The following is a 57,671-nucleotide window of genomic DNA, read 5'->3' as shown; positions in this document are numbered from 1 at the left end:
CATCATGCTTTGCTCTTTTTTTGATTTCTTTTAAGAAATGAATCTTATTCTTCTCCATTCTCCTCAAACAGATGCCACTCGTGTTTTTGATTACTATTTAACTGCTCTGTTATGCTTTATTTTTCTAAAAGAAGCACCATTCATCTTTATTTATTTCCTACTCATACTATTTTTCCCTCTATTTATCCAAATTCTAATGCGGTAGTTCTTTTCCTTTTGTATGATAAAGTCAATAAATCATATGAGGAGTGAATGTTTCTATTTGAGGTCTTCCGCATTCGGAAATATAATCGGAGGAATTGACAGATTATTAGTATTGAGACAGAGGCAATTACCTTATGTATGATATTCCATTATATGCAAATCTGTTGGAATAGCTTCCTGAACTTCATATATTTTCATAAGGAAAAAGGGTGATATTTTACGCTGAATTATTACCCGGGGAATAAAATACTGTCTCATATTATTGTTTGATTTTCTTTCGATTAAGTTTATCGCAGTATAGCTGGTTGGAACTGGGGCTGGGGCTGCGCTTACTCGCCCCACCGAAAACCGTTGTTGCACCGTCTGCGCTAGCACATCCATGTGTCGAAAAACCCTCACTGATTGAAGTTTCACTTTATATGATTTTGATCTTTATTCTTATGTTTGAAAGGCTTTTAATCTCTGGAGCGATATTTTTAATAAAGCAGAGTTTGTTTTTGTTCTGGTATTATTGCTGCTCGTTTGAGATACTATTTTATTGATAATTCTGTTATTATTACTTGAAATGGAAGATAGTATTTGGGCAGGTATACAGAATCTCTTAGGGCATCTGCATGAAAGGAGAGTTATTTTGAGAAAATATATTCAGGTATTTGGATTGTTGGTCATGATATTGTTGGCAGTCATTCCATATTTGGTTATTTATGAAGGGGTATCAGCTGCTATACCTGTATTTCCGAATTTTAAAGCCCCGGATTGGTTTATTCCCGTTGGCTTTATTAATATTGCTTTGATTGTTATTGTTGCTTTATTAATAGGAAAAAGTGCAAATAAAGATTAAAGGAGCCGAATGATGGTATTTTCTATGAACAAGCTTAAAAAAATTGAACAAAATATGGTCTTGTTGCCAGAACTGGAATTAACAGTCCAACAAGGGGACATTATTGCCGTTCAAAGTGAAAATGAATATATCGAGCGTTTGTTTGAGCTGTTCAATCATCCTCAGGATATAAAAAAAGGGGCAATAACCCTTCCGGAAGGCGGATTTCAACATGTCTATTTATTTCAGCAGGATGATGGATTGTATAAACGATTGACCGTGTTGCAGATGCTGCGTTTTTGGAGTAAATTATATCAACAACAAGCGGATATAGATTTGATTTTGAATATATGTGAATTACATACCTGCACTTCCAAGAAGACAAAACATCTGACATTATCTGAACAACATCGTTTACAATTTGCTTTGGCACTTATCCAGCAGGCAGACGTATATATTTTTAAAGATCCTTCCCAGATGCTGGATCTTCAATCGAAGCAGGTGCTTCATTATTTACTGCAATATTTGGCAGAGAATGATGGTGCTGTATTATTATTTACTCCGACATTGGAAGAAGCCATTCGTCTTGGGAATGTAGTTTATCGTTATTCTAGCCGCGGAGTGCAGCAAATAGAGCAGAAGATAGAAGAAACAGAGACGAAAGAAGATACTGAGGAAGAAGTTGAAGTAACAAGTATGCAGGTGCAACTGGACAAAATCAGTGCGAAAATTGAGGACAAGATCATCCTTTTTAATCCTTTGGAAATTGATTATGTGGAAGCACGTGACGGTCAGACGTTTCTTTTTGTTAATAAGGAAGAATTTGCTTCGTCGAGTACGATTAAAGCGTTGGAAGAGCGGCTGCTGCCATTTGGCTTTTTCCGTTGCCACCGATCCTATCTGGTTAATTTACAGCGGGTTCGTGAAATTATTATCTGGAGTAAAAATAGTTATAGTCTCAGTCTGGATAATCCATTTAAAAGTACTATACCGCTGTCCAAAGGCAACTATAGTAAATTGAAAGAGTTGATGCATTTATGACAATGGGGGAGAAGAATGACTCTGTTTATCGCTTTAGGGCATTATTTTATAAGGATTTATGTGATTTGCCTTGGAATGGGCAAATCCTATTGAACCAAATCGGAGGAATCGTTTTTATTTCTGTATTTAGTTTCGTTCCTTCCGAAGAACAATTCATTTCTTTGTCATTTCTGCTTGCTCTTATCCTCTCTATGCTTACTTTACTTATGCAAGGGTCTTTGATGGTGGAAGAGTATGAGCAAGGAACCATCCGTCGTTTGAAACAAGCCGGTATGTCCCTAAAAGAACTGATATTTTCCAAAATGCTGCTTACTTTTCTAACGACGGCATGTATATTGATTATTTTTTGCTTCCTTTATGGAACTGGGATAATGTCCAGCCTGAAGCTGCTTCTTTTAATTCTGCCGATTTTAATGACGATACTGATTATCGGAACCTATATAGGAATGAAAGCAAAAAACACAGTTGAGGTGAGCTTGTACAGTGTACCTATTAGTATCCTTTATTTTTTTGTCGAAGGTTTGCTGATGAACAGTACAAAAGAAGATATGCCCTGGCTGGCTATTTTCCCAAATTATCATTTGCATTATGGTATTGAGCAGATTTACTCGAATATGCCTTTTCTGTTCTATTTGATTATCCCTGCCATATGGATGAGTATGATCATTCTTTTATTTGTAATATGGTGTAAAAAGAAGTCTGCTTAAGCAGTCAAATATACTACTGGAGCAACTACAACGATTGTCCAGATCAATGAATACCATGATTCACTCTTTTTTTGATATAATGGTAAGGAATCATTAAATTTTAAAAAGCAAAGGAGGTGAGTAACCATGTTTCTGGAACTGTTTCATAATGCCTTTATAGATTCATCCTTCTTTTATATGTATTTCGGAGTTATCTTGATGACGATGGGAATTATGTACTTTGTTCATTTTCATCATAATCATCCGATTGTATATGATTATGTTATTGGTAATAAACACCAGAATATGAAAATTGATATCAGTCATCTGGAGAAAAACTTCGTTATAAATGAACCCTTTATTCTCTGGCTTATCATGATATGTAAAAGAATAGATGAAAAAGATGATAAAAACGACAGCGTATCCTCTTATTTTAAAAAGGAGCTTAAAATAAGAGGAGGACAATTATGGAAGAAAATGGCTTACTCACAGCCTTTAAAAAATATCGATTTATCATTTTAGTGTTATTGCTTATTGTTGTACTTGCGGGATGCGGAGCTAATACCGCACCGATTGATGGTTCGTCCACAGGGATTTTTGATCATTATTTTGTATATCCTTTTTCTCTGTTGATAAAAAAGATAGCCTCATTGTTTCAAGGTAACTATGGAATCGCGATTGTATTGATTACCATCATTATTCGATTTGTTTTAATGCCGTTCTTTATCAGACAGTCCAAGAATAGCAAAGACTCGCAAAAGAAAATGACAGTGATGAAACCGGAGATGGACCAGATCCAGCAGAAGTATAAAGGGAAGAGCAGTACAGAAGATCAGATGAGTATGCAAAGAGAGTTAAGTGAGCTTTATAAAAAGCATGATTTTAATCCTGTTAAAATGGCCGTTGGATGTTTGCCGATGATTATTCAAATGCCTATCCTGATTGGATTTTATTATGCTATTATGCGCACTCCGGAAATAGCTGAACAGTCATTTCTATGGTTCAGTTTAGGAGAGACAGATATGTTATTTATTGTTTTTGCTGTGCTTATTTACTATATCCAATCAAGGGTGAGTCTCATTGGACTGGATGAAGCTCAGCGAAAACAAATGGCTATTATGAGCTTTGTGTCTCCAGTTATGATTGCAATTGTCTCATTCAATGTGCCGGCAGCGTTGCCACTGTATTGGACTGTCAGCGGATTGTTTATGATTTTACAGACACTTATCATAAAAAAATATGTGCACTAAAAAGAAAGACTAGTAAAAGAATATAAAAATATAAATACCCCTTCTATGATTGTATAGAGGGGGTATTATTGGTATTAAATAATGACTTGGGGGATTGTCAGGTAGTTCAGCGCAGTCCCAGTCTCAGCCAGTTACACTGTGATAAATTATTACGTTTACAAATCGTTACTTTTAGATTTTGATATCACTGCATCAAAGGTATCAATCTTTTGTTTCGTATTAAATGAACGCTCGTTCCATACACTATTTTTAAATGAATTTTCTCTCTTTTCCACAAGGAGTTGATCAGAATGAGGATCAATATTTACATTTTCAAACAATTTTGCATCAATATGCTCCTTATCTTCGTTAAACAGTATTAAATGAATATCACCATTATATGGGGTGCTTCCGTTGTTTTTTATGTAAAAATAATTACTATATGTTCTGCCGGAACGCGGACGTATAAATGGGTCGTATGATGAGTCAATCAGTCCAACCATTATATTTTTATCACTGTCTATAATAATTTTCTCTGTATCTTTATTTGTAAATATTTCTTCTTTTATTTCCAGCCTGTCTGCATAGAAATATTTGTATCCTAAAGGAATCATCCAAGTTAAAAAAATTAACATGATAATAAAGAAAATAGCAATCCATTGGATAGGTAGTTTTTGTCTTTTTTTAATTCTACTGTAGATACTGTCAAAAATATAAAGAAGCATCGATGCTCCTAATGAGGCAAAGATAATCGTATTTAGTTCAGTATTCGGTAAAAAGTTCAAATTATAAACCTGATAATAGTAAATATGTCCTGTGCCTGTTAGTAATAAAATAATAATAGCTTCTATTAAGTAATAAGAACGTAATTGAAGTTTATTTTCTTTATTAAATGAAAATAAAAAGTATGAAATAATTGGAAGTATGATTAGTAAGATCACGATAAAAAGGGTTAAAAAAGTCAAAACTATGTACACCTCATTTATTTATTTTATGCTCTTTAAAAAATGGGGAAAGATATCAATTAAATATCATATATTATCAAATTATATCAGACTATGCTTTTAATGATAATGTTTGTTTTGCACCATCAGATATGGTACGATTTTTAATGATTAATAACAGTTATAAATAATGTTCATGTTGGCTAAACTAATAAATAATCTAATAAAAATAAAAAAGTTTAAAATAGGTATTGCATTATTCCTTAAAAGAAGATATAATAAATCTTGTCCTTAATTAAGGAATTGAAAAAAATACTAATTACTTACATCGCGGGGTGGAGCAGTCTGGCAGCTCGTTGGGCTCATAACCCAAAGGTCGCAGGTTCAAATCCTGCCCCCGCAACCAAATTAAGATCCAGCGTCCCTATTGAAGTACTGGATAGAAAGAATACATAATCTGGGTCCGGTAGTTCAGTTGGTTAGAATGCCTGCCTGTCACGCAGGAGGTCGCGGGTTCGAGTCCCGTCCGGACCGCCATGATTTTTTAAAATAATAGTAATCGACAAGCACATGGTTTCCGCTAAGAAACATGTGTTTTTTTAATGTCATAAAACAAAATGGGCACTTCATCCACAGAATGAACCGGATGGTTTATAAACACTCTGCTTCATGGAAAATGAAATGATATGAATAAATAACATCCTATCTTTCGAAGTGATGATTTGTATCCATTTTAGTAACATAAATTTTTATTTTTTGTCTTTGATTTGCTATGATATGTAGTAGATTAAATAGCTTCATAAATGTTCGCAGGACACATTTAAACTTATCACTTTGCTGATAAGAAGATGTTTCCCTAATGTGAAATAAAGGATACGGTGATAGCATGGATGAATTTTCATTTATTAACGCCATTAAACAAAACGATTATAGGCAGCCGACATTAGTCAAAGGAATAGGTGACGATGCAGCGGTTTTTCGCAGTACATCGGATATTGTTACAACCGTCGATACATTTGTTGAAAATATCCATTTTTCCTTAGAAACGATGGACCCATTTCATGTGGGGTATCGGGTACTGGCTGCAAATATCAGTGATTTAGCTGCAATGGGAGCAGAACCTGCCTTTTATTTGGTTTCTATGTGTATTTCGAAAAAATGGAATCAACAAGCGTTAGAAGAAATTTATCAGGGCATGCGTGATCTTGCAGCCAAACATCAGATGGATTTGATTGGCGGAGATACCGTTTCTGGTGAGAGCTTAATGATTTCCATTACAGCGATGGGATATGTGCCAAAGGATAAAGTCAGGTATCGAAGCGGGGCCCGCCCTGGGGATGTTGTTTTTGCAACTGGTACGTTGGGAGATTCTCGGGCCGGATTAGAAATGCTGCTGCAGGGGCAGGAATGGAAAGACAAAGATTATTATATAAAACGTCACCGGCTGCCAGAGCCAAGAGTGGCTTTTGCGTTAGGTTTACAAGAACTGGACCGTTTGGCTTTAAATGATATTAGTGATGGTATTTCAAGTGAAGCAAATGAAATAGCGGAAGCTTCCGGTATAGAACTTACGATTATAGAAGAGAAGATTCCTGTTTCCCAAAGCTTTCATCAGTTTACTGAAAAGCAGCAGTATGATTGGAAACTTTCAGGTGGAGAGGATTTCGAACTTTTAGGAACAGTGTCAGAAGCAGATTGGCCAAAGGTACAGGAAATTGCTGCAGAAGTGGGAACGCCTGTCCAACAGATAGGCTACGTTTCTGAAGCAGAAGAACCGCGTGTGCTGATTCAATTCTCAGGGGAAACGAAGCAATTAACGAAAAGCGGATATACACATTTAAAGTAGGTGGATGGATTGTTGCGATTGGTATTTAAAACAGAAGAAGAAACGCAGGATTTTGCGTATTGGCTGGCGGAAAAATTACAGCCGAATGATGTTTTAACCCTGGAAGGTCAATTAGGTGTCGGTAAAACGGCTTTTACAAAGGGATTGGCAAAAGGGCTTGGTATTAAGCGGAATATTAGCAGTCCGACCTTTACGATTGTGAAGGAATATCGAGGACGTCTGCCGCTTTATCATATGGATGTGTATCGTCTGGAAAATGCAATGGAGGATATCGGCTTTGATGACTATTTCTTCGGGGATGGTGTCACTGTGATTGAATGGGCGAGTTTTATTGAAGATTTTCTCCCTGAGGAGCGGTTGGACATAAAGATGTATTATACAGAGCATGAGAATCAGCGTGAAATCATACTTACTCCTTTCGGGGAGCATTTTGAACAAGTTGTCAAGGCATGGAGGTAGGAGCTTTTTATGAAAATACTTGCGATGGATACTTCCAATCAAGTTTTAAGTGTGGCATTATTAGATAATAAACAAATCATTGGTGAAATTACCACGAATATCGCTAAAAATCATTCGGTGCGTTTAATGCCGGCAGTGGAAGAGCTGATGAAGGATGTTAATATCAGTCCTGCTGAATTAGACCGTATTGTTGTTGCAAAAGGGCCGGGATCTTATACCGGCGTCCGTATTGGTTTAGCTACAGCCAAAACAATGGCTTGGGCACTGGATATACCGGTTATTGGTGTTTCCAGTTTAGAGGCGTTGGCTTACCAGGGAATTTTATTTGACGGCATTATCTGTCCTTTTTTTGATGCCAGACGTGGTTTAATTTATACAGGTGCCTATCAAAGCAAAAATCAACAACTTCACAAAGTCATGGAAGAAGAAAATATTTTAATGACAGAATGGCTTGCAAAGTTGAAAGAAACAAAAGAAAAAGTCTTATTCTTAAGCCAAGATACAGATACTTTTCAAGCAATGATTACAGAGCAGTTGCAAGAGAAGGCTATCTTTGCTGATACGTCACTTCAGCTCCCGAGAGCGTCTCACTTAGCACTTTTGGGAAGCGAAAAAGAAGCGGATTCTGTGCATGCACTGGTTCCCAATTATCTCCGTTTAGCAGAGGCGGAAGCAAATTGGCAAAAACAGCAGAAGGAAAAACCAAACTTATGAGCACATTTGTGATTCGTCAGATGACCTTGGAAGATGTCCCTGGAGTAGTAGCAGTAGAAGAAGCGACCTTTGCAGGACCGTGGGATATGGATATTTTTTATAAAGAGCTCTGTGAAAATGACCATGCATATTATTTTGTAGCCTGCCTGGACGACAAAATTATTGGCTACATTGGTACATGGATTGTATTTGAAGATGGACAAATTACGAATTTTGCTGTACATCCGGATGTGCGTGGACAAAAAATAGGTGAGAAATTATTTGGTTATATCATGACCTTTATGGCAAGCAGAGGGGTAGAACGGCTTTCTTTAGAAGTGCGTGTTTCGAACACGGTAGCCCAGTCTTTATATAAGAAGTTCGGACTTGTCCCCGGTGGAATTCGAAAGCATTATTACACGGATAATTTTGAAGATGCTATTGTAATGTGGGTGAATGTAAAATGAAAAAAGACACAGTGATATTAGGCATAGAAACGAGTTGCGATGAAACAGCTGCATCGATTGTAAAGAATGGACGAGATATTCTTTCGAATGTGGTTGCTTCTCAAATTGAAAGTCATAAGCGTTTTGGCGGTGTTGTTCCGGAGATTGCTTCGAGGCATCATGTGGAACAAATTACCATGGTACTGGAAGAAGCGGTTCAGCAAGCAGAAGTTACTTGGGATGATATTGACGCTATTGCTGTAACAGAAGGCCCAGGTTTAGTGGGAGCACTTCTTGTCGGTGTTAATGCAGCGAAAGCGCTGGCCTTTGCTAAAAATAAACCACTTATTGGTGTACACCATATTGCCGGGCATGTGTATGCAAACCGTTTGGAAAATGAATTTGAATTCCCTCTTTTAGCGTTGATTGTTTCCGGAGGGCACACGGAGATTGTGCTGATGAAAGATCATTATGCGTATGAATTAATTGGAGAAACAAGAGATGATGCTGCAGGAGAAGCGTATGATAAAGTAGCCCGGATGTTGAAGCTTCCTTATCCAGGTGGACCGGAAATAGACCGTTTAAGTGCAGAAGGAAAGGCAACGATTGATTTTCCGCGTGCCTGGCTGGAAGAAGGGAGTTATGATTTTAGTTTCAGCGGTCTGAAATCGGCTGTTATTAATAAGCTTCATAATGCAGAACAGCGTGGCGAAACACTGGAGCCGGCAAATGTCGCCGCAAGTTTCCAGCAAAGCGTTGTAGAAGTATTAACGGAAAAAACATACCGTGCAGCACAGGAATATAATGTGAAGCAGGTTATTGTAGCGGGCGGTGTCGCTGCAAATAAAGGTTTGCGGGAACGTTTAAAGAATCGGTTTCGTAATGAAAAAGCTGATTTATATATTCCGCCTATTCATCTATGCACAGATAATGCAGCGATGATTGCAGCTGCAGGAACGATTTTATATGAAAAAGAAAAATTTGTAGCACTTGATTTAAACGCAAATCCTTCTTTAATGTTAGAATAGGATTGGTAGCCGTAAAAACATACCAAATGAGTCTGGTAGCATAACGGCGCATGATGAAATTACCGCCCGTGATGCATGTGATATACGCTTATTACATGTAAATCAAGGATAGCGGCAGGGGAAAATTGGTGGGATCCGATGAATAAAAAACAAAATTATTACTTTCAAACTGATTTAATTTTATTATTGCTGGGGTTTGCAATTATCAGTTTTGTATCTATTTATAGTGCGCAGCAGCTAGAACAGTATGATACCAATTTTTTAATTCAGCAAATGTTCTTTTATGCAGTAGGAGTTGGATTAATTGCAGCTGTTCAGTTTCTAGATCTGGAGCAATTGTATAAAACCAGTCTTTACATTTATATAGCCGGTGTTTTACTGCTTGCATTTCTTCCTATCAGCCCAGAGTTTGTTGCAAGAGAAATCAATGGCGCAAAAAGTTGGTATACGCTGATACCGGGATTGACGCTGCAGCCGGCAGAATTTGTAAAAATATCTACTATTTTATTTTTAGCGGCAGTTATCAGCAGACATAAGGAAAAATATGAACGAAGTACGTTAAAGACAGACCTTCAACTTCTCTTCAAATTAATATTATATGCTGCGATACCAGTAGTTTTAATTATGCTGCAGCCGGACTTCGGTACAGCGATGGTATATCTGTTTATAGCTGGCGTACTGATTATTTTATCTGGGATTAACTGGAGAATAATCTTTTTGTTGATTCTCTCAGGAGTTGCCATCATTGGAGCTGTTTTTTTAATTGTTATTGAGTTTCCTGGATTTGCCGAAGAAACGCTTGGGATAAAGCCATATCAAATTGACCGTGTCATGACTTGGTTTGACCCATCACAGCAAACAGCAGATGCCAATTTCCAGTTTGAACGTTCGCAAATGGCGCTCGGTTCAGGGCAGTTATTTGGAAAAGGGATAGGCAGTGTCGAAGTGAACTATCCAGAAGCCCATACCGATTTTATTTTCTCTGTTATAGGGGAAAGCTTTGGCTTCGTGGGAACTGCTTTTGTTGTTCTGCTATACTTTATGTTTTTATATAAATTGGTAACGCTCGGATTAAATATTTATAAGCATTCTCCATTTGGAGCATATTTCTGTTTTGGATTTTTAAGTTTAATGCTTGTCCATATTTTTCAAAATATCGGTATGACAATCGGAATTATGCCAATTACGGGTATTCCTTTGCTTTTACTAAGCTATGGAGGCAGTTCCGTTATGTCAACGATGTTAGGTGTAGCAGTCATTTATAGAGTTGCTGTGGAAGAAACGATACAGAATGATTATTTATTTAAATAAAATGACTCCCATTAGTGACAAGGACCATATGGCTTGAAATCAGTGCTAGACAGATAAAAAAGCAAATGAAAAAGCATGGAGATGAACTTTTCTCCATGCTTTTTCATTATGAGTATACTTAGCCAATGAATTGATGATGCATGATATCTTGATCAAGCACCGTAATAATAACCGATTCAATTTGATTATCCTTTACGGAATGTACCGTGAATTTAAGATGTTTATAGTATACGGTATTCTTTTGATTCGCAGACTGCCAATCGATTAATTCGGTTAAAAAGTGACGCAATGTTTGATGTGGTGTATCGATTGGAAATGTCACCCCAAGGGAGCCTTCTAATATAAACAAGTCTGTAGCTCCGTTAACTAGGTAGCGATTGCCAGAAAGTGGGAAAATATCTTTTGTCTCCATGGTTATCGGATGGTGATCCCCTAATAAATCTTTGGTAATATCCCTGATAATATCTTCTAAAGTAATTAACCCCTGTGTCCCTCCAAATTCATCAAGCACAATGGCAATACTGTAATCTTTTTCCCGCATGTCTTTAAAAACAGCATCCATTTCCTGATTCATTCGTACGTAAGCAGCAGGACGAATAAGATGATGTAAAGAAAAGAAAGCGGGTGATGTATTTGATTTTAAATGGTGGAAAAAGTCTTTCACATGTAATATCCCTGCAATTTGGTCAATGTCTTCCTCGTAAACCGGGATTCGTGTGAAGTCTGTTTTCTGAATAACAGAAAATACCTCTTCTAACGTAGCATCTATTTGTAAAACAGTTAAATCCGTGCGATGTGTAGCAATTTCTCCCACATCGTTACCACTGAATTCGATAATATTTTGGGATTCCTGCTGCTCATCTGATGGTTGTCTTTCATTAATATTTGTTTTTGAAAAGGAATCCGGAAATAATCTGGGGAATCTTTTCATAATAAAATGCGGATACTTTTTTGCCAGCCATTTCGGCAATAGATATCCTGCACTAATCCATATGCCAAATAAAAAGAAACTGGAAATAAATACTGGAATAAACGTATGCATCGTATGTGAAAAAGAGAAAACAGCATCAGAGAAATTTCGGCCGAGCGGGGCAGTAACAGTCACAGTAAGCCAAGCACTGCTAAACAGGCCGATAAACAGGAGTATAAAAGAAAGGAAACGGGAATGGAAACGTACTTCTTCCCTGTCTGATTGAGATAACCTTGTTTCTTTGACAGCATAATACATCAAACTGGCAAGAATGAAAAATAAAAAAGTAACGACGGGTATCCCCACGAGATAACTACCTCCATTAATCACTTTGAATGGTTCATGTATAAAAAAGCAGACAATCGTCTTGTCTGCTTTTCAGTATACAACAATCTGAAAATTATATCAATTACTTAATTTTCTTCTAACATTGCCCATTCATCCATATAGTGATCCAGTTCCTCTTTTAAAACGGATAATTTATCGGTTAATTCCATTGTCTTTTGATGGTCATCAAATACATCCGGTTTGGTCATTTCTAATTCGATATCAGCAATTGCTTCTTCTTTTTGTTCAATAATGGTTTCTAATTCTTCAATGCGTCGCTTCCGTTTGCGTTCTTCGCGCTGGCGTTGCTTTTCTTCTTGAAAGCTGAGCTTTTGGGCAGAAACAGCTGGTTCGTCTCCTTCTTGTGGATTTTTTTGCATTTCTAACTGCCGCCATTCCTCTTCTTCTGCTTTTTTCTCCAAATAGTAATCATAGTCACCAAGATACATTTTCATACTGCTTGCTTGCATTTCCGCGACTTGATCTGCTATCCGATTGATAAAATAACGGTCGTGGGAAACAAAAAGAATCGTTCCGGGAAAATCGATTAAGGCACTCTCCAAAACTTCCTTACTATCAATGTCCAAGTGGTTTGTCGGCTCGTCAAGGAGAAGTAAATTTGCTTTTTGCATTTTCAACTTTGCCAGCGCCAGTCTTGATTTTTCACCACCACTTAAGGACGAAACAGATTTTAGGACATCTTCACCCGAAAATAAAAAGTTTCCAAGAATGGTACGAATATCTTTCTCATTGATCAATGGATAATCGTCCCAGAGCTCTTGCAGCACAGTTTTATTCGAGTTAAGGTTAGCCTGTTCCTGATCATAATAGCCAATTTGAACATTCGTCCCGAGTTGGATTTCGCCTTTATCAGGACGTTGTTTACCGACAATATTTTTTAGCAGTGTTGTTTTACCGACCCCATTTGGCCCAACCAATGCAATACGATCACCGCGGTTAGCATGCATGGAAATGCCTTTAAAAATCGGCTGTTCCGTATCCGGATATTGGAAGGTTAACTCTTTTATTTTTAATACGTCATTTCCACTTTGACGGTTCACTTGGAAAGAAATAGATGCCGAGGATTCGTCCCCTGCAGGGCGTTCAAGGCGTTCCATTTTTTCAAGTTTTTTCCGTCTGCTTTGTGCCCGTTTTGTTGTCGAAGCACGTGCCAAATTCCGTTGGATAAAGTCTTCCATCCGTTTGATTTCCGTCTGCTGTTTTTCAAATTCTTTTTTCTCTTGTTCATAATCAAACGCTTTTTGGTCTAAATAGTTGCTGTAGCTTCCATGGAACTTTTTAGAATGATGTCTGGAAATCTCGTAGACAATAGATACGGTTTTGTCTAAAAAGTAGCGGTCATGGGAAACAATAACGATAGCACCCGGGTAATTGACTAAATAACTTTCCAGCCAGGTAAGCGTATCAATATCTAAATGGTTTGTCGGCTCATCCAGAATAAGCAGCTGCGGTTTTTGCAAAAGGAGTTTCCCAAGCGCCAATCTTGTTTTCTGCCCGCCGCTTAAATCTGTAATCAAGGTATCGTAGTCATAATCACCAAAGGATAAACCGGTGAGTACAGATTTGATTTCTGCTTGATACGTATAACCGCCGCTTGTTTGGTAATCATTTTGGAGTTTGTCATATTTATCGAGCAGTTGCTGATAATCAGACGCATCCATACTGGAAGAATCCGCCATCTGTGTTTCCATTTCACGCAGTTTTTTTTCCATGGAGAGAAGTGGAGAAAATACATCCAGCATCTCTTTCCAAATGGTTTTTCCAGACTCTAACGTCATATGTTGGGAAAGATAACCAAATGTTAAGTCTTTCGGTTTGAATATTTCGCCACCATCAAAAGGCATTTCGCCTGCCATTATTTTGAGCAGTGTTGACTTACCGGACCCATTCCGGCCAACAATTGCAATACGTTCATTTTCTTTAATTTCCATTTTTATATTAGAAAGAATCTCTTCTGCTCCAAAGGATTTCGAGATTCCGTTTAATTGCATTAAAATCATCATTGCCATCCTTTCTAAGTTAGAAAAAAGCCTGTGCAAATACGGTACAGCATAGTCTGTTGATCGGCTTTCTTTTTCAATCATCCTGTTAAAGGAAATCATACCTTATACAAGTGTAACGTATCCCAATAGAAGCGACAATAAAATTAGCTAAAGTTCGCCATGTTGGCAGTATTTCTGTTAAAATTGTATAGTAGAGGATGTTAATGTTGAATAAAAATGAAAAGGTTTAAATAATACATTTTCCTATACTTAGAAACTGAAGAGAGGCCGTTTCAAATGGAACAAAATAAAATTCCGCAGGCAACAGCAAAACGTTTGCCTTTATACTATCGATTTCTCAATAATTTATATCAACAGGGGAAGCTGCGTGTGTCTTCGAAAGAATTAAGTGATGCTGTGAAAGTAGACTCTGCGACGATTCGAAGAGACTTTTCCTATTTTGGAGCGCTTGGAAAAAAAGGGTATGGATATAATGTGGAGTATTTATTAGGTTTTTTTAAAAGTACATTGGACCAGCATGAAATTACCAATGTTGCTTTAATCGGAGTTGGAAATCTGGGAACTGCATTTTTACATTATAATTTTTTAAAAAACAACAATATCCGTATTACAATGGCTTTTGATACAGATGAATCCAAAGCAGGCAAGGAAATTGGCGGCGTTCCCATTTATCATGTGGATGAATTAGAAGATAAAATAAAGGGGATTGAAGTTGCTATTTTAACGATTCCGGCTGAAGAAGCAGATGCTGCTGCAAACAGATTAGTTGATTTAGGCATTAAAGGCATCCTTAATTTCACTCCAGCACGCATTACTGTCCCAAGCAATATCCGTGTACATCATATTGATCTAACGGTAGAATTGCAATCACTGGTATACTTTTTAAAACATTATTCTTTAGAAGAAGAATAGTCCGTTTTTATTTACTGATAAGAAAACTAGCTCTCAAGCAGCTTTTCTAAGAGAAAGCAGTGTGAGAGCTAGTTTTTTCTTATTTTTTATTCTTTACTTTAAAGTAGTACCGCAACATTCGGAAGCCGGCATAAAAAGTAAGTGCCGCAATACCCGCGAACAGGATTGTTACGGTGTCCCAGACAGTGTCTCCTTTACTGAGAACACCAATATAAACAAATAAAGCACCGAATAAAATATAAAAAATGGCTTTAATTAAATATGGACGATGCATGTTAACCTCCAAAGAATATGAGTTGTAATTGATCGAGTTGCTTTTGAATTTCTTCTGGATCTAATGACAGCTGAGCCAAAACAACAAGTGTGTTCATACCGGCATGTACGATAATAGGTACAAGAATCCGCTTTGTCTGTACATAAAGGAATGCAAAAACAAATCCCATTGCTGTATATACTAATAGATGCAAGAAATCCCAATGAATCACGGCGAAAATAATAGAAGATATAATGGCCGCGAAGAAAAAGTTCATTTTTTTATAAAGGGATCCAAAAATAATCTTCCGAAAAATGATTTCCTCCAATATCGGAGCAAAAATAGCCGGAAGAGCAACAAAAATGGGTACTGCCCGGGCCATATTCATAATACCTTGTGTATTTTCCGAACCGGGATCGATTCCGAACAATTCCATTTCAATGGTGGCTGCCAGCCCTTGGGAAAGGAAAGCTAAAATAATCCCCAAAACAGACCAGCCAATAATTCCGCCAGCACCAGCTGCATCACGGTGATTCGGGGCTTGTATTTCCGGTTTTAAAAGCCAGATAACAACAACAATACCGGCAGCAAAACTGAATACAGACCAATAAATACTGGCAAGTGCAAGTTCAATATCAAATACAAATGCGAGTAGAGGTGCTGCAAGAAAAACGGAGAATTGCATAATGATGTATGTAAGTATGACATATATATATCTTCGGGTCATAAAAACGCTCCTTCAAGTATAATCATCATAAAGTATATTCTAACACAACTGTTATGGAAAATTATAATCAGAAGTACACAGAATCATGCATGAAACAATAAAGAAAAACGTGGCATGCGTTAAAAGGAGAGTTAAAATCGTATTTTGCTTTCTTAGAATCCCTTATAGGCTTGCGTGCAAGTCTATCGGTGAATGCCAAGCCGGGACTGGGACTGCGCTTACTTGTCCCATCGAAGGGCTTTTGCGTTAAATTTTATACTTTCCTGGTGTAAAAAAAGCGGACCTATTTTCAAAAAATAATGCAGCGTCATACTTGCATTTTTTCCAAAAATTAATTATCATATTAATTGGAGTTAGCACTCGAGTGTGTAGAGTGCTAATAAAAAATAAAAATGATTTGGGATTAAGGAGGCAATTCTACATGATTAAACCATTAGGAGATCGTGTTGTTATCAAACTTGTTGAACAAGAAGAAACAACTGCAAGCGGAATCGTACTTCCAGACTCTGCAAAAGAAAAACCGCAAGAAGGTGAAGTTATTGCAGTAGGTTCTGGGCGTGTGGAAAATGGAGAAAACATTGCTCTAGAAGTTTCTGAAGGAGATCACATTATTTTCTCTAAATTTGCTGGTACTGAAGTAAATTATGCAGGTACTGAATACTTAATTCTTCGTGAAAATGATATTTTAGCAGTTGTCAACTGATTAAAAATATACGATGAATCTTTAAGAGAAAGTTTTAACAATGAAATGAAACCGTGAATCAATTTGAAGGAGGAATATGAACAATGACTAAAGACATTAAATTTAGTGAAGACGCTCGCCGTGCAATGCTGCGAGGAGTAGATACCTTAGCTGATGCAGTAAAAGTAACATTAGGACCAAAAGGTCGTAACGTGGTTTTAGATAAAAAATTCGGTTCTCCATTAATTACAAATGATGGCGTAACCATTGCAAAAGAAATTGAACTGGAAGATTCATTTGAAAATATGGGTGCACAGTTAGTATCTGAGGTAGCATCAAAAACAAATGATGTTGCCGGTGATGGTACAACAACTGCAACTGTCCTTGCTCAAGCAATGATTACAGAAGGACTTAAAAACGTTACTTCCGGTGCAAATCCAGTAGGAATCCGCCGTGGTATTGAAAAAGCAGTAGCATTGGCAGTAGAAGAGCTAAAAGGCATTTCTCAGCCAATTGAAAGCAAAGAAGCGATTTCGCAAATTGCATCTGTATCTTCTGGTGACAATGAAGTTGGACAACTAATTGCTGAAGCGATGGAACGTGTGGGCAATGACGGTGTTATCACTGTGGAAGAATCAAAAGGATTTAACACAGAACTGGAAGTAGTGGAAGGGATGCAATTCGACCGCGGATATGCTTCTCCTTATATGGTTACTGATCAGGACAAAATGGAAGCTGTACTGGAAGATCCTTATATCCTAATTACAGATAAGAAAATTGGAAATATCCAAGAAGTATTACCAGTATTAGAACAAGTGGTGCAACAAGGTAAGCCGCTTCTTATGATTGCAGAAGATGTAGAAGGCGAAGCACTTGCTACCTTAGTAGTAAATAAACTACGCGGTACATTCAATGCGGTAGCTGTGAAAGCTCCAGGATTTGGTGACCGTCGTAAAGCAATGCTGGAAGATATTGCTGTTCTTACTGGTGCAGAAGTTGTCACAGAAGATCTCGGCTTAGATCTTAAATCAACATCCATTGAACAATTAGGACGTGCTTCCAAAGTTGTCGTAACAAAAGATAACACAACTGTAGTGGAAGGCTCCGGAGACCCAGAGGCTATTTCCAGCCGTGTAGCACAAATCCGTGCACAAGCGGAAGAAACTACTTCTGATTTTGATAAAGAAAAATTACAAGAGCGTCTGGCAAAATTAGCAGGCGGTGTTGCTGTTGTTAAAGTTGGTGCAGCTACAGAAACAGAATTGAAAGAACGTAAACTCCGCATTGAGGATGCACTGAACTCTACGCGTGCAGGTGTAGAAGAAGGAATGGTTCCTGGCGGCGGTACAGCGCTCGTAAATATTTATGAAAAAGTAAGCGAGCTTAGCTTGACCGACGACGAAGCAACTGGTGCAAGCATCGTACTGCGAGCATTAGAAGAACCAGTTCGTCAAATCGTTCACAATGCTGGTTTAGAAGGTTCTATTATTGTAGAACGTCTAAAAGGTGAAAAAGTAGGTATCGGCTACAATGCAGCAACCGGCGAATGGGTAAACATGGTTGAAGCTGGTATTGTAGACCCAACAAAAGTAACCCGCTATGCACTTCAAAACGCGGCATCTGTTGCAGCAATGTTCTTGACTACCGAAGCTGTCGTAGCAGATAGACCGGATGAAAATGAAGGCGGCGGAATGCCTGACATGGGTGGAATGGGCGGTATGGGCGGAATGATGTAAATCATTCGCTCAAACCCCGTCATAACAACGGTTTTAGTGGTATAAATAAATAATTGACCGCATTTTGACCACATTTCGCTAAAAATCAAGCAAATTATTCATGAGACTTCCGAATTTTTCGGAGTCTCTTTTTCTGTGTGCCAGGCATGTGCACATTCTCTAGGGTTAAAGTCCCGAATCACGAAGGCAGTAGTAGTGGTTAGCTCAAGACAAGGGTGTCTGGGGGTGACCCAGAATCTGAAGGAAGTCGGCGGCAAACCCCCGCCCTTAGGAACACAAACTTCATAGAAGGCTAGATGTACTTGGGTGAGACTGCATAACAAGTCAAAGCCCTTACTGCCAAAGGGTGCATAGAGTAAATGAAGAAGGGATATGGGGAGGAAGAGTGTGTACTTACCCTGGGAGGTCTGATAGAAATGCGGTACACATGCCGTAACTGAACATGCGAATGTTCACTGAACTATCAGAAGTCAGCCGAAGCCGTAGTACCAGATAGTTCTAGAATATCTGGGAAGGGCTGAATCATTTAAGGAGAATTGCCACTTCGCGTACGCAATACTCGAAGAAGCAGAAACATGAAACCTTCCTAATGGAGGAAGCGGTGAATCCCGCGGGGGACATTAGAAGGGCTGAGAGACATTGCCACACAAGAAGAAAGGACAATTCACGCAGGAGTTAGATAACATGTTGGAACAAATTCTAGCACGAGAAAACCTAATGACAGCTCTGCATCGTGTAGAGCGCAATAAAGGAAGTCACGGAGTTGATGGAATGCCCGTACAAAACCTACGAGCGCATATCATGGAACACTGGGCTTCTATTCGGGAGCAACTAGAAACGGGTACCTACTACCCTCAACCAGTTCGCCGTTACGAAATCCATAAAGAAGGCGGCGGTATGAGGAAACTGGGTATTCCCACCGTGTTAGACCGTTTTATCCAACAAGCCATCGCACAAGTGCTCACCACGATATATGACCCGACCTTCTCGGAAAATAGCTATGGCTTCCGCCCAAAGCGTCGAGGTCATGACGCTGTAAGGAAAGCCAGGGCATATATGAAGGACGGATATCGCTGGGTGATTGATATGGATTTAGAGAAATTCTTCGATAAAGTAAACCACGACCGTTTGATGCGGACGCTAAGTCGGAGGGTCAAAGACCCGAAAGTCCTTCAGCTTATCCGCAGATTCCTGCAAGCAGGAATCATGGAAGACGGAGTGGTACATCCGAATACAGAAGGAGCGTCTCAGGGCGGACCGTTAAGTCCGCTTCTCTCAAACATTGTCCTGGATGAACTGGACAAAGAGTTAGAGAAAAGAGGACTCCATTTCGTGCGCTATGCGGATGATTTTCATATTTATGTCCGTTCGAAAAGAGCAGGACACCGAATAATGGAAAGTATCACCAACTTTATAGAGAAGAAGATGAAATTGGAAGTCAATAAAGAGAAAAGTGCGGTAGACCGCCCATGGAAACGTAAATTCCTTGGATTCTCATTCACCTTTCATAAGGAAAATCCCAAGATACGGATTGCGAAAGAAAGTATCAAACGTTTCAAGCGACGAATCCGAGAATTAACGTCTCGAAAGAAATCAATGAATATGGGGGACAGAATAGAGAAACTGAATCAATATCTCGCAGGCTGGCTGGGATACTACCAGTTAGCAGAAACACCTACGATATTCAAGGAACTCGACGGATGGATTCGAAGACGTCTACGAATGATACGTTGGAAAGAGTGGAAGAAAGTGAAAACGAAACACAAGAATCTCGTGAAACAAGGAATCAAGAAAGGAAAAGCGTGGGAATGGGCAAACACAAGAAAGAGCTATTGGCGAACCGCCAATAGCCCTATCTTGCATAGAGCGCTTGGTGACCAATACTGGTCAGAACAAGGTTTGAAGAGTCTAACTAATAGCTATCTAACGAAGCGTTGGACATAAATGAAACCGCCGTATACGGAACCGTACGTATGGTGGTGTGAGAGGTCGGAGGTTAGTCACCTCCTCCTACTCGATTGCTGTATATCCTTACAAATCCCTACTATGGTATAATCTTAGTTAATAATTTATATAGTAGGTGAATGAAGTGATAATTGGTTTTATGCGTAATTTTACAAACCCTAGTACAACGGCAAAATTATTTTCAAAAGTATGTAAAGGGGAAGGATTAGATATCTTATATATGCATCCGAAAGATGTAGACATGGAGAATAATTCTGTCAATGGTAGATTGTTAGTGGGGGATAAGTGGAAAAGAATAAAAACAGAATTGCCTAGAATTATCGATATTTCCCCATATTCATTAACAAAAAGCAAAAAGCTATCTAAATACTTGCGGAAGAACGCTTATTTAACAGACAACGGTCTGAATAGAATTTCCAAAGATCGTTTACAAGAGCTATTCGCTGAAGATGAGAAATTTAATAAATATATTATTCCATCGAAACACATTGCTGATTTTAATGATATCTTAGAATTTATAGACAAATATTCTGAGGTGGTAATAAAGCCCGTTAATGGTTTAATGGGAAAAGGAGTTTACCGTGTCCGCAAAAGAGATGATATGTATGTTGTTGGATTTAGGACAAGTGACACAGAATATACGGAAGAAGTATTCAAGGATTTTTATGAAAAAAATATTGCAAACAAGAACCATATAATCCAAAAATTTATCTGTTCTAGAACTGCGCAGCAAGATGACCCATTTGATTGCAGAATCCATGTAGAAAAAAATGGGTCGGGAAAATGGGAAATAGCTAAAATTTATGTTCGTATTGGCATTGGTCAAAAGGTTATCTCTAACGTAAACCAAGGTGGAGGTATTGCTGATGTTAAACAGTTCTTAACTGCTAATTTTCCTGATAAGCAAAAAGTGATTTTAAAAAAACTTAAAGGCCTCGGAAACGCTTTTCCTTACAAAATAGAGGAAGTAAGAAACACAGAGTTGATGACATTAGGTATGGACGTTGGAATAGATGAAAATGGTGAACTTTATTTATTCGAAGTGAATAGTATTCCAACGGTTGCTAATATAAGAGCCGAGGTTGCGCTGTTACGTTGCGAGTACTATAAATATTTAATTAAAAATATAATTTAAAATGTATTTTTATGCTTTAAAATTCCTTCTTCTAGGCCGATATAGGTAGTAGGGGGAGATGTAAATGAAAATAGATTATTTTAACAAAATTGATTTATTCGAGCTACGAAACACCAGTAATAAAAATTATTTCGTTGATGTTGAATCAGGTATAACTCAAAATAAAGAAGTAACTAATGAGTTTGATAGAGAGGATTTATTGAAGAATGATTACTTCTTGTCATATGCCATTCACCAAATGAATCGAGTCGGAAATATGACTCTTTATAGTGTAGTTGATAGAGTTATAGACGAAAATAAAAACTTAATTGTGTTCGTCCGGCAAGAAACAAAAAGTATAGAAAAGTCATAGACATCTCGTTATGAGGTGTCTTTTTTCATGCCTTGAAAGGTTGTGATATCCATTTATTAAAGCCGAGAAAGGCTTATTTTTATGAGGTTAGCGCTACGCTAGCCTCTTTTTAATGTCTGATGTAGTAGGGGGTCGAACATGCCACAACCGGAGGAGTTGGCAGAAATGAATGATAAACAGGTAGCAGTTCCTGAAATACTGCTGGACCATGAAAGACGACTGACCAACGTCGAAGCTCAGCAAGCGAAGGTTTTTGAGAAATTAGATGATATGAAAGTTAATATGGATGACCATAACAAAGAGCAAAAAGACTTGCTTAATAAACTGATAAGTCATCACCTCGAAACAAAAAAGATGAACCTATCTAGTTTTTGGAAATGGTTTATCAGCATTACAGGGGCAGGGGGATTGGTTACTGCCGTTGTGGTTATCGTATTTGAATTTTTTATTTAAGGAGAGGATATTATGCAACAAGCAATTACAAGGTTAGCGGTACTGGCAGTTTTATTGTTTAATCAGGTATTAGTCACTTTTGGATGGAACCCATTACCATTTTCCGAGGAAGAAATTTATGAAGGAGTGTCAGCGGTAGTATTAGCCGTTGTGGCAATATGGACATGGTGGAAAAACAATTCTGTTTCTCAAGAAGCACAGGAAGCCGATCGAATTCTTAAAGATGCCAAGCAAAATAAGAAAACAAAGCTTAAATAAAGAGTAGTTAAAAGCTGCTCTTTTTAATTTATAAGCAGCTAGCTCATGCGGGCAAGCTGTTTTTTTAATACAAAATATTAGAGGAGGAATTTTATTATGGCAAAAATTTATTTAGATCCAGGACATGGCGGTACAGATCCAGGTGCAGCTGCAAATGGTTTACAGGAGAAAGCTCTTACTTTGAAGATTGCTCTGAAAGTAAGAAATATTTTAAATCGTGATTATACAGGTCACAGTATCCGAATGAGCCGTACAACAGACAAGACAGTATCTCTTAACCAACGTACAAATGATGCAAACAGTTGGGGCGCTGATTACTTTGTATCTATTCACATCAATGCTGGTGGAGGTACTGGTTATGAAGACTATATTTATAATGGAAGTGTCTCTAATAACACTGTAACTTATCGCGATAGAGTCCATGAAGAAGTTATGAAGCAAGTGGATTTCAATAATAGGGGTAAAAAGCGCGCAAACTTGCATGTATTACGTCAATCTTCTATGCCCGGTATCCTAACAGAAAATGGCTTTATTGATACAACTGCTGATGCGAACAAATTAAAATCAGACGCTTACCTTGATCGCATTGCCCTTGGACATGCTAATGGCATTGCTAAGGCGTTAGGTCTTTCTGGTGGCGGTAATAATGGAGGGAGTAACCCTGATCCATCTGGTGACATTGATGTGGATGGAAAATGGGGTAACAGTACAACACGAGCGCTACAGGAAGCGTTAAACACTCCGGTTGATGGTTTTATCAGTAAACAACCTAGAAACGCTGTAACCCAAGCATTGTATGGTACTACGGTGCAATTTGGTAGTGGTGGCAGTAATGTGATTGTTGCCTTACAGCAGAAAGTTGGTACTGGCGCTGATGGCAAATTGGGACCTGGAACAATTAGAGCGTTACAAAAACATCTAGGCACTCCGCAAGATGGAGTTCTAAGCCGCCCATCTACAGTAGTTAAAGAGATGCAAAGACGTTTAAATGCCGGCACATTTTAAGTATAAAATAAGCCCTCACGGTTGTGGGGGCTTTTTAAGTTTAAACTTTTTCACGTTAAAATTTCTTGTAAATTATATTAAAGTATTACATAATTAAATAAAAGGAATCAAGGAGGTGGAAAGATGCTTTTAAGTGATAAAGACTTAAGGGAGTTGGCTGTAAAACATGAGTTAGTTACTCCTTTTCTAGAACAAAATTGCGAAGGAGCCACTATTGACTTAACGCTTGATTCGCAAATAAAAAAACAAAAATCTAATATTAATCATATTATAGTGAATAGAGTTTCAGATTCTGATTATGAAGTTTTTGATATTAACAAAGAAGATTTTATTCTAGAACCAAATGAGTCAGTGTTAGTGCAATCTATTGAGTATTTTAAAATACCTAACAATATGGCAGGAATAATTTTTGAAAGATATAGTATTAAATTAAAAGGATTAGTTGTTAGCCCTGCCAGCTATATGAATCCAGGATATGAGGGTAGATTAAGTTTTTTGCTAACTAATAATTCTAACGGAACTATTCAATTAGTATCAGGGGTTAAATTTTGCCAGTTGTCAATAGCAAGTTTATCTAGTGAATCTGAATTTCCTTATAGGAAACAAGACGCAAAATATATGGGAAGTGAAGATGTGCAATTATCCAAACTACATTTAGACCAAGAAATACAAAACTATTTCAGAGATTCAGGAGTTCGTGAATTGAGTGGTGATGAAGCTAGTCAAATGGGGTTAAATTTAATGGATAACATAAAAAGTAACGCAAAAAAATATGCTGAAATAATCAAAGAAAATTTAGGGGATAATAATGGGGAAAGCTCGGCTACGTGAACTTTTAATTGAAATACAAAAGGAAGAAACTTTGAAAGAGCTTCTTGGTAGTGAATATTATGTAAAGACAAAAGAAGAAAAAGAACACTACTTATCTTTCGTGATTTCACAGATTGAACAAGATGTTGATAAGATGCTTAATGAACACGTTGAGCAACATTTAAGAAGCTTACCTGAAAATAAAAGTCACCGCAATCTAATGATATTCTATACGATTGCAAATGTGGTATTAACTGGAGCAGCAGGATTTGCAGTAAATGAAAAAACATGGGTTTTTGTAGTTATTTTATACATTCTTTTGTGCGGAGTACAAGTTTTACCTTACATAATAAACAAGAAGTAATAAGGAAGTTATTAAATGAAAAAATATAGACATTTTAAAGGTAGAGAATACGAAGTGCTTTTAGAAGCAATTCACACGGAAAATAACGAACGAATGATAGTATATAAAGATATGGAAGGGAATGTATACGTCAGACCAGCTTCTATGTTTTTTGAAAAAGTGGAACACAATGGAAAGATAGTTAATCGTTTTGAGCCAATAGATTCTTAATAAAATAGCCCTCACTTCACTGTGGGAGCTTTAATAATTAAATTTCCTTTTTTGATTTATCTTGGAATAAAAACTAATTGTTTTGACTATAAATATATTGAAGAGTAATCTTTGTACAGATTTAGGGGAGCATTTGTACAGGGTTCTTCAATGAAATACCCCCTTACTTCACCAAGGGGGATTTAAATTTTAAGCTATAATTCTTCCGCAGAGTTATATGAATCTAATCCTCCATCTTTATGAGTAACTGTAACTCTGCAATGAGGCGTCCGGTGTGCACAACGGGCGTCTTTCATTATAACTCTTTACAAGGTTTATCTTATAAGCTAAAATTACATCGTAGGGTTACAGAAGGGTGTCATCACTCTTTTCCTTAGCTCCATCCTTTATATGATGTAACTTGAAGATTAAGAGCTTGCTGTTTATATTGCAGGCTCCTTTTTATGTTAAAAAATTAAGACTAATTATTCTTTTGTATATTTACATAATAAATTTTTATGATATAATTTAATCATACATATCAAAAGATTCATGATGTGTGCATTAGAATTCATAATTTATTATTTGTATTTTGTTTGGGGTTTTCACAACTCCGTAACGCTCTTCTGGGGAGAAGGAGCGAAGATTGAAAAACAGAATATTACTTTAAAAAATACGCTCATCATGGGCGTATTTTTTTGCAAACAAATAAGCCCTCACTTGGTTGTGGGGGCTATACACATTATTTAAACTTTAACCTTGTCTATAACGTAATCTAACCAAAGATTTAATGCTTTACCGGTAATTCGATTGTGGTAATGTTTATCAATATCTTTATTGTAGTTAAATTCGTTAATTTCTTTGTTGGATATAAAAATGACAATTTCATTATCACCATCAATCGTTTTTCTTTTTTGATAATCATCTATATAAGGTGACTCTGATTCAAGTTCTAACGAAGCTTTAATTTCTGCTTTTAAATGATCTTCGTGCATCTTTACCGCATCTAAAAATATCTTATAATTTTCTGTCATGCTACTATGCTCCTTTTATTATTTAATTACTTCATTATAGAAGCTTATCATACCAATCTAATAAGTTCATCCTTTAATTTAAGGTATACCCGCCCTTTCTTGTTAAAAAATAACAGTACACTTGTTCTTGTTTTGTATATAGTATATGGTATAATGAGAACGGGTATTCGTCAAATGGAGGTATAAAACATGATTGGATTTTTAACAAGTGCGATGGACAGAAAAGAGAAAATCATGATTTATTATATGGATAGCGATAACAATGTAACGCAACGTATTATTAGAGTGGTGGATATAGATGAAGAACGGGTTCTGGCATATTGTTACTACAGAAAACAGGTCCGCAGTTTTAAACTAAACAATATATTGTCTTGCGGTCCGGTTAAAAGAAGTGCATAAAAAAAGATAGAAGACCTCTATTTCGAATTATGGTATAATTAATAAAATGAAAATTTATATATATAAATAAACACAGCTATTTCTTTTTGGATCAAATGACCATATTTTGACCACCACACAATTAAAAATCATTATCAATTTATATAAAATAACAAACACAAAAATCTTTTAAATACTTATATAAAAGGATTTTTATAAAAGATTAAAACCCGATAAACAACGGTGATACATGGGCGGAATGATGTAAATCATTCGCTCAGAAAGCGTCCATCTCTCGTATTATAAGTAACTTGTAGAGAGAAGCCCGCTTCTTGTTATTCTTGTTTGAATAATGAGAGGCGGGCTTTTTTGGTATTCAAATGTATTTATGAAGATGATATAGTTGTTTTGATGTGCTAGAGGTATATCCTAAAAAGATAGTGCATAAAATCTATATTCGTTTACATAGTTATTTTTAGCTGATTTATTCTTTAAAATAAAGTGTGATATAATTATACGGATATGTTGACTTTTTTTACTTCAATAATCAGGCCATTTTGCGGAGTAGTGAAAGGTGATAAAATAATAGCTAGGCGAAGGAGTTGAACAAAATGGCAAAATTATTAAAGTCCAAGACTTTTATAATAACAAAGGAATAAGCATACGTTCATTTTTTTGATGGTTCTTTAAAGGACTTGGTTAATTATCTTTGTGTAAGCTGAATATTTGGAAGAATATTAGACTAAAAAGAGGTGTGCCTATTGAATCGACATTACCAAAATCAAAAAATGTTTGCTGATTCTGCCAAGAAAATTGCAGCATCTACTCAACAAGCATTACAAATTAAAATACCAAAGCTATCAGAGTAAATTAAAATATCGTAAATTTCAGATAAATTTGATGAGATACTAAAAAATATAAGAGAAACCATAAACAATATCGATTGGGATGGAATTAAACGGTTTAGTAGCGTATGGGATTTTATTGAAAATTATACAGATTTAGGATGGTCGATGCCTCAACAAATACTTGTTCAAATTTATGATGAACCAGCTTCATAAGCAGAAAAGCGTGACTATGTACAAATGAATGAGGTATCAAATGTTTTTGGATATTTTGTTAAGCATGTAAAAGTGTACATTTGTTAAAAATGTGGTATAATAAATATAGAAAGTCATAAAATAATAACGACCGCCCATGCTGTTACATGAGCGGCCGAATAGACTGAACCCCAACAAGAGGGGCTAGGCGGCATCATAAAAAATAATCCCTCAGCGCGCAGCGAACGCATTGGAGGGGTTATTTTTTATGGTTATTATCAGAAACGATAATCGCCACTAACATCCCGAAAGATATCATTAGCGTTAACGTACTTTCAATATCCATAGGCAAGCACCTCCCTCCCCGGGAAGTCTCCCATTAACCCAAAGACTACCGACAAGCGACTTGCTGCCCAACCCCTCATGCGAAGCCAGTCTATTACATTTTATTATAACATATTGTTGTCATTTGTACGTTAACTGATAGAGAAAAGTTTACAAAATAAACGATAGGTTCTGCAATGTGAAGATCATTACGTCTTCGTGTGTGGAAGACGGATTACATGTTGCAAGGCTTTAAATGAAGAGAAAGGGTTTTTCGTTACCTTTATTGTAAAGATTGTGAATTAGCTTTTAAAACCCAAAAAAAAGATAGTGCATAAAATCTCTATTCGTTTACATAATTATTTTAGCTGGTTTATTCTTTAAAATAAAGTATGATTTAATTATGCAGATATGTTGGTTTCTTTTATTTCAACAATCGGGCCAGATTGTCTAATTAGAAATATTTAACAGTTGGATTATTTTTAAAAAGGAAGGTGAATCGTATATGAAGACTGTGAGCCGAGAAGTTCAAGATTTGTCCATTAAATCCTTGGAGTCGACCTTCAATAAACTTTCAAATGCATATAAAAGTATAACCGAGAAAGGTTCTAATACAATCCTTGTCAAAAAGAGACGAAACGCTGTGAAAGTCGGTTTAGAAAGCCTCGAAAACGCTTGGAATGAAAGGGAATTTTTCTATGATAAAGAAATCATTTCGACTTCTAAAGATATTTTACAAAGTATCATTCCATCTATCGAAAAACAGATAGCTAAAGCGAAAGAAGGTAGTCCTCAAAAAACAGTAAATGAGCGTCGTCTAACTGCGATTAAACTGGCAATTGAGTCCCTGGACAACCGTCTTAAATAATTCTGTTTGTCGATTTTTACTATTCCATAAGAGGGCGCTTTTCACTAAAAAGGATTTGAGACAATATTTATTATGAAGTTCTATGGTAAATGTCAAAATAGTGATATAATAATGTTATAATGAAAGGGACGATGGAATTTTTGCTGGACATTTAAATTACTTCATATCAAAATCTTAAGAAAATTAATTTACATGTGTTATTCTGCTATCGGGTGCGTTTCTGGAATAATAAGTTTTTTTACTATAATGGTCAAAAGGATACGTGTTGTTAGTTTTTAAACTAACAAAAAATGCATTCAACTGTGAATATACACGAAAATAAATTTGCTTTAAGTAATTAATCATCACTTAAAGTTTTTACAAGAAATGGCTTTTTGAAAATCTGTGGATTTGTTTGGATTGTGGGCGGAATGATGTAAATCATTCGCTCAAACCCCTTTGCAACAATGATCTTAGCGGTAAAAAATAAATGACCGTATTTTGACCGCATTTTAATAAAAATCAAGCAAGTTATTCAAGAGACTTCCAAATTTTTTGGAGTCTCATTTTTTAGTTTCTTTAGAAGTCGTTTCATTCGTGAGTCGATTAATTGAGGATGTTTAGGATATCTATAATAATTATTCCAATTAACAAATATAAATTTTTAGTCGTGATAGCTGTCCCCGAATTCCTCCTTTGTTACATACGTATATTTTCATCGCGTTTGTACTTTGCTTTGCTAAACGTTTTCCATGGCAAAACGTTTATACACTCCATTTTTGTGGAATTACATATATAACAAGTAAATAGTAGTGTAAGGTAGTAAGCATCATGGGTTCGCTGACATCAATAGACAAGCATAAATCAACTTTTCAAGGAGTCAATTGATTCGTAACATGATGCCGCACCTTCGTTCTGAATAATTAACCCTGGTAGGTTACTTGGGAAATCGATGATGAAACTATATGTTATAGATAACGATAACTGCAAAAACATGAGGAGGATTTTAGAAATGGCAGAGTATCAAACGAATGCAGTCGTTTCCACAGAGTGGGCAGATCAACACAAAGAGGATTCGGATGTACAGCTTGTTGAAGTGGACGAAGATAATAGTGCTTATAAATCGGGGCATATCCAAACTGCGATTGCGTGGAATTGGACGACGCAACTGAACGACCAAGTACGCAGAGATATATTATCCCCGGAACAAATGGCGTATCTTCTAGGGAAATCGGGAATTACCCCAGATACTACCATTGTTCTATATGGGGATAATAACAACTGGTTTGCAGCTTTTGCTTACTGGCAAATTAAAATGTTTGGTCATTCTAAATTGAAGTTAATTGACGGAGGCCGTGTGAAATGGGAGGAAGAAAATCGTTCTTATACAACAGAAGTTCCTACAATTCAACCTGTTGAATATCCTGTAAACACAGCTGATGCATCCAAACGTGCGCTGCAATCTGATGTGGCTGAAGCACTTCGTACCACCACAGCTCTTATCGACGTCCGCAGTCCGCAAGAGTATTCTGGTGAGATGATTGCACCTCAGGGAATGAATGAGACGGCGCAAAGAAGCGGACACATTCCAGGCGCTGTCAATATTCCTTGGAAACTTGCAACAAACGAGGACGGTACGTTTAAATCAGCTGATGATCTCAAGAATTTATACAACGAAAAAGGAATAACTCCCGATAAAAACGTAATCACTTATTGCCGGATTGGAGAACGCTCAGCACATACTTGGTTTGTCCTGCACGAATTGCTTGGTTATGAAAATGTGCGAAATTATGATGGTTCCTGGACAGAATGGGGAAGCATGATTGGCGTACCTATCGAAAAGTAATTCTTAGCAAGTAAGAAGGATGTTTTATTGGGAATAGCTATCAAGCTAACAAAAGATGATGCAAACGACTGGATTATCTTTTGTTAGCTTTTCTTATTTTTTTATCTCTCATCTAAAAAAGCATATACCAAGACGTTTGAAGATAATTTGCTTTTGTTGTTTGCGGCCTTTACTCCCTTTTTTTTATCCTTGTATAACTTTTTAAAATCCATTTTATCTTTTGTAGATATGATTTTTATTCTAAACCTTCAATTAGAGGAAATTAAATTTGATTCAGATTTATAATAGAAAGCATACATAAGAACATCTCTCATTTAGGTAATTAAATTATAAACTCAAAAATTTTTTTTTTAATGAAGCAAATATTATTCTGTGATGATTAGGTGGAACTTATTACCAAATAGAATAACAGAATAATTTTAGCTGATTTCTATAAAATATAATTTATAGAGCTATGGCATCAAAAGAATGATACTATAAAATTTTAGGAGGGAAAAAATGCAAAGAAATCTAATGGAAATAGAGGAGAAAGCTAATGCTTCATTAGCTTCTTTAGAAGTGATTAATGGTCAAATGCTTTTTTTCGATGGACTAATTCGAGATATAGAAAGAAATCCAGAAATAATAGCTTCTTTGATTAAAGAAGGCTCTGTGCAAAGAAAACTAATAGCTATTTATATGTTATTACACGATAACCTTTCAGACATAGAGAGTGCTGTTGATACAATTAGTAAAGCGGCTGGACAGGGTGAAAATCATGGAAGTAATGCATAATCAAAATTGTATATAAACCAATTATCTTAAGAATATTATAACCTTTAGTTAGAAATTCTAGCATAAAGAAAGGTTCTCGCATCTGAAATATGATGACTGATGAGTAACCTTTCTTTAAAATAACAACCATCAAGATAGAATAATTTTACGTTAATTATAAATATCCATAATAAAATTCAAAAGAAGCTAACATTTGAAGTATACTGTGCTTTGAATGAACATAATTAATTATAAATAACAAAAAACTATATAAGCCGTTTTCAACTTCTATAGAATCAATTCCAACAACTTGGTAGTCTGTAGCAAACAGATATAAAATGTCTAATTGGTTGAATAGCAGAAAGGATATATACATAATCTTAGTAACAATCTAATGGTGTTTCACCTAAAAGGGAAGTAGAATTTATTAAAAAAATTTCTTGATACCAATTGTATAAATGGAAATCTTTATTTTAGAATGAGAAAATCAAAAATACCCCTTTTGAAATTCCCCACCCAATATGATAGTTTAATAGAAGATATATTTATTTTAAAATTTTCTGTATTTTACATAGAAAACAGGTGTTCAATTGAAAAAAATACATATTCTTTTATTTATTGTCATGTTATTTTGGGGATTTAACCTCTCCGCTATTAAAGTTTTAGTTACCGATATCGATCCGATTTTAGTGACCGCTCTCCGAATTTTTGTTGCAGGTGCTGCGGTGCTGCTTACTTGTTTATTTATGGGGCTGTTCCGGTGGCCGAATAAAAAAGAATGGAAGGTCATCCTTTATGTCGGGATATTTAATGTTGTCCTCCATCATACGCTGCTAAGTGTCGGGTTGAAGTATACTTCTGGTGTGAACAGCAGCTTGCTTTTAGGGACAGGACCATTATTGACCGTTTTATTAGCGATTTTATTATTAAAACAGCGTGTTCCCAAATTACGTTTGTTTGGATTTGTTTTAGGATTTGCTGGTATTTTCCTTACAACGAGCTCAGGAGGCGGTTTTCATAGTATAGCGATAGGTGATTTGATAGTCTTTTTGGCTGTCTTAGTGCAGGCCTTCAGCTTTATTTTAATAGGCAAGTACCATGATGATTTTGATTCGATATTGAGCACAGGCTTTATGCTGTTCATTGGCTCGGCTTTTATCTTCCTGACAAGTCAGTTTTTTGATAATCCCGTTTCTGATTTAACGCCGCTGTTTTCATGGAAACTGGGGCTGGTATTTCTCTTTAGTTCGCTATTATGTACGGCCTTTGGACATATCATTTATAATTTAGCGATTAAGCAGGTTGGACCTGCAGAAACAACGTTATTTATGAATCTGAATACGCTTTTTGCGATAATTGGTTCGGTACTGTTCTTAAATGAAAGCCTTACTTTGTTTCACATCATTGGATTTGTTTTCATCTTGTGCGGGATATTTGTCGGGACAGGAACGTTGGAATATGTATTATTAAAGCGAAGAGGGAAGTTTGTTGCTAAGTGAATGGATGGGCATCGTGATGTACTATTTTTGAAGCAGAGCGAATAATGGAGTACAAAGCTGTTCAGAATAAGGAATGTATGTATACGTCCAAAAAACATGAACAGGAAAAAATCCATATGATCATTAAAAAAACAACACAAAAAGCAGGTGCTCCTCCTCTTTCCCCATGGGTTCTGATTCAAAAATGGGAGCACCTATTATTTATTCACCTGCCGGTATCACCTGTTGCTTTGACAAGTCAAATTCCAGAGGGACTAGAATTGGATACATATGATGGGCAGGCGTGGATCAGTATCGTTGCTTTAAAAGTGAGTAAGAACCGGATCCGTTATTTGCCAAGCATTCCTTATCAGCATCCAATGTTGCAGCTGAATGTAAGAACGTATGTGAAGCGAAAAGGGGAAAAAGGCGTTTATTTCTTTACAATGGATACGAATAAATTATCTGTTGTTTTCGGAGGGAAAATAGTAAAAGCTCCTTTTCTCCATGCAGCTATGAAGATGAAGCAATCAGCAGATACCTATCATCTAGACAGCTTACGTAAAGGAAACCTGCCTGCCGTATTTCATGCAAGCTATACGCCTGTTGGAGAGGCTTTTTATCCGGAAAGACAGAGTCTTGATTATTGGCTGCTGGAACGCTATGTTTTCTGGACATATAAAAAGAATCATTTATATCGCGGGGCTATTCAGCATGAACGGTGGAAAGTCAGGAATGCAAAGGTAAATATAGATAAGCTAGCTTTTTCTTCTTTCTTATCCAAAGCGGTTATTGGAGAGAATCCAGTTATCCATTATGCCCGTTCTAAGATTGCACGCAATGGAATAATAAAAAAGATGAAGTAGGGATGAATCAGGAGATTATTTTTAAACATCGTATTGAAGTTTAAAACGTAAGCCGTACATGAATTTCATTACCATTCAAATATGTATCAGCGAAAATGAAGGTGACAGGAACGTATCCTGCCATCTTTTTTATTGCTTCGGCAGGTTATATCTTTTGGATACGCTTCATTTAATCATGAAACGTTTTATATTCCCTTGAGATTTCATAAACACTTATTCAGGATAAAACAGAATAACAATTTTTCGAATGAAAATCTGATATTCTATTTCAATTTTCAGTAGCATATTCTAATACAAACCAAAAGGAGCAGCTTGCGACGTTCAGATTGGTACGATAAAGTTCTAAAACGGATAAATAATGCCAAATGAAAGAAAAGCGAGGTTGGTTCGGGTATGAAACTTCATTTAACAGGTGATATATCGCAAGTGGAAAAAGGACTAGAGCAGCTTTTAAAGGATTTGGGAATTGAATTAGCAAAAGAAGGGCACCGCATTCAAGTGAGCCAAAGAAAAGGGCCGCTTTCTGTGAAAAATGAAAATCAGGAAGGTGAAATCTTATTTCAAGAAAAAATTCACTTTTTTAGAGGGCTTGGATTATGGCTGGAACATTTTGCTGCAGAAAAAGATTTTAACTTTGTTGAATATCCCCAGTTTACGATGCAGGGTGCAATGCTGGACGCCTCGCGAAATGCAGTGATGACGGTGGACGGGATAAAAAACCTATTACGAAACATAGCCATGATGGGGCTAAATACGTTGATGGTATATACAGAAGATACATATACGGTGAAGGAATACCCATATTTTGGCTATATGCGTGGAAGATATACAGAAGAGGAACTTAGGGAATGTGATCAGTATGCAGCGAATTTAGGGATTGAAATGATTCCATGCATTCAAACACTGGCTCATTTAACAGAAGCGTTAAAATGGAATTATGCCATTCCTATCCGTGATACCGCAGATATTTTATTGGCGGGATCCAAGGCTACGTATACTTTTATAGAGCATCTTATTGAAGCTGCCAGTCGTCCTTTTCAATCGAAACGAATTCATATCGGTATGGATGAAGCACACCAGTTGGGATTAGGAAAGTATTTGGATAAACATGGATATGAAAAGCGCTTCGATATTATGAATAAACATTTACAAGAAGTAACAGCCATTACAGATAGAAAAAAACTGCAGCCAATGATTTGGAGTGATATGTATTTTCGCCTCGGCTCCAAGCATGGGGGATATTATGATGTAGAATCGGAAATTCCAGAGTCAGTTGTATCATCGATTCCGGACACGCAGCTTGTCTACTGGGATTATTATCACGATGATGAACAATTTTATCGTACGTTTATTCGGAAGCACAAAGCGTTAAAAGATAACCCTGTATTTGCAGGCGGCGTGTGGACGTGGAATGGCATCTCTCCTAACTATGGCAAAGCTTTTGCCACAACGGAAGCGGCTTTACGTGCGTGTAAAAAGGAAAAGGTTCAGGAAATTTTCGTGACAATGTGGGGCGATAATGGCGCAGAAACGCCCATGATGACCGCTTTACCGGTCTTACAATTATTTGCCGAACATGCTTATCATGCGTCATTTTCAGAGGAGCATTTGCAGAAACGATTTCATTTTTGTACAGGAGCTCATTTGGATGATTTTATGCTTTTCAATCAATTGGATGAAACACCCGGAGTGGATAAAGATAATCTACAGACTTCTAATCCATCCAAGCTATTATTATGGCAAGATATATTGATTGGTTTATATGATGAGAATATCAAAGGTCTCTCCTTAAACAAACATTATGAGATTCTGACAGCCAAGTTGGAACAAGCAGCAAAAAGAAATGCGAATTGGAGCTTATTATTTCATTTCTACCAGCAATTATCGCACGTGCTCAGCATCAAGGCAGAATTAGGCAGAAACGTAAAAGAAACGTATGATAAGCAAAATAGAGAGAAGCTTCAAGAGATGCTTCCGATTTTAGAAGAAGTAAAAGAACGCGTTTACACATTGCGGAAAACGCATCGTACCTTATGGTTTTCTTTTAACAAACCATTCGGCTGGGAAATTATTGAGATTCGGTACGGCGGCGTACTCGCACGGATAGAAACAGTGATGTACCGTCTTAATCAATACATTGATGGAGACATTAATAAAATTGATGAGCTGGAAGAAGAACGGCTCTATTTTGAAGGCCCGTATCCGATGCAGACAGGGTCACTAGGCAGAAATTTATACCACCGTATTGTCACAGCTGGTCATTTATCATAATTTCTGTGAAATAGAATGAAGGAGGAAGTTTTGTGAGCAAACAAGCGTTAGCAAGAAAAATAGGTCAGTTACTCGTGGTTGGGTTTAACGGAAAAACCATAACCCCTGAAATAAAAGAATTGATACATGATTATCATGTCGGTTCCATTATTTTGTTCAGCCGAAATATCGGGAACCCGGATGAAGTTCTTTCATTAACATCAAGCTTACAAAAAGAAGCAAAAGCTGCTGGGTATGAAAAGCCCTTATTGATTTGTCTGGATCAGGAGAATGGCGTTGTCAGCAGAATACATCAAGGAATGACGACTTTTCCAGGAGCGATGGCGCTGGGCGCAACGGATAAACCACAATATGCTTATGAGGTCGGCTTAGCCACTGGAAGAGAGTTAAAAGCGCTGGGGATTAATTGGAATTTGGCACCGGTCTTAGATGTGAATAATAATCCACAGAATCCAGTTATTGGTGTCCGTTCTTTCAATGAAAATCCTCAAAAGGTTGCAGCATTTGGAGAAGCAATGATGAAAGGGCTGCAGGATGCCGGAGTGATGACATCGTTAAAGCATTTTCCGGGCCACGGGGATACAAGTGTCGATTCCCACTTAGATTTACCAGTGATATCCCATGAGATGGGCCAGCTGGAAAACGTGGAATTAGTTCCATTTCAAGCGTGTATTCAAGCTGGCGCGGATGCTGTTATGACTGCCCATGTTTATTTTCCGGCCATTGAACCGCAAGCAAATACCCCTGCGACTTTATCAAAGCAAGTTTATGTGAACCTTTTACGTGAAAAGTTAGGCTTTCAAGGAGCAATTACGACAGATTGCATGGAGATGAAGGCAATATCCAATACCATTGGAACCGAAAAAGGTGCAGTAAAAGCGTTACAGGCAGGGACTGATTTTGTCATGGTGTCTCATACGTATCCCGTTCAAAAAAGAACGATAGAAGAAATTACTGCTGCCGTTGAAAGTGAAGCGTTGTCAGCTTCCAGTATCGAAGCCTCATTTCAGCGTATTCAGCTATTAAAAGAAAAGTATACAACTTGGAAGGACGCCTCGTTATCCAACAAAGAAAAAGCCTTACAAATGGTTGGGGCAAAGGAACATCATCAGTTAGCTCAAAAAGTATATAGAGAAAGTGTCACCATCGTTCATAATGATCAGTTATTGCCGTTAAAAGGAGAGAAGCCGTTAAACATCCTTGTGTTGGAACCAGCTTATGGCCCTATGGCACAAGTAGAAGATAAAAATATGCAACAGAAATCACTTGGCTCTGCAATAAAAGAATACGTTCCTCAAGCATCTGTGCAAGTTTATGACGAGAATGTACGGAAGCAGGAAATGGCAGAACTCCTTCAAGCAGCTAAACAGGTGGATTATATCATTTTAGGGACAGTAACTGTAACAGAAAATAGCCCTGTTATCCCGTTTGTTCATCAATTAGTAAACGTAAATAGCAATATTATTGGAGTCGGGATGCGGAATCCATATGATTTTTATTACCTAAATAAGCTTCCTACTTTTATAAATACCTATGAATGGAATGACCCTGCATTACAGGTTGCTGCCGGAGCTATTTTTGGCAAAGAAAATGCTAGAGGCACACTGCCGGTCAAAATAGGATAGGAACATGATAAGGCAGGCTATTTATCTATTACAAAGGAGTAGAACATGAAAGGAGGAGGGGAAGATGAGCTAAATAAAGGCGTCGTGCGGGAAAACCGAATTGTAGCTCAGCACGTCAGAAGTGGATAAATGCAATACCTGTTACAGAAATACCTTGCGTTTTTCTGAGAGAAAGATGATTAAAAAGAAATAAAAAATAATACGGGGGAGGTTTTTGAGTGAAAAAGAATAAAAGAATCTTATTTCTATTATGTATCTCTTTTTTATTCGTGCTGGTTGCGTGCAGTAAGGATGAAAAAGAAGATGCCGGGGGAAATGAAGAGGCACTCGAAAATCTGAATCAAGACGGTATGCCGATTGTAGAGGAAGAAATCACAATTGATGTATTTGCTGGAAAAGCAGCTTCAGCGGCAGATGATTGGAATGATGTACCTGTTTTAAATGAATATGAAAAAATGACGAATATCGATATGAACTGGAATCAGGTTCCGGTTGATGGATTGGAAGAAAAAAGAAATCTAGCCCTTGCCAGTGGAGATTTACCCGATCTATTCTATGGTTCTTATATGCCTAATTCTGATTTATATAAATATGGCCAGCAAGGGATTTTTGTCCCTCTTAACGATTTGATAGATGAATACGCCCCTAATATTAAGGCTTATCTGGAAGAATATCCCGAGATTAAACAAGGCATCACGTTTCCGGACGGGAATATTTACGCTATCCCCCGGTTGAGAGATCCCGAATCTCCAACATCCTTGATGGATGATAAGCCATGGATAAACCAAGAGATTTTGGATGAAACAGGGATGGATAACCCGGAAACAACGGATGAATTCTATGAATATTTAAAAGCAGCAAAAGAACTATCCGTGGATGGTAATGAAGTGATTCCATTAAGCAGTGTGTCCATGGACCGTTTATTCCATTGGCTCACTGGCGCATTTGGCGTCTCGAATAAAGGGATTTTACATCCTTCCATTGATGAAGACCCGGAAACAGGGGAATTGCGTTTTTACCGTACAGCCGATGAGTATAAACAATTGCTGGAATACATGAACAAACTGTATACAGAAGGCTTAATTGAACAAAATATTTATTCGATTGAAGTCGATCATTTTCTGGCAAATGGAACAGAAGGAAAATATGCAGCGATGAACTTCTTCAATCCGAAAGACTATTTTGGCGAAGAAGTGGGCGGCCGTTATATCCCTGGGAATGCGCTGGAAGGTCCGAATGGAGAGAAGCAGTTTACCTCTGTGATTTCACCTGTAAATAGTCTGGGACATTTTTCGATTACCAATGTGAATGAAAATCCGGAAGCGACGTTAAGGTGGATTGACTATTTCTGGAGTGATGAAGGAGCGAAGATGTTCTTTATGGGATTAGAAGGTGAAACCTATGAAGAAACGCCGGATGGACCGGAATTAACAGAAGAAATCACGAATAATCCCAATGGGTTAACGGTTCAAGAAGCATTGGCAGATTATATCATTAATCCGGGCGGAGGACATCCAGTGATCGAAAACCCGGAATATTCGACAGCGCCTGAATTTCAGCCGGAAGATCTGGAAAATGCGGAAAACATAGCGCCGTACCTCATTGAAGAGCCTTGGCCGTTTTTCTTCTATGAAGAAGGGGAGCAAACAACCTTGGATTCTTTAGGAGCAGATATTCAAAAGTACGTCGCTGAGATGGAAGCGCAATTTGTTACAGGAGAAACATCTTTTGATGAATGGGACAATTATGTAAAAACACTGGAAGAAATGGGTCTTGATGAATATATGGAAATTCAAAAGAAAGCGCTTCAACGTTATGAAGAAGGACAGTAAATAAATAGCCTCACAAGTGGAAAAAGGGAAGAAATCTTCCCTCTTTCCGCCTTATTAAAAGGAGGTATTTCCTGTGAAAATCAAAAAGAAATTCATTGTCTTAGCCGCTGTGCCGCTAATCGCGCTATCAGCGTGTAATAACGATGATAAGGAAGATGTCGGCGGCAGTGAGGAAGCATTAAATAACTTAAATACAGAAGGCATGCCTATTGTGGAAGACACGATTGAATTAGAAATCTTTGCCGGCAAAGCAGCCACTACAGCGGATGATTGGAATGATGTTTTACTTTTGAATGAATATGAAGAAATGACAAATATGGATATCACCTGGAACATGGTGCCGGCGGATGGGTTGGAAGAAAGAAGGAATCTGGCACTTGCCAGCGGCGATTTACCAGATGTTTTCTATGCTGCTAACCTGCCTATTTCCGATGTTCAAACCTATGGGAGTCAGGGTACATTTATCCCTTTAAATGATTTGATCGAGGAATATGCACCGAACGTTAAAAAAGTGTTGGATGAAAATCCGGATATTCGCAAAGGAATAACATTCCCGGATGGAAATATTTATTCCATTCCGACGGTATACTCACCAGATTTTTCATCCTTATTAATTGGTGCTAAGGGGTGGGTGAATGGAGACTGGTTGGAACAATTAGATATGGATAATCCAGAAACAACCGAAGAGTTCTATGAATATTTGAAAGCGGTGAAAGAAACTGATTTAAATGGGAATGGAGAAAATGATGAAATTCCATTAAGCAGTGTGGCGGAAATGTCCCGCATCATTCACTGGATTTCTGGAGCGTTCGGTGTTCAAAACCGTGGCCAGCTACACACTTTAATTGATAGTGATCCAGATTCAGACGATATCCGCTTCTACCCCATTGATGATCAATATAAAGAAATGTTGAAGTATCTGAATAAGCTTTACGAAGAAGAGCTAATCGAGCAAAATATTTATTCCTTAGAGGTCGATCAACATTTAGCTAGTGCGGCAGATGACCGCTATGGTGCTGTACAATTCTATAACCCGATGGAATTATACGGAAAAGAAGTAGGAGAACAGTTTATCCCTGGTAATGCATTAGAAGGTCCGGATGGTACAAAAATGTATACAGGAATAACATCTCCGGTTCTTTCATTAGGAAACTTTCTAATCACAAGTGAAAATGAAAATCCGGAAGCGACGTTAAGATGGATTGATTATTTCTGGAGTGAAGAAGGTCAAAAGATGTTCTTTATGGGCATTGAAGGAGAAACCTATGAAGAAACAGAAGAAGGCCCGACACTGACAGAAGAAATAACGAATAACCCGGATGGTTTAACCCTGACACAGGCTTTGGCTGAATATATTATCAACCCGGGCGGTAACCACCCTGTCATCGTCACAGATGAATACTTTACCGGTTCAGAGAATGCCCCAACAGATGTCGAAGCTGCGGAACAAATAGAGCCGTATTTAATCGATGAGATTTGGCCGGCATTTACGTATACGGAAGAGGAAAATGACCGTATCGCTGTATTAGAAACGGATTTAGAAAAGTATGTAGAAGAAATGCAGGCTGGTTTTATTACGGGAGAAAATGATTTCTCTGAATGGGATGCTTATGTAGAAACCATTCAAGAGATGGGCTATGACGAATATATGGAAATCCAGCAGGCTGCCTATGAGCGTTATAAAGAAAATTAAAAGTTTTCATTTTGGAATGTTTCACTTTATCAGCGGATGGCTATTCATCCGCTGATAAATAGAAGGGGGTTGAAGCATGAAGGGAGCAAAAAATAACGTTTCTGTACCAGCCCAAAGCAAATTGGGCCAAGTGAAAAAGAACTTCGCCCGAAATTGGCAAATATATATCTTCTTACTTCCGGCGGTTACGTATTTTATCGTTTTGCATTATATACCGATGTACGGTGTGCAGATTGCTTTTAAAAACTTTTTCGCCAACCTTGGAATCTGGGGAAGCCCTTGGATAGGATTCGAACACTTTGAACGATTTTTTCATTCATATTATTTTTGGAGATTACTTAAAAATACATTGATTTTAAGTGCCTATCAATTAATCTTATTTCCATTGCCTATTATTCTAGCGCTCTCTCTGCATGAAGTGAGAAATAGCATATTTAAAAGATGGGCTCAAACTTTAACTTATGCACCACATTTTATTTCTGTAGTCGTTGTTGTAGGAATGATTGTTATCTTTTTAGACCCTACGACAGGTTTAGTAAATCGTCTAATTGTTGTTTTTGGTGGAAGTCCGATTGATTTTCTGACGAGTCCAAGCTGGTTCCGGCACATTTTTACATGGTCTGGCGTCTGGCAGACCCTTGGATGGGGCTCGATTATTTATCTGGCTGCTTTATCCGGAGTGAATCCGGAATTACATGAAGCGGCAAAGGTGGATGGTGCATCCAGGCTGCAGCGTATTTTCCATATTAATATACCAAGCATTTTGCCGACGATTGTTGTGTTATTTATCCTTAACATTGGCAGCTTTATGACCGTCGGTTTTGAAAAAGTGCTATTAATGCAAAATAATTTGAATGCCAAAACATCCGATGTCATCCAGACATTTGTTTATCAAACAGGTCTGTTGGAAGGGCAATACAGTTTTGCGGCGGCAATCGGGCTGTTCGATTCAGCAATCAATATTGCATTGTTAGTCGTATTTAACTATACAGCCAGAAAGGTCAGCGGGAACAGTCTATGGTAAGGAGGGGGAGAAGATGAAAAGGTTTACGCTTTCAGATAGAGGATTTGACTGGATCAATACCATATTTCTTCTCATTATTTTAGTATTGATTGTCTATCCTTTGATCTTTGTTCTAAGTGCCTCTATCAGTGATCCGCAAGCAGTCAGCTCCGGCAGAATGTGGCTTTGGCCGGTAGATATTACATTTAAAGGATATGAGCGGGTCTTTGCCAATGATGCCATTTGGCTTGGCTATAAAAATACTATTATTTACACATTCGTAGGAACGGCTATTCACTTATTTGTTTTATTGCCATGTGCGTACGCATTATCCCGTAAAGAATTAATGGCTAAAAAGCTTATCCTCTGGTTTATTTTATTTACAATGCTGTTTAACGGCGGTTTAATTCCTACTTACCTTGTTGTCCAATCACTGGGAATGCTGGATACAATGTGGGCCATTATTATTCCCAACGTGGTAGGAGCCTGGTCTATTCTGGTCGCAAGAGCTTTTTTCCAGCAAAGTATTCCGGATCAATTAGTCGAAGCATCCAAAATCGACGGAGCTTCTGATTTCTATATTTTTTTACGGGTTGTATTGCCGTTATCTTTACCGATTATTGCTGTCATGGCACTGTTCCATGCAGTGAATTTATGGAACCAGTATTTTAACGCTTTGATTTATCTATCGGATCGTGATAAGTACCCATTGCAATTGATTTTAAGAGAGATTCTTGTTGTGAACCAAATGCAGTTGAATGATCCGGGCGGGTCAGCCGAATCTCTGGTGGATCAGGTGAAAACAGCTGGTCTGATCAAATATGCGGTGATTATTGTATCGTCGCTGCCATTATTATTAGTTTACCCGTTTGTGCAACGCTTTTTTGTACAGGGGGTATTAATCGGGTCTATTAAAGAATAAGGGAGACCGGGAATGACGTTTGAGATAGACGGGAGGGATAGTGATGAATGGTTTTGTTGCCGGATATTATCGTTTTGCTGTATGGATTACGAGGTTTGCTTATCTCAATTTACTATGGATTGCTTTTTCCCTGCTTGGATTAGGGTTACTTGGATTCTTTCCAGCTACGGCAGCGATGTTTGCAGTGGTGCGAAAGTGGGTTCATGGTGAGAAAGATATTCCTGTCTTCCAGGTTTTTTGGAAGTCTTATAAAAAAGAGTTTTTGAAAATTAATGTGTTGGGATATATGCTGGCTGGAACGGGGTATCTCATGACAATGGAATTTCAAATTTTGCGGACACAGGAACATATCGCGTATACGATGGCAAGCTTTGCGGTTGTTGGTTTATTTTTGTTATTGGCTGTCATCGCGCTTTATCTTTTTCCGCTTTTTGCCCATTTTCAATTACGGCCGCTGGACTATATCAAATGGGCACTGCTTATTGGAATCGGGCATCCTTTACTAACGGTATTTCTTCTTGGCATCGTTATTGCGCTCATTTACCTTTCGTTGATGACTATTCCTGCTGTCCTCTTTTTCTTTGGGGGCAGCGTGATTGCATATATTCTCATGTGGGGAGTCGATTTAACATTTGCGAAAATGGAAGAAAGCCTTGCATAAAAAATGGAGGTGTCGATCTTGGTACGTTTAGGTCTGGATGTCTTTTTAGAAAAAGAATATAAACAAGTGGAAAGTCTGCGAGTTGGCCTGGTTACGAATATGACAGGTGTAAACGAAAAGCTTCAACCATCCATCGATTTGTTTGCGGAGCATCCGGCAATAAACCTGGTTGCTTTATATGCTCCGGAACACGGTATTCGCGGAGATGCAAAAGAAGGAGAGAAAGTATTCTCTTCTATCGATGACGTAACGGGGCTGCCAGTATACAGTTTGTACGGGAAGACCAGGAAACCAAGTCAAGAAATGGTAGCCGATGTAGATGTGCTTGTATTTGATTTACAGGATATTGGCTCCAGATATTATACGTATATTTATACGATGGCCAGTGTCATGGAAGCATGTAAGGAATATGGAAAGAAGCTGATTGTTCTTGATCGGCCCAATCCTATTTCCGGGATAAATATGGAGGGGAATTTGGTAGAACCAGATGTGCGTTCCTTTGTCGGCTTACTCCCCATTCCAAATCGGCACGGCATGACGGTTGGAGAATTGGCATTATTATTTCAAAAGGAGTTCGCTTACTTCTGCGACCTTTCTGTCATACCAATGGAAGGATGGAAACGCAAGATGTATTTTGATGAGACCAATCTATACTGGGTTCCGCCATCTCCGAATACACCTACCATTGATATGGCCATTTTATATCCGGGAACCTGTCTTATCGAAGGGACGAATGTATCGGAAGGGAGGGGAACAGCCAAACCATTTGAATGGATTGGAGCTCCTTTTATAGACGGACAGAAGCTTGCGAAAGGATACAATGAAAAAAATATACCTGGAGTGCTTGTCCGACCTATCTCTTTTGTTCCTTCCTACCAAAAATATGAAGGGGAAGTCTGTGGTGGTGTACAGCTTCATATCGAAAATCGCGATGCACTTCACGCTTTACAAGCAGGTGTTACCTTAGTCGAAACAATCGCCATGGTCTATCCAGACCAATTCCAATTCACCCAAAATGAAAATGGGAAGTATTTCTTTGACTTATTGGCAGGAACCAAGCGGTTAAGACAATATATCACTGCTGGAGAAGCGGATCGTTATTTAAAAGAAAGTCAACAAGAATTGGAAGCATTTCAAAAAACGAGAGAAAAGTATTTATTGTATTGTTAAGAACGATGACGCGGACCAAACGATTCCATGCACCAACAGATATGGCTATGTATAAGAAGAGAGAAAAAGAAATGAGTTGATCTTATTGCCTTTTGTAAACGGTGGAATAACGAGAATAAATGAAATGATTTCAAGTCTCCCGCCATCTGAAAAAAAGATAGCCGATTATATTTTAACAAACCCGGATAAAGTGATTTCATTAACCGCAAAGGAGCTTGGAAAACGCAGTAAAACAAGCGGAGCAGCTGTGATTCGTTTATGTAAGTCTTTGAATCTGAAAGGTTTCCATGATTTAAAAATCCGCATCGCAGGGGATTTACAAAGAACAGAAGAGGACGGATTTCGGGATATTGATCCAAATGAAACACCATTATCTATTATTGATAAAATGACCAATAACAGTATTCAAACAATCAGGGAAACAGCGCATTTAATCGATATGGATCAACTGCAGACAGGCGTGCAATTGATGAATGATGCATCAAACATTTTATTTATTGGTGTGGGTGCATCTGGCATGATTGCACGAGATGCAGTTCAAAAGTTTATTCGAATTAATAAGAAGGCCTATGTATTTGAAGACATGCATATGGCGGCAACAGTCATTGCCAATATGGATAAAAACGATGTTGTTTTTGGTATTTCGTTTTCCGGTGAAACCATTGAAATTGCTAATATGCTTCATCTTGCCAAAAAAAGAGGGATAAACACAATCAGCTTAACAAAATACGGGAAATGGCCTGTTACGGAGCACGCGGATATCAAACTGTATACATCGACGACCAGAGAACCTATTTTCCGAAGTGGAGCTACGTCCTCCCGGATAGCCCAACTGCAGGTCATGGATATTTTGTTTATGAGTGTCGCTACATTGCAATACCCTGTAACGGTGAAGTACCTGGATGAAACAAGAGATGCGGTGGATTTCTTCAAAAAAGGAAATGAAAAAATAAAGAAATAAGAAAATGAATTGCTGCTGTAGTGGTTATGACAGTATGAATATCATCAAAATGAAGGGGCAATTGATTATGAAGTTAGTGAATTGGAGTGACGAGCGAATAGATGCACTTGTTTTATTGTGGAACCAGGAAATTGGAAGTGAATTTCCTATGAGGAAAGAGCTATTTAATCAAAATAGTTTTAAGGATAAAAATATATGTAAACAAGCTTCAGCTATTGCCGTAGATGATAACAATCATGTTGTCGGATTTATTGTTGCCAAAAGATATCAAGAAAAATTGGATGTTGGTATAGGTGAGAAAATCGGTTGGATTCAAGTGCTGCTTGTAAAACAAGGTCAGAGAAATCAAGGAATTGGTTCAACATTATTAGCAAATGCTGAGTCGCAATTAAAGAAAGCTGGTGTAAATCAAATCCTGCTGGGACGCGATCCGTGGCATTATTTTCCCGGTATTCCAGAAGGATGGAAGGAAACGCAATCCTGGTTCGAACGGAAGGGATATGAAAACAATGGTACAGAACACGATATGATTCGAAAATATCGCAATAGGGATGAAATAGAAAAACCCAATATTGAAGGGGCAGAATGGAGCATTCTAGAACTGAAGGATAAGGAATTATTTCTTGAATTTTTACATCGCTGTTTCCCAGGAAGGTGGGAGTATGAAGCGATTCATTACTTTCAACAGGGCGGGACAGGAAGAGAATTTGCGATTCTGAAGAAAGAACAAAAAATAATTGGGTTTTGCCGAATGAATGATGTCAAATCCAATTTAATCGCTCAAAATGTGTACTGGGCCCCTCTGTTTAAAGAGGCGTTAGGCGGTATTGGACCTTTAGGAGTGGATGAAAAAGAACGAGGTCAAGGATATGGCTTAGCTGTTGTCGAAGCAGGAATTTATTTTTTAAGAAGACGGGGTATTTCCCGTATTGTGATTGATTGGACGGGGCTGGTTGCGTTTTATAATAAGTTAGGGTATGACATTTGGAAAACGTATGCTGCTTATAAGAAAGAGATGTAAGTACGTGTTTTTTCAGGCACCTCTTCTCCGTATAAAGGAAGAGATGTCTGAAAATTAGTTGCTCCCTTTTAAGCAATGAATCAAAAAATATATTCAATTCAAAAATAGCTTCATGGAAAAGCGTTTTTATTATATGATATAAGTGATAGTTCAATGTATAAATTGGATTTGTTAAGGAGGTCCCAATAGAATGACATGCAAAGTTTTATTTTCAGATTATGAATACGCTTCCGTAGAAATAGAGGAAAAGGTTATCCGAAAATCTATTCCTGATGTTGAATTTATCCATGCGCAATGCAAAACAGAAGAGGACGTTATTGAAGCTGCTAAAGATGTAGATGCGATTATTAATCAGTATGCTCCAATTAGCCGCAAAGTGATTGAAAGATTATCAAACTGTAAGGTTGTAGCTAGATATGGAGTAGGTTTTAACACGATTGATATAGATGCAGCAGCTGAGAAGAATATTACCGTTTGCAATGTAACCGATTACTGTTAGACGAAGTATCGGACCATGCAATGACCTTATTATTATCATTAGCTAGAAAAGTACCTTTATTTAATCAACAAGTAAAAGGTGGAGAGTGGGATTTTAAAGCTGGCCTGCCGATTTTTCGCTTGCGAGACCGTGTGTTGGGATTATTAAGTTTTGGTAATATCGCACGAAGAGTAGCAGAGAAAAGCCAGGCTTTTGGTTTGAAGGTCATTGCCTATGATCCATTTATATCGGAAGAAGTAGCAAGAGCATACAATGTTGAATTGGTAGAGTTAGATGATTTATTACACCAAAGTGATTTTATTTCTGTTCATACACCGTTAACAGACGAGACGTACCATATGATTGGTGAAGAACAATTGAAATTAATGAAACAAGAAGCATTTATTGTGAATACTTCCAGAGGTGCATTAATTGATGAAAAAGCCTTGATTCAAGCTTTACATAATAAAGAAATAGCTGGAGCAGGATTGGATGTACTCGAAGTAGAACCAATCTCAGCTGATAATCCATTACTGAAAATGGATCAAGTACTAATTAACCCGCATGCTGCATGGCACTCTGTTGAGGCGCAGGAAGAATTAAAAACCAAAACAGCTCAGAATGTGGCAGATGTTCTAACAGGGGTTGAACCTAAATACATCGTGCTTCCCCGAAAATTATAAAAGTAACTAGAATGACAAAAAGTGGCTTTCTACATTTTGAAGTAGTAAGCCACTTTTTAGTTCGTATGACAGATGGAAATATATTCAAAGTTGTTATTTAAAAAAAGACGTGTTAAAGTTTAAATATAAAATCATATACAAGATTTTAAATCACATATGTGATTAGGGGTGAATATATGTCAGTAAAGTCTGCGGAACGTGTTTTACGGATTTTTGAATTATTAAGTGCAAATATGGATGGAATGACCACTAAAGAAATTAGTGAAACGCTGCAGCTGCCACAAAGCAGTACGTCAGGATTAATTAAAACACTGCTTCATGAAAACTACTTATCTGTTAATCAGCAAAATCGTTTTACTTTAGGACCAAAACTGATTCCGATTGGTAATGCAGCAATGGAATCTTTAGATATATCTTCTTTAGGCTATCCATCTTTAAAAGTATTAATGGAATTAGTAGAAGAGACAGTATTTATGGCAGTATTAGCAGATAAAGAATTGGTTTATGTTGCGAAGATTGACAGCAACCGCTCCATCAAAACCTCTGCTTATCCAGGCGGGCAGAAGCCGCTATATTGCACAGGGCTTGGAAAGACTTACCTTGCATTTATGAATGAAGCTGACCGGGTGAATTATTTAAATACTGTTGAATTGAAAGCGATTACCGATCAAACCATTACAGACAAAGAAGAATTAGAGAAAAAACTGCAAGCATATAAACAGCAAGGGTATGCCATTGATGATGAGGAGAATGAAGACGGTCTTTACTGTTTAGCAGCACCAATATTTGATATGAAGGGCGTTATCCAAGCAGCGGTTAGTGTGGCCGGACCCAAGGAAAGAATGCTGAGACAGAAAGACACTATCATGAAACATTTACAACAAAAAGCTGCAGCTATTTCCGCGAAGCTGGGGTATGTGAGGAAGGAAGGTGTATAAATGGATGTTTTAAGCATTGGGGAAACGATGGTGTTGTTTTCTCCACAGACAAGTGGACAATTGCGGTATGCAAATGACTTTTCTGCAAGAATTGCTGGTGCAGAAACGAATACGTTAATAGGTCTGGCGAAGCTTGGCCATCAGACCAGCTGGATCAGCCGGGTAGGTGATGATGAACTCGGTGCAAAAATTGTAAGCGCTGTAAGAGGAGAAGGTGTAGATACCACGTATGTCAAGCAAGATAAGGAAGCATCTACGGGTCTTTTCCTAAAAGAAAAAACAAACGCGCAAACAAGTTCGATTTTTTATTATAGAAAAGACTCCGCTGCCAGCAAAATGACGTCGGAGGATATGGAAAACATTGATGTTTCCCATACAAAGTATCTCTATTTAACAGGGATTACTCCTGCTTTAAGCCAATCTTGTGAGGAAGCGGTCTTTGCACTTCTTCATAAGGCAAAGCAAGAAAAAGTAACCATTGTTTTCGATCCAAATATCAGGAAAAAATTACTCGATAAAACGAGGGGCGTAGAACAAATCAAAAGAATCATCGGCTTATCGGATATTGTGCTTCCAGGAAAATCAGAAGGGGATTTTTTATTTGATACAACGGATGCAGTGGCAATAAGTAAATATTGCAGAGATCTTGGAGCTGAAGCAGTCGTTGTCAAACTAGGGGAAAAGGGAGCGTACTATGCAAATAAAGACATAAGTGGTTTTGTAGATGCTTATGCCGTTCCTTATGTCGTTGATCCAGTTGGAGCGGGAGATGGTTTTGCAGCAGGATTGTTATCAGGATTGCTAGACGGATTAGTTTGGGAAGATGCGGTAAAACGCGCTTGTGCGATGGGGGCTTTAGTAACGCAGGTTGATGGTGATATAGAAGGGTTGCCGATTAGAAAGCAACTACAGGAATTTATGGAATCTAATTTACAGGATGATGTCAATCGATAGGGAGGAATCTTTATGAATACACTGGAGACAATCTATCATCATAAAATTATTGCGATTATTCGCGGTGCAAAGAAAGAAGATTTGTTACAAATTGGAGCAGCTCTAAAAGAAGGAGGTGTCCGTCTTATTGAAGTGACATTAAATTCTCCGGGTGCAATCGAAGGAATTCAACAGTTGAAGGAAACATTTGGAGCAGAAATGAAAGTTGGTGCTGGAACGGTCTTAGATCCGGAGTCTGCAAAAGCAGCCATCGATGCAGGGGCAGATTTTATTTTATCGCCAACAGTCAGTAAAGAAACCATAAAAATAACAAAACGCTACGGAAAAGTAAGTATTCCCGGAGCATTTACGCCGACAGAAATTCTGACAGCTTATGAAACAGGAGCAGATTTGGTAAAGGTGTTTCCGGCAAGTATTGGAGCGGGTTATATCAAGGATATCCGCGGACCGCTTTCCCATATTCCCTTGGTACCAACGGGGGGAGTGGACGAAAAAAATATTGGTGACTTTCAAAAGGCTGGAGCAGTTGCATTTGGAATTGGCAGTTCTCTTGTGAATACAAAAGAGGAAGTAAATGAAGCATATGTGCAGAAACTGACTGAAAAAGCACAAATATTTGTTCAGAAAGTATCTGCAGAATAAAAAATTTTTGTCATACAGATAATCACAAAAGGATGGTAGACAGTTATGAAAATTACAAATTATGAATTGTTTCAAGTACAACCAAGATGGCTATTTTTAAAAATAGAAACAGATGAAGGAATTACTGGTTGGGGAGAGCCGGTGATTGAAGGACGAGCTGCTACGGTAAAAGCTGCAGTTATGGAACTCATGGAGTACTTAATTGGAAAAGATCCGTTGCAGATTGAAGATCATTGGAATGTGATGTATCGTGGTGGCTTTTATCGGGGCGGACCGATATTAATGAGTGCTATTTCAGGTATTGACCAGGCACTTTGGGATATCAAAGGGAAATATTTGAACGTTCCAATCCATCAACTGCTTGGAGGTAAAGCGAGAGAATCTATTAAAGTGTATTCTTGGATAGGCGGAGATCGGCCATCGGACGTTGGAGCAGCTGCCAAGGAAGTAGTTGATAAAGGGTTTACCGCCATTAAAATGAATGGCACGGATGAACTGCAATATATCGACTCTTATGAAAAAATAGATCGTGTCTTAGCGAATGTTTCCGCTATTCGTGAAGCGGTTGGTCCATATATTGGAATAGGGATTGATTTTCATGGACGCGTTCATAAGCCAATGGCAAAGGTGCTGGCTAAAGAACTAGAATCATTCCGTCCGATGTTTATTGAAGAACCTGTTTTACCGGAAAATAATGAAGCATTGCGTGACATTGCTAATCATACCGTCATTCCGATAGCAACAGGTGAAAGAATGTATTCGAAATGGGATTTTAAAAATCTATTAACAGATGGGTATGCTGACATTATCCAGCCGGATCTATCGCATGCTGGTGGCATTACAGAAAACAAAAAAATCTTATCGATGGCAGAAGCGTTTGATGTAGCAGCTGCACCGCATTGTCCTTTAGGCCCGATTGCTTTAGCAGCTTGTTTACAGGTAGATGCAACCTGTCACAATGCATTTATTCAGGAACAAAGTCTGGGTATTCATTATAATCAGGGCTCTGACTTATTAGATTATTTAAAAGATGATAGCGTATTCAAATATAAAGATGGCTATGTTGATATTCCGGATCGCCCTGGTTTAGGAATTGAAATCAACGAGGAATATGTACGTGAGATGGCGGAGCAAGGCCATAATTGGAAAAATCCGATTTGGCGTCATCAAGATAATAGTGTAGCTGAGTGGTAAGAAGCAAGTATAAAAGGGAGGGAAATAAATGTCTTCAACCGGTTTAATATTAATAACCATTTTAGGGATTGCTGTTCTACTATATTTAATTATGCATTCCAAAATGCAAGCTTTTTTAGCTTTGCTCATTGCTAGTATCCTCATTGGTATCTTTACAGGGATGGAACCGAGTTTCTTATTAGAAGTAATGGAAGACGGGATGGGGGGTACTTTAGGATTTATAGCTATTGTAGTCGGACTTGGGGCCATGTTTGGAGAAGTGCTCCGAGCTTCCGGGGGTGCAGAGCGTCTGGCTTTTACCCTCGTTGATAAATTTGGTGAAAAACGGGCCCAGTGGGCACTGGGTTTAACAGGATTTATTGTAGCTATTCCTGTATTTTTAGATGTTGCCCTGGTTATTCTGATTCCTATTCTTTATAGTTTGGCGATGCGTACAAAAAAGTCATTGCTTTACTACGGGATTCCGCTTTTAGCAGGCTTGGCAGTAGCGCATGCGTTTATCCCGCCGACACCTGGTCCGATTGCAGTGGCCTCTGTACTTGGCGTCGACTTAGGTTGGGTAATGTTATTTGGGATTATTGCCGGTATTCCATCTATGATTATAGCCGGGCCGTTATTCGGTCGTTATATTGGAAAAAGAGTTTATGTTGATGTTCCAGAACACATTGCAGAGGAAGAGGCAGCAAGAAAAGAAGCCGGTGAAGAGAAGAAATCTCTCCCTAGCTTTGGTTTAATTTGCTTCTTAGTTCTTTCACCGTTGGTTTTAATTTTATTCAACACAGCAGGTGACGTTTTACTGGATGATAGTATTTTCAAAGAAGTCATTACGTTTATTGGACATCCATTTGTCGCCTTAATCATAGCCACACTTTTATCGATGTATTTTCTTGGTAAACGGCGTGGTATGACGAAAAATGAAATGCAATCCATGACAACAAAAGCACTGGAACCTGCAGGAATTGTTATTTTGATAACAGGAGCAGGCGGTGTTTTCAAAGAAGTGCTGATTGAAAGCGGTGTCGGCGATGTGATGGGAGAAATCATGGCTGCTTCCGGATTCCCGCTTGTATTGCTTGCGTTCCTTATTGCGACATTTGTCCGTGTTGCTCAAGGTTCAGCAACTGTCGCAATGATTACAGCAGCAGGATTAGTCTCACCTATCCTGGAAATGGCTAATCCGTCACAACCAATGCTCGCATTGATTACGATCGCTATTGCATCTGGATCAACTGTCCTATCACACGTAAACGATTCCGGCTTCTGGCTTGTTAACCGCTTGTTCGCCATGTCGGAAAAAGATACGCTCAAGTCATGGACTGTGATGGAAACGATTGTTGGGGGAGTAGGATTCTTGGTTGTATTTATCATAAGCTTTTTCATTTCATAATCAATAGCTTGGATAAAAGGTTACTATTTGTTGACGTACGTTTCTTTATTAGGAAAAGTACGTTTTTTTTTCTAAAAACTTTGTTTGTTCGTTTTAAAGAAGTCCTGTTATGATAAAAGAAGTATAAACACGATAAAATACGGAAATAGGAGAAATTTATATGAATGTAGAACAACAACTATACCAAGCTGCAGTAGACTTAATCAAAAAGAGATACCCATCCGGATGGGGCGGGGCAGCTGCAATGCATACTGAATCCGGTCAAGTATTAACAAGTGTAGCTCCGGAAGTCCTCAATGCTTCGACAGAACTTTGTATGGAAACAGGAGCTATTTTGGAAGCTCATAAATTAAATACAAAAATAACACATTCCATTTGTGTTGCCAGAGAAGATGAAACAGCTGCATTTCTCATTTTAACGCCGTGCGGGGTTTGTCAGGAGCGTCTTTTTTACTGGGGAGAAGAGGTGAAAGCGGCAGTAACGAATGCGAATAATGAATTAATATTTAAAACGTTGAAAGAATTGCAGCCGCATCATTGGTATAAAGCGTATGAAAACGGAAACGAAGCTGAAACGAAAAAAGACGACCAGCATATATAAGAGGTTGGTCGTCTTTTGCAGATATTCATTAAGAATCATATGCTTCTTCAACAGTCCTGAATAATGATTTATCCTCCACTTTGTGCGTCACAAACAACAACAGTACTCCAAAGAAAATCATACCGCCGGCGATAAAAGTGATTTCTCTGAATGAAAATGCATTGGTCAATAAGAGACTTCCCAATGTTGCTCCAATGGAGTTTGATAAATTAAATACTGATGCTGCAATGGTTCCGGACAAGGCTGGCGCTTCTGTAGCTGCCAAAATAATTTTTGCGTTTAATATCGGCGTGGTTCCAAATGTCCCAGCACCAAATAAGAAGCAGGCAATATAAGCAAAAATTGGGCTTGCCAACAAGAAAGTGAAAGCAATCAGGACACTTCCTAAAATAGCCATTGCTAGAATTAAACGTTCTGTCAGTACTTCAGGTTGAATACTTCCGGAAACAAAATTCCCTATCACAGCACCTGTTCCAAATAAGAAGAGAGCAATCGTAATACTTGTTACATTAAAGCCCGCAATTTCTTGGAGCATCGGCTCTGTGAATGTATAGGCGGTAAATACGCCGGAAAAACCGAAGACAATAACAGCAATCAGCATCCAGACATTTTTATTTTTTAAAACAGTCAGCTCATTTTTCAGCTTAGGTACTTCTTTTTGTTTTACATTTGGTGTGATAATGATGAGACCAATTAAATTGATGAGTCCCATTAATGCGATAAACCAGAACACCAGACGCCAGTCCAGAACACCGCCGATATACGAGCCAAATGGAACTCCAAGCATAATCGCAATTGTCAATCCGCCTTGTACAGCAGCGATGGCGCTGGTACGTTTATGGGGCTTGGAAATGTCAACTGCGATACTCATACATAGCCCAAAGAATGGCGCGTGCATTGTTGCAGAAAGCAGCCTGGAAAGAAGCAGTACCTCAAAATTTGGTGCTGTTGCCGCAATGATGTTACTTATTATAAAAATGGACATAAGTGCGATTAATAAGGGCTTCGGCGAAAATTTAACTGTCAGTATCCGGAGTACCGGCCCACAGATAGCAACACTGATCGCGTAAACGCTGAGCAGTAATCCCGTGGTCGAAACAGCTACATCCAGATCTGCAGCAAATTGCGTTAATAGTCCAGTAACAGCATACTCTGTCATCCCAATCGCGAATGTGCCAATCATAAATACAGTCAAAATCGTACTGCGAGAGAATTTCATTGTCATATTCAACACTCCCTTTTTCGTTTTTTCGCGAAACATTGTTCCTATATTAGAGGATACAAGGCCTGTTGTCTAGGCATCTGTTTAAGAAAAATAAAGAAATAATTTTCAGATTAGTGAAAGCGTAACGCATTGAAAAAGAAGGGATACATCCTATTCAAAAAAGCAAATGAAAAGAAACAGATCAGCTATAAAAATGGTATAGTAAAAGTATCTTGATACGTTGAAGGAGGAAAATAATGACAGTAATCTCAAAAAATATTGTACCGCATCTTTGGTTTGATAAAGAAGCAAAAGAAGCTGCCGCATTTTACACGTCTGTTTTTCCAGATTCTCGAGTATGCAGTGAAGTGGTTGTGAAAGATACACCATCAGGGGATTGTGATTTGATTTCTTTTGATCTATGGGGGCAACGTTTCATGGCTATCAGTGCTGGTCCATATTTTTCATTTAATCCGTCGATTTCTTTTACGGTTCATTTTGATTCCGCACGAGATGAGCATGCGTCCAAACAGATCGAAGAAGTTTGGGAGAAGCTGTCGGATGGCGGGCAGGTGCTGATGCCATTTGATACGTACCCTTTTAGTGAAAAATATGGATGGATTCAAGATAAGTATGGCGTTTCCTGGCAGCTTATTCTGACTAATCCAGATGGGGAGGAAAGACCGTCTATATTGCCATCCATGATGTTTATTGGAGAGAATGCCGGTAAAGCAGAAGAAGCGGTAAACTATTATGTATCCATTTTTAAAAACAGTAAAGAAGGCGTATCGGCTAAGTATCCTGCCGGGATGGAACCGAACCAAGAAGGAACTGTCATGTTTTCTGATTTTATGCTTGAGAATGTCTGGTTGACAGCAATGGATAGTGCATTGGAGCATGGTTTTCAATTCAATGAAGCAGTCTCCCTGCTTGTTAACTGTGACACGCAGGAGGAAATGGATGATTATTTTGAACAACTATCAGCAGTTCCGGAAGCAGGACAGTGTGGCTGGCTAAAGGACAAGTATGGAGTGTCCTGGCAAATTGTTCCGAAAGATCTGTATGAAATGATGAGCGAGTATGCAACACAGGAACAAATTGACAGAGTGAATCAGGCGATGATGCCAATGAAAAAACTAGATGTTAAAACATTAAGGAAGGCATATGAGGGCAGGTAAATGTATGAATTGAAAACAAAAGAGACAGATAGTAGTGTGATTGCATTTATTGAACAAGTGGAGCAGCCTAAAAAGCGGGAGGATGCATACCGCCTGCTGGATATATTTACAGAAGCAACCGGTTTTGAAGCAACCATGTGGGGGCCGAGTATTATCGGCTTTGGAAAATATCATTATAAATATGACTCGGGTCATGAGGGAGATGCACCGCTAGTAGGTTTTTCTCCTCGAAAAGCAAAAATCAGTCTATATTTTGCGATGGGAGATACAGAACGGGAACACTTACTTGCGGAATTCGGTAAACATACAACGGGGAAGGCTTGTGTGTATATTAATAAGGTAGCAGATATTGATGAAGAGGTATTAAAAGAATTGATTAAGCAGTCGGTCCAGTTTTTGCAGGAAAAATATCCAAGTGAGTAAGGATCCGGGAGATTGAAACCAGAAGAGTAAGATAAACTATCATTGTCAACTTTAGAATAGCAAAGAAGTTGTTAAATTTCACATTCACTCCATTGGTAAAGTACCTTACCTGAGAGAGCAACAGGAGAAATATAAGATCACGCATGTTGCTGTTATAAAGCGAGCAGAGAAATGGATTATCTCACCTTTTTTCTCTGCTCATTTGAATCGATACCATTTGTCTGAAAAACTCTCAAAATTACCAAATGTTACAAATCAGTGATATAACTCTTCTTTAAAAGTTAGATGCGTTGGCTTTTTAGATATTATCCTGTTCCTTCATCTCTGAATTTAACCCATTTTTTATAATAGGAAAAAACGAATATGACGAAACAAGCACCAATTGTAATGACTGTAAAAAGCCAATGCTGACCATTCAAGATAAATAAAGGTGCAAACGTAATAAGCATGATTTCTACAGGTGCAATAGGAATGTATGCCAGACCGAATTCATCCAACGTTTTACTTTCCAATTTCGGATCTACCGTTCTTAATAATGCAATTCCCATTGCTACAGCACCTGTAATCCATCCAAAAGTAAAGATCCCTTTTTCAAACCAATTTTCTTGAAAATAATATTTTGACACAACTTTATAGAAGAAATAGTTAAAGAGTATTCCAAAGGCAAGTAAAATAGCAAATGGTACGATATTGTCAGCAACTACTGTCAGGTTGATAGATGCGATACCAAATGCGACAAGAAAATCGGTAGCACTTCCACCTATTCTGGACATCACGCTTTTATCAATGTAATCGTCTGCTTTCGCTGCCTGCATCAGTTGTCTTATCATTAGCCCTACTAAAAAGGAAAGTGCAAATGCAGGAATGACCAGGCTGGGATATAGTGACTCGCCAAATTGACTTAAATAATATCCAACAGCTGTAGCGAAAGCAACCAATCCTAAATGGAAACTCATAGACTCGATGGAAATACTGGAAACGGTGTCTGTTCCCATAGAATGCCGTTTGGCTTTAGGGATAAGACCTGTTTTTAATTCTTCAGAAAGCCGGTCGAAACTGCTGATATAATTGGCATAGCCTTTGTTGGTACCGGATTTGATTAAAGCTAAACCTACAGCAATAGATAGTATTGCTCCTATTGTGGCTGAGGTCATAGCCAGAGCGGTGGCTTCCTCCCACCCTTGCTGAGCAAATGCATCTCCCAAAGCAGCAGCTGTTCCATGTCCGCCTATAAACCCGGCAGCAAATAGTAAGCCAAACCCATTATGCACATTGAATGTTGGCACAAGGAAGATAAGAGCAAAAAGGAGCCCGCCTCCCCAGGCTAAAAGCATGATAATCTGGGAATATGACCATAATGATCCAACCTTTCCCATGATTTCCGACCATTTAAAA

56 protein-coding genes, 2 tRNA genes and 1 pseudogene (1 of these 59 running past the window's edge) are annotated in these 57,671 nt (G+C 38.0%); 51 read left to right on the top strand and 8 right to left on the bottom strand.

Features of this window, described 5'->3' with window-relative positions; genetic code table 11:
* The first annotated feature begins 835 nt into the window (after positions 1-835).
* The 5 genes from B7E05_RS16835 to yidC all read left to right on the top strand — a co-directional run bounded on the left by B7E05_RS16835 (position 836) and on the right by yidC (position 4,001).
* A complete protein-coding gene (locus B7E05_RS16835) occupies positions 836-1,045 on the top strand; it encodes a hypothetical protein (protein ID WP_080875297.1) in 210 nt (69 codons plus the stop codon).
* Between the two features lie 12 nt (positions 1,046-1,057).
* Entirely contained in the window at positions 1,058-2,065 is a 1,008-nt protein-coding gene (locus B7E05_RS16830; protein WP_179134564.1) for a LytTR family transcriptional regulator DNA-binding domain-containing protein, read from the top strand.
* Complete coding sequence (locus tag B7E05_RS16825) at positions 2,062-2,772, top strand: ABC transporter permease (RefSeq protein WP_080875295.1); 711 nt, start codon at positions 2,062-2,064, stop codon at positions 2,770-2,772. The genes B7E05_RS16830 and B7E05_RS16825 overlap by 4 nt, the downstream gene beginning before the upstream one ends.
* Positions 2,773-2,898: 126 nt before the next feature.
* A complete protein-coding gene (locus B7E05_RS16820; protein WP_080875294.1) occupies positions 2,899-3,273 on the top strand; it encodes a hypothetical protein in 375 nt (124 codons plus the stop codon).
* Positions 3,219-4,001, top strand: a complete 783-nt coding sequence (gene yidC / locus B7E05_RS16815; RefSeq protein WP_080875293.1) for a membrane protein insertase YidC — start codon at positions 3,219-3,221, stop codon at positions 3,999-4,001. The genes B7E05_RS16820 and yidC overlap by 55 nt, the downstream gene beginning before the upstream one ends.
* 155 nt (positions 4,002-4,156) lie before the next feature.
* On the opposite strand, the gene B7E05_RS16810 is transcribed toward yidC, so the two are convergent.
* Positions 4,157-4,945, bottom strand: coding sequence for a hypothetical protein (locus B7E05_RS16810; protein ID WP_080875292.1), 789 nt, complete (start codon positions 4,943-4,945; stop codon positions 4,157-4,159).
* A 308-nt stretch (positions 4,946-5,253) separates the two neighbouring features.
* Here B7E05_RS16810 and B7E05_RS16805 point away from each other — a divergent pair.
* The 8 genes from B7E05_RS16805 (at position 5,254) to B7E05_RS16770 (ending at position 10,707) form a co-directional block, all read left to right on the top strand.
* Positions 5,254-5,330: transfer RNA gene (locus tag B7E05_RS16805), tRNA-Met, on the top strand.
* Positions 5,331-5,384: 54 nt separating this feature from the next.
* A tRNA-Asp gene (locus tag B7E05_RS16800) sits at positions 5,385-5,461 on the top strand.
* A gap of 349 nt (positions 5,462-5,810) precedes the next feature.
* A complete protein-coding gene (gene thiL / locus B7E05_RS16795; protein ID WP_080875291.1) occupies positions 5,811-6,770 on the top strand; it encodes a thiamine-phosphate kinase in 960 nt (319 codons plus the stop codon).
* A 12-nt stretch (positions 6,771-6,782) separates the two neighbouring features.
* On the top strand, positions 6,783-7,229 hold the full coding sequence (gene tsaE / locus B7E05_RS16790) for a tRNA (adenosine(37)-N6)-threonylcarbamoyltransferase complex ATPase subunit type 1 TsaE (protein ID WP_143833247.1): 447 nt from the start codon (positions 6,783-6,785) through the stop codon (positions 7,227-7,229).
* Between the two features lie 9 nt (positions 7,230-7,238).
* Positions 7,239-7,943 (top strand): tRNA (adenosine(37)-N6)-threonylcarbamoyltransferase complex dimerization subunit type 1 TsaB, encoded by a 705-nt coding sequence (tsaB, locus tag B7E05_RS16785; RefSeq protein WP_080875289.1) that lies wholly within the window; start codon positions 7,239-7,241, stop codon positions 7,941-7,943.
* Positions 7,907-8,389, top strand: a complete 483-nt coding sequence (rimI, locus tag B7E05_RS16780) for a ribosomal protein S18-alanine N-acetyltransferase (protein WP_342745006.1) — start codon at positions 7,907-7,909, stop codon at positions 8,387-8,389. The genes tsaB and rimI overlap by 37 nt, the downstream gene beginning before the upstream one ends.
* Positions 8,386-9,396 (top strand): tRNA (adenosine(37)-N6)-threonylcarbamoyltransferase complex transferase subunit TsaD, encoded by a 1,011-nt coding sequence (tsaD, locus tag B7E05_RS16775; protein WP_080875288.1) that lies wholly within the window; start codon positions 8,386-8,388, stop codon positions 9,394-9,396. Before rimI ends, tsaD begins: the two co-directional genes overlap by 4 nt.
* Before the next feature lie 138 nt (positions 9,397-9,534).
* Positions 9,535-10,707 (top strand): FtsW/RodA/SpoVE family cell cycle protein, encoded by a 1,173-nt coding sequence (locus B7E05_RS16770; protein WP_080875287.1) that lies wholly within the window; start codon positions 9,535-9,537, stop codon positions 10,705-10,707.
* Positions 10,708-10,825: 118 nt separating this feature from the next.
* Here the strand turns inward: B7E05_RS16770 and B7E05_RS16765 are convergent, their stop codons facing one another.
* On the bottom strand, positions 10,826-11,983 hold the full coding sequence (locus B7E05_RS16765; protein WP_080875286.1) for a CBS domain-containing protein: 1,158 nt from the start codon (positions 11,981-11,983) through the stop codon (positions 10,826-10,828).
* Between the two features lie 107 nt (positions 11,984-12,090).
* Entirely contained in the window at positions 12,091-14,025 is a 1,935-nt protein-coding gene (gene abc-f, locus B7E05_RS16760; RefSeq protein WP_080875285.1) for a ribosomal protection-like ABC-F family protein, read from the bottom strand.
* A 279-nt stretch (positions 14,026-14,304) separates the two neighbouring features.
* Here abc-f and B7E05_RS16755 point away from each other — a divergent pair, with 279 nt between their 5' ends.
* The gene (locus tag B7E05_RS16755; RefSeq protein WP_080875284.1) at positions 14,305-14,940 is read left to right on the top strand and encodes a redox-sensing transcriptional repressor Rex; all 636 of its coding nucleotides are present in this window, start codon (positions 14,305-14,307) and stop codon (positions 14,938-14,940) included.
* Between the two features lie 79 nt (positions 14,941-15,019).
* Here the strand turns inward: B7E05_RS16755 and B7E05_RS16750 are convergent, their stop codons facing one another.
* Positions 15,020-15,214: a DUF4305 domain-containing protein gene (locus B7E05_RS16750; RefSeq protein ID WP_080875283.1), complete on the bottom strand. Its 195-nt coding sequence runs from the start codon at positions 15,212-15,214 to the stop codon at positions 15,020-15,022.
* Position 15,215: 1 nt separating this feature from the next.
* Positions 15,216-15,920: a CPBP family intramembrane glutamic endopeptidase gene (locus B7E05_RS16745; RefSeq protein WP_080875282.1), complete on the bottom strand. Its 705-nt coding sequence runs from the start codon at positions 15,918-15,920 to the stop codon at positions 15,216-15,218.
* 421 nt (positions 15,921-16,341) lie between these two features.
* Between B7E05_RS16745 and groES the strand changes: the two genes are divergently transcribed.
* The 11 genes and pseudogenes from groES to B7E05_RS16685 all read left to right on the top strand — a co-directional run bounded on the left by groES (position 16,342) and on the right by B7E05_RS16685 (position 24,890).
* Complete coding sequence (groES, locus tag B7E05_RS16740; protein ID WP_080875281.1) at positions 16,342-16,623, top strand: co-chaperone GroES; 282 nt, start codon at positions 16,342-16,344, stop codon at positions 16,621-16,623.
* An 83-nt stretch (positions 16,624-16,706) separates the two neighbouring features.
* A complete protein-coding gene (gene groL / locus B7E05_RS16735; protein WP_080875280.1) occupies positions 16,707-18,338 on the top strand; it encodes a chaperonin GroEL in 1,632 nt (543 codons plus the stop codon).
* A gap of 684 nt (positions 18,339-19,022) precedes the next feature.
* Positions 19,023-20,282, top strand: coding sequence for a group II intron reverse transcriptase/maturase (gene ltrA, locus B7E05_RS16725; protein ID WP_080874617.1), 1,260 nt, complete (start codon positions 19,023-19,025; stop codon positions 20,280-20,282).
* Positions 20,283-20,427: 145 nt separating this feature from the next.
* Complete coding sequence (locus tag B7E05_RS16720) at positions 20,428-21,438, top strand: YheC/YheD family protein (RefSeq protein ID WP_080875279.1); 1,011 nt, start codon at positions 20,428-20,430, stop codon at positions 21,436-21,438.
* 64 nt (positions 21,439-21,502) lie between these two features.
* Positions 21,503-21,790, top strand: a complete 288-nt coding sequence (locus B7E05_RS16715; RefSeq protein ID WP_080875278.1) for a hypothetical protein — start codon at positions 21,503-21,505, stop codon at positions 21,788-21,790.
* Between the two features lie 138 nt (positions 21,791-21,928).
* On the top strand, positions 21,929-22,243 hold the full coding sequence (locus B7E05_RS16710) for a hypothetical protein (RefSeq protein ID WP_080875277.1): 315 nt from the start codon (positions 21,929-21,931) through the stop codon (positions 22,241-22,243).
* Between the two features lie 12 nt (positions 22,244-22,255).
* On the top strand, positions 22,256-22,501 hold the full coding sequence (locus tag B7E05_RS16705; RefSeq protein ID WP_080875276.1) for a phage holin: 246 nt from the start codon (positions 22,256-22,258) through the stop codon (positions 22,499-22,501).
* A gap of 96 nt (positions 22,502-22,597) precedes the next feature.
* Positions 22,598-23,134: pseudogene (locus B7E05_RS22610) on the top strand (N-acetylmuramoyl-L-alanine amidase); the annotation flags it as partial.
* Positions 23,135-23,629: 495 nt separating this feature from the next.
* Complete coding sequence (gene dcd / locus B7E05_RS16695; protein ID WP_080875275.1) at positions 23,630-24,337, top strand: dCTP deaminase; 708 nt, start codon at positions 23,630-23,632, stop codon at positions 24,335-24,337.
* Positions 24,315-24,680, top strand: coding sequence for a hypothetical protein (locus B7E05_RS16690; RefSeq protein ID WP_080875274.1), 366 nt, complete (start codon positions 24,315-24,317; stop codon positions 24,678-24,680). The genes dcd and B7E05_RS16690 overlap by 23 nt, the downstream gene beginning before the upstream one ends.
* A gap of 15 nt (positions 24,681-24,695) precedes the next feature.
* Positions 24,696-24,890, top strand: a complete 195-nt coding sequence (locus B7E05_RS16685; RefSeq protein ID WP_080875273.1) for a DUF1653 domain-containing protein — start codon at positions 24,696-24,698, stop codon at positions 24,888-24,890.
* Between the two features lie 725 nt (positions 24,891-25,615).
* On the opposite strand, the gene B7E05_RS16680 is transcribed toward B7E05_RS16685, so the two are convergent.
* A complete protein-coding gene (locus B7E05_RS16680; RefSeq protein WP_080875272.1) occupies positions 25,616-25,903 on the bottom strand; it encodes a hypothetical protein in 288 nt (95 codons plus the stop codon).
* A 189-nt stretch (positions 25,904-26,092) separates the two neighbouring features.
* Here B7E05_RS16680 and B7E05_RS16675 point away from each other — a divergent pair, with 189 nt between their 5' ends.
* The 24 genes from B7E05_RS16675 to B7E05_RS16560 all read left to right on the top strand — a co-directional run bounded on the left by B7E05_RS16675 (position 26,093) and on the right by B7E05_RS16560 (position 53,471).
* The gene (locus B7E05_RS16675; protein ID WP_080875271.1) at positions 26,093-26,302 is read left to right on the top strand and encodes a hypothetical protein; all 210 of its coding nucleotides are present in this window, start codon (positions 26,093-26,095) and stop codon (positions 26,300-26,302) included.
* Between the two features lie 1,848 nt (positions 26,303-28,150).
* Positions 28,151-28,513 (top strand): hypothetical protein, encoded by a 363-nt coding sequence (locus B7E05_RS16670; RefSeq protein ID WP_080875270.1) that lies wholly within the window; start codon positions 28,151-28,153, stop codon positions 28,511-28,513.
* A 991-nt stretch (positions 28,514-29,504) separates the two neighbouring features.
* Positions 29,505-30,338, top strand: coding sequence for a sulfurtransferase (locus B7E05_RS16665; RefSeq protein WP_080875269.1), 834 nt, complete (start codon positions 29,505-29,507; stop codon positions 30,336-30,338).
* A 498-nt stretch (positions 30,339-30,836) separates the two neighbouring features.
* Positions 30,837-31,112, top strand: a complete 276-nt coding sequence (locus B7E05_RS16660) for a hypothetical protein (RefSeq protein WP_080875268.1) — start codon at positions 30,837-30,839, stop codon at positions 31,110-31,112.
* Between the two features lie 569 nt (positions 31,113-31,681).
* Positions 31,682-32,590 (top strand): DMT family transporter, encoded by a 909-nt coding sequence (locus tag B7E05_RS16650; protein WP_080875266.1) that lies wholly within the window; start codon positions 31,682-31,684, stop codon positions 32,588-32,590.
* A gap of 116 nt (positions 32,591-32,706) precedes the next feature.
* Positions 32,707-33,435 carry a YqjF family protein gene (locus tag B7E05_RS16645; RefSeq protein ID WP_179134563.1) on the top strand — a complete coding sequence of 243 codons (729 nt, stop codon included), beginning with the start codon at positions 32,707-32,709 and terminating at the stop codon, positions 33,433-33,435.
* 393 nt (positions 33,436-33,828) lie between these two features.
* Positions 33,829-35,706 (top strand): beta-N-acetylhexosaminidase, encoded by a 1,878-nt coding sequence (locus B7E05_RS16640; RefSeq protein ID WP_080875264.1) that lies wholly within the window; start codon positions 33,829-33,831, stop codon positions 35,704-35,706.
* Positions 35,707-35,738: 32 nt separating this feature from the next.
* On the top strand, positions 35,739-37,331 hold the full coding sequence (nagZ, locus tag B7E05_RS16635) for a beta-N-acetylhexosaminidase (RefSeq protein WP_080875263.1): 1,593 nt from the start codon (positions 35,739-35,741) through the stop codon (positions 37,329-37,331).
* A gap of 218 nt (positions 37,332-37,549) precedes the next feature.
* The gene (locus B7E05_RS16630; protein WP_080875262.1) at positions 37,550-39,163 is read left to right on the top strand and encodes an extracellular solute-binding protein; all 1,614 of its coding nucleotides are present in this window, start codon (positions 37,550-37,552) and stop codon (positions 39,161-39,163) included.
* 73 nt (positions 39,164-39,236) lie between these two features.
* Positions 39,237-40,856, top strand: coding sequence for an extracellular solute-binding protein (locus B7E05_RS16625; protein WP_080875261.1), 1,620 nt, complete (start codon positions 39,237-39,239; stop codon positions 40,854-40,856).
* Between the two features lie 76 nt (positions 40,857-40,932).
* A complete protein-coding gene (locus B7E05_RS16620; RefSeq protein ID WP_080875260.1) occupies positions 40,933-41,880 on the top strand; it encodes an ABC transporter permease in 948 nt (315 codons plus the stop codon).
* A gap of 13 nt (positions 41,881-41,893) precedes the next feature.
* A complete protein-coding gene (locus B7E05_RS16615) occupies positions 41,894-42,781 on the top strand; it encodes a carbohydrate ABC transporter permease (protein WP_080875259.1) in 888 nt (295 codons plus the stop codon).
* A gap of 43 nt (positions 42,782-42,824) precedes the next feature.
* Positions 42,825-43,442, top strand: a complete 618-nt coding sequence (locus tag B7E05_RS16610) for a YesL family protein (RefSeq protein ID WP_080875258.1) — start codon at positions 42,825-42,827, stop codon at positions 43,440-43,442.
* 18 nt (positions 43,443-43,460) lie between these two features.
* Positions 43,461-44,612: an exo-beta-N-acetylmuramidase NamZ family protein gene (locus B7E05_RS16605; RefSeq protein ID WP_245833132.1), complete on the top strand. Its 1,152-nt coding sequence runs from the start codon at positions 43,461-43,463 to the stop codon at positions 44,610-44,612.
* An 85-nt stretch (positions 44,613-44,697) separates the two neighbouring features.
* A complete protein-coding gene (locus tag B7E05_RS16600) occupies positions 44,698-45,573 on the top strand; it encodes a MurR/RpiR family transcriptional regulator (RefSeq protein ID WP_080875256.1) in 876 nt (291 codons plus the stop codon).
* Positions 45,574-45,640: 67 nt separating this feature from the next.
* The gene (locus tag B7E05_RS16595) at positions 45,641-46,594 is read left to right on the top strand and encodes a GNAT family N-acetyltransferase (protein WP_080875255.1); all 954 of its coding nucleotides are present in this window, start codon (positions 45,641-45,643) and stop codon (positions 46,592-46,594) included.
* Positions 46,595-46,784: 190 nt separating this feature from the next.
* Positions 46,785-47,093, top strand: a complete 309-nt coding sequence (locus B7E05_RS22600; protein WP_342745005.1) for a Rossmann-fold NAD(P)-binding domain-containing protein — start codon at positions 46,785-46,787, stop codon at positions 47,091-47,093.
* Positions 47,069-47,755, top strand: coding sequence for a C-terminal binding protein (locus B7E05_RS16590; protein WP_342745004.1), 687 nt, complete (start codon positions 47,069-47,071; stop codon positions 47,753-47,755). Before B7E05_RS22600 ends, B7E05_RS16590 begins: the two co-directional genes overlap by 25 nt.
* Before the next feature lie 176 nt (positions 47,756-47,931).
* Positions 47,932-48,693, top strand: coding sequence for an IclR family transcriptional regulator (locus B7E05_RS16585; protein ID WP_080875254.1), 762 nt, complete (start codon positions 47,932-47,934; stop codon positions 48,691-48,693).
* On the top strand, positions 48,694-49,647 hold the full coding sequence (locus B7E05_RS16580) for a sugar kinase (protein WP_080875253.1): 954 nt from the start codon (positions 48,694-48,696) through the stop codon (positions 49,645-49,647).
* Between the two features lie 12 nt (positions 49,648-49,659).
* The gene (locus B7E05_RS16575; RefSeq protein WP_080875252.1) at positions 49,660-50,289 is read left to right on the top strand and encodes a bifunctional 4-hydroxy-2-oxoglutarate aldolase/2-dehydro-3-deoxy-phosphogluconate aldolase; all 630 of its coding nucleotides are present in this window, start codon (positions 49,660-49,662) and stop codon (positions 50,287-50,289) included.
* Between the two features lie 45 nt (positions 50,290-50,334).
* Positions 50,335-51,483: a galactonate dehydratase gene (gene dgoD, locus B7E05_RS16570; RefSeq protein ID WP_080875251.1), complete on the top strand. Its 1,149-nt coding sequence runs from the start codon at positions 50,335-50,337 to the stop codon at positions 51,481-51,483.
* A gap of 28 nt (positions 51,484-51,511) precedes the next feature.
* Entirely contained in the window at positions 51,512-52,870 is a 1,359-nt protein-coding gene (locus B7E05_RS16565) for a GntP family permease (RefSeq protein ID WP_080875250.1), read from the top strand.
* A gap of 160 nt (positions 52,871-53,030) precedes the next feature.
* Positions 53,031-53,471 carry a cytidine deaminase gene (locus tag B7E05_RS16560; RefSeq protein WP_080875249.1) on the top strand — a complete coding sequence of 147 codons (441 nt, stop codon included), beginning with the start codon at positions 53,031-53,033 and terminating at the stop codon, positions 53,469-53,471.
* 28 nt (positions 53,472-53,499) lie between these two features.
* On the opposite strand, the gene B7E05_RS16555 is transcribed toward B7E05_RS16560, so the two are convergent.
* A complete protein-coding gene (locus B7E05_RS16555) occupies positions 53,500-54,690 on the bottom strand; it encodes an MFS transporter (RefSeq protein WP_425435116.1) in 1,191 nt (396 codons plus the stop codon).
* Between the two features lie 242 nt (positions 54,691-54,932).
* On the opposite strand from B7E05_RS16555, the gene B7E05_RS16550 reads away from it, so the two are divergent.
* Both B7E05_RS16550 and B7E05_RS16545 read left to right on the top strand, forming a co-directional pair.
* Positions 54,933-55,853 (top strand): VOC family protein, encoded by a 921-nt coding sequence (locus B7E05_RS16550; RefSeq protein ID WP_080875247.1) that lies wholly within the window; start codon positions 54,933-54,935, stop codon positions 55,851-55,853.
* Positions 55,854-56,276 carry a DUF1801 domain-containing protein gene (locus B7E05_RS16545; protein ID WP_080875246.1) on the top strand — a complete coding sequence of 141 codons (423 nt, stop codon included), beginning with the start codon at positions 55,854-55,856 and terminating at the stop codon, positions 56,274-56,276.
* A 305-nt stretch (positions 56,277-56,581) separates the two neighbouring features.
* Here B7E05_RS16545 and B7E05_RS16540 read toward each other — a convergent pair whose 3' ends face one another.
* Positions 56,582-57,671: the 3' portion of a sodium/glutamate symporter gene (locus tag B7E05_RS16540; protein ID WP_080875245.1), read on the bottom strand. The gene runs 254 nt beyond the window's last position; 1,090 of the gene's 1,344 nt are visible here — the last part of the coding sequence; the start codon falls outside the window, past its right edge — the gene reads right to left on this strand; it ends in the stop codon at positions 56,582-56,584.

The sequence above is a fragment of the Oceanobacillus timonensis genome (assembly GCF_900166635.1).
Lineage (GTDB): Bacteria > Bacillota > Bacilli > Bacillales > Amphibacillaceae > Oceanobacillus > Oceanobacillus timonensis.
This window is presented reverse-complemented; position numbering and strand designations above follow the sequence as displayed.

Coding starts and splice junctions, on each gene's coding strand:
- B7E05_RS16820 (WP_080875294.1), top strand. CDS start 2,899: ATGTTTCTGGAACTGTTTCATAATGCCTTTATAGATTCATCCTTCTTT.
- B7E05_RS16705 (WP_080875276.1), top strand. CDS start 22,256: ATGCAACAAGCAATTACAAGGTTAGCGGTACTGGCAGTTTTATTGTTT.
- tsaB (WP_080875289.1), top strand. CDS start 7,239: ATGAAAATACTTGCGATGGATACTTCCAATCAAGTTTTAAGTGTGGCA.
- groES (WP_080875281.1), top strand. CDS start 16,342: ATGATTAAACCATTAGGAGATCGTGTTGTTATCAAACTTGTTGAACAA.
- B7E05_RS22600 (WP_342745005.1), top strand. CDS start 46,785: ATGACATGCAAAGTTTTATTTTCAGATTATGAATACGCTTCCGTAGAA.
- dcd (WP_080875275.1), top strand. CDS start 23,630: ATGCTTTTAAGTGATAAAGACTTAAGGGAGTTGGCTGTAAAACATGAG.
- B7E05_RS16645 (WP_179134563.1), top strand. CDS start 32,707: ATGATCATTAAAAAAACAACACAAAAAGCAGGTGCTCCTCCTCTTTCC.
- B7E05_RS16580 (WP_080875253.1), top strand. CDS start 48,694: ATGGATGTTTTAAGCATTGGGGAAACGATGGTGTTGTTTTCTCCACAG.
- B7E05_RS16615 (WP_080875259.1), top strand. CDS start 41,894: ATGAAAAGGTTTACGCTTTCAGATAGAGGATTTGACTGGATCAATACC.
- B7E05_RS16545 (WP_080875246.1), top strand. CDS start 55,854: ATGTATGAATTGAAAACAAAAGAGACAGATAGTAGTGTGATTGCATTT.
- B7E05_RS16565 (WP_080875250.1), top strand. CDS start 51,512: ATGTCTTCAACCGGTTTAATATTAATAACCATTTTAGGGATTGCTGTT.
- groL (WP_080875280.1), top strand. CDS start 16,707: ATGACTAAAGACATTAAATTTAGTGAAGACGCTCGCCGTGCAATGCTG.
- B7E05_RS16595 (WP_080875255.1), top strand. CDS start 45,641: ATGAAGTTAGTGAATTGGAGTGACGAGCGAATAGATGCACTTGTTTTA.
- B7E05_RS16675 (WP_080875271.1), top strand. CDS start 26,093: ATGATTGGATTTTTAACAAGTGCGATGGACAGAAAAGAGAAAATCATG.
- B7E05_RS16620 (WP_080875260.1), top strand. CDS start 40,933: ATGAAGGGAGCAAAAAATAACGTTTCTGTACCAGCCCAAAGCAAATTG.
- dgoD (WP_080875251.1), top strand. CDS start 50,335: ATGAAAATTACAAATTATGAATTGTTTCAAGTACAACCAAGATGGCTA.
- B7E05_RS16685 (WP_080875273.1), top strand. CDS start 24,696: ATGAAAAAATATAGACATTTTAAAGGTAGAGAATACGAAGTGCTTTTA.
- B7E05_RS16550 (WP_080875247.1), top strand. CDS start 54,933: ATGACAGTAATCTCAAAAAATATTGTACCGCATCTTTGGTTTGATAAA.
- tsaD (WP_080875288.1), top strand. CDS start 8,386: ATGAAAAAAGACACAGTGATATTAGGCATAGAAACGAGTTGCGATGAA.
- B7E05_RS16770 (WP_080875287.1), top strand. CDS start 9,535: ATGAATAAAAAACAAAATTATTACTTTCAAACTGATTTAATTTTATTA.
- B7E05_RS16560 (WP_080875249.1), top strand. CDS start 53,031: ATGAATGTAGAACAACAACTATACCAAGCTGCAGTAGACTTAATCAAA.
- ltrA (WP_080874617.1), top strand. CDS start 19,023: ATGTTGGAACAAATTCTAGCACGAGAAAACCTAATGACAGCTCTGCAT.
- B7E05_RS16660 (WP_080875268.1), top strand. CDS start 30,837: ATGCAAAGAAATCTAATGGAAATAGAGGAGAAAGCTAATGCTTCATTA.
- B7E05_RS16670 (WP_080875270.1), top strand. CDS start 28,151: ATGAAGACTGTGAGCCGAGAAGTTCAAGATTTGTCCATTAAATCCTTG.
- thiL (WP_080875291.1), top strand. CDS start 5,811: ATGGATGAATTTTCATTTATTAACGCCATTAAACAAAACGATTATAGG.
- B7E05_RS16640 (WP_080875264.1), top strand. CDS start 33,829: ATGAAACTTCATTTAACAGGTGATATATCGCAAGTGGAAAAAGGACTA.
- B7E05_RS16755 (WP_080875284.1), top strand. CDS start 14,305: ATGGAACAAAATAAAATTCCGCAGGCAACAGCAAAACGTTTGCCTTTA.
- B7E05_RS16710 (WP_080875277.1), top strand. CDS start 21,929: ATGCCACAACCGGAGGAGTTGGCAGAAATGAATGATAAACAGGTAGCA.
- B7E05_RS16680 (WP_080875272.1), bottom strand. CDS start 25,903: ATGACAGAAAATTATAAGATATTTTTAGATGCGGTAAAGATGCACGAA.
- B7E05_RS16585 (WP_080875254.1), top strand. CDS start 47,932: ATGTCAGTAAAGTCTGCGGAACGTGTTTTACGGATTTTTGAATTATTA.
- B7E05_RS16665 (WP_080875269.1), top strand. CDS start 29,505: ATGGCAGAGTATCAAACGAATGCAGTCGTTTCCACAGAGTGGGCAGAT.
- abc-f (WP_080875285.1), bottom strand. CDS start 14,025: ATGATTTTAATGCAATTAAACGGAATCTCGAAATCCTTTGGAGCAGAA.
- B7E05_RS16555 (WP_425435116.1), bottom strand. CDS start 54,690: ATGAAATTCTCTCGCAGTACGATTTTGACTGTATTTATGATTGGCACA.
- B7E05_RS16690 (WP_080875274.1), top strand. CDS start 24,315: ATGGGGAAAGCTCGGCTACGTGAACTTTTAATTGAAATACAAAAGGAA.
- B7E05_RS16610 (WP_080875258.1), top strand. CDS start 42,825: ATGAATGGTTTTGTTGCCGGATATTATCGTTTTGCTGTATGGATTACG.
- B7E05_RS16575 (WP_080875252.1), top strand. CDS start 49,660: ATGAATACACTGGAGACAATCTATCATCATAAAATTATTGCGATTATT.
- B7E05_RS16745 (WP_080875282.1), bottom strand. CDS start 15,920: ATGACCCGAAGATATATATATGTCATACTTACATACATCATTATGCAA.
- yidC (WP_080875293.1), top strand. CDS start 3,219: ATGGAAGAAAATGGCTTACTCACAGCCTTTAAAAAATATCGATTTATC.
- B7E05_RS16830 (WP_179134564.1), top strand. CDS start 1,058: ATGGTATTTTCTATGAACAAGCTTAAAAAAATTGAACAAAATATGGTC.
- B7E05_RS16715 (WP_080875278.1), top strand. CDS start 21,503: ATGAAAATAGATTATTTTAACAAAATTGATTTATTCGAGCTACGAAAC.
- B7E05_RS16825 (WP_080875295.1), top strand. CDS start 2,062: ATGACAATGGGGGAGAAGAATGACTCTGTTTATCGCTTTAGGGCATTA.
- B7E05_RS16750 (WP_080875283.1), bottom strand. CDS start 15,214: ATGCATCGTCCATATTTAATTAAAGCCATTTTTTATATTTTATTCGGT.